Annotated in this window: 64 protein-coding genes and 6 pseudogenes (1 of these 70 running past the window's edge); 13 read left to right on the plus strand and 57 right to left on the minus strand. The window is 37.8% G+C overall.

Going from position 1 to position 55,674, the window contains the following annotated elements; translation table 11 throughout:
- The 9 genes from HMPREF2634_RS08535 to HMPREF2634_RS08570 form a co-directional block, all read right to left on the minus strand.
- On the minus strand, window positions 1-210 hold a 210-nt coding region (locus HMPREF2634_RS08535; protein WP_257362206.1), incomplete at its 3' end, for a YopX family protein.
- Entirely contained in the window at window positions 194-373 is a 180-nt protein-coding gene (locus HMPREF2634_RS08540) for a hypothetical protein (RefSeq protein WP_070836471.1), read from the minus strand. The genes HMPREF2634_RS08535 and HMPREF2634_RS08540, both read right to left, overlap by 17 nt.
- Window positions 374-507: 134 nt before the next feature.
- The gene (locus HMPREF2634_RS08545; RefSeq protein WP_070836472.1) at window positions 508-891 is read right to left on the minus strand and encodes a hypothetical protein; all 384 of its coding nucleotides are present in this window, start codon (window positions 889-891) and stop codon (window positions 508-510) included.
- Window positions 892-1,116 (minus strand): hypothetical protein, encoded by a 225-nt coding sequence (locus HMPREF2634_RS08550; RefSeq protein ID WP_257362207.1) that lies wholly within the window; start codon window positions 1,114-1,116, stop codon window positions 892-894. It abuts the gene before it with no gap.
- Between the two features lie 32 nt (window positions 1,117-1,148).
- Window positions 1,149-1,382: a hypothetical protein gene (locus tag HMPREF2634_RS08555; RefSeq protein WP_070836474.1), complete on the minus strand. Its 234-nt coding sequence runs from the start codon at window positions 1,380-1,382 to the stop codon at window positions 1,149-1,151.
- Window positions 1,383-1,946, minus strand: a complete 564-nt coding sequence (locus HMPREF2634_RS08560; RefSeq protein ID WP_083324122.1) for a DUF1642 domain-containing protein — start codon at window positions 1,944-1,946, stop codon at window positions 1,383-1,385.
- A complete protein-coding gene (locus HMPREF2634_RS10050) occupies window positions 1,943-2,101 on the minus strand; it encodes a hypothetical protein (RefSeq protein ID WP_180363049.1) in 159 nt (52 codons plus the stop codon). The genes HMPREF2634_RS08560 and HMPREF2634_RS10050 overlap by 4 nt, the downstream gene beginning before the upstream one ends.
- A gap of 8 nt (window positions 2,102-2,109) precedes the next feature.
- Window positions 2,110-3,390, minus strand: coding sequence for a DNA cytosine methyltransferase (locus tag HMPREF2634_RS08565; protein ID WP_070836475.1), 1,281 nt, complete (start codon window positions 3,388-3,390; stop codon window positions 2,110-2,112).
- A 1-nt stretch (window position 3,391) separates the two neighbouring features.
- Entirely contained in the window at window positions 3,392-3,724 is a 333-nt protein-coding gene (locus HMPREF2634_RS08570) for a hypothetical protein (RefSeq protein ID WP_070836476.1), read from the minus strand.
- Between the two features lie 410 nt (window positions 3,725-4,134).
- On the opposite strand from HMPREF2634_RS08570, the gene HMPREF2634_RS10110 reads away from it, so the two are divergent.
- The gene (locus HMPREF2634_RS10110) at window positions 4,135-4,281 is read left to right on the plus strand and encodes a hypothetical protein (protein ID WP_218969912.1); all 147 of its coding nucleotides are present in this window, start codon (window positions 4,135-4,137) and stop codon (window positions 4,279-4,281) included.
- A 31-nt stretch (window positions 4,282-4,312) separates the two neighbouring features.
- Here HMPREF2634_RS10110 and HMPREF2634_RS08580 read toward each other — a convergent pair whose 3' ends face one another.
- The 5 genes from HMPREF2634_RS08580 to HMPREF2634_RS08600 all read right to left on the minus strand — a co-directional run bounded on the left by HMPREF2634_RS08580 (window position 4,313) and on the right by HMPREF2634_RS08600 (window position 6,740).
- Window positions 4,313-4,699, minus strand: a complete 387-nt coding sequence (locus HMPREF2634_RS08580; RefSeq protein ID WP_257362208.1) for a YopX family protein — start codon at window positions 4,697-4,699, stop codon at window positions 4,313-4,315.
- Entirely contained in the window at window positions 4,696-4,917 is a 222-nt protein-coding gene (locus HMPREF2634_RS08585; RefSeq protein WP_070836479.1) for a hypothetical protein, read from the minus strand. Before HMPREF2634_RS08585 ends, HMPREF2634_RS08580 begins: the two co-directional genes overlap by 4 nt.
- Before the next feature lie 166 nt (window positions 4,918-5,083).
- Window positions 5,084-5,395, minus strand: a complete 312-nt coding sequence (locus HMPREF2634_RS08590; RefSeq protein ID WP_070836480.1) for a hypothetical protein — start codon at window positions 5,393-5,395, stop codon at window positions 5,084-5,086.
- Entirely contained in the window at window positions 5,392-5,826 is a 435-nt protein-coding gene (locus HMPREF2634_RS08595) for an ORF6C domain-containing protein (protein WP_070836481.1), read from the minus strand. The genes HMPREF2634_RS08590 and HMPREF2634_RS08595 overlap by 4 nt, the downstream gene beginning before the upstream one ends.
- Complete coding sequence (locus HMPREF2634_RS08600) at window positions 5,823-6,740, minus strand: DUF3102 domain-containing protein (protein WP_070836482.1); 918 nt, start codon at window positions 6,738-6,740, stop codon at window positions 5,823-5,825. The genes HMPREF2634_RS08595 and HMPREF2634_RS08600 overlap by 4 nt, the downstream gene beginning before the upstream one ends.
- Before the next feature lie 122 nt (window positions 6,741-6,862).
- Between HMPREF2634_RS08600 and HMPREF2634_RS10055 the strand changes: the two genes are divergently transcribed.
- Window positions 6,863-7,501, plus strand: a complete 639-nt coding sequence (locus tag HMPREF2634_RS10055) for a hypothetical protein (RefSeq protein WP_070836483.1) — start codon at window positions 6,863-6,865, stop codon at window positions 7,499-7,501.
- An 81-nt stretch (window positions 7,502-7,582) separates the two neighbouring features.
- Here the strand turns inward: HMPREF2634_RS10055 and HMPREF2634_RS08610 are convergent, their stop codons facing one another.
- The 4 genes from HMPREF2634_RS08610 to HMPREF2634_RS08625 form a co-directional block, all read right to left on the minus strand.
- Window positions 7,583-7,777 carry a hypothetical protein gene (locus tag HMPREF2634_RS08610; RefSeq protein WP_070836484.1) on the minus strand — a complete coding sequence of 65 codons (195 nt, stop codon included), beginning with the start codon at window positions 7,775-7,777 and terminating at the stop codon, window positions 7,583-7,585.
- 71 nt (window positions 7,778-7,848) lie between these two features.
- Window positions 7,849-8,091, minus strand: coding sequence for a hypothetical protein (locus HMPREF2634_RS08615; RefSeq protein WP_070836485.1), 243 nt, complete (start codon window positions 8,089-8,091; stop codon window positions 7,849-7,851).
- Window positions 8,092-8,140: 49 nt separating this feature from the next.
- On the minus strand, window positions 8,141-8,350 hold the full coding sequence (locus HMPREF2634_RS08620) for a helix-turn-helix transcriptional regulator (protein WP_070836486.1): 210 nt from the start codon (window positions 8,348-8,350) through the stop codon (window positions 8,141-8,143).
- 200 nt (window positions 8,351-8,550) lie between these two features.
- The gene (locus HMPREF2634_RS08625; RefSeq protein WP_070836487.1) at window positions 8,551-9,141 is read right to left on the minus strand and encodes a hypothetical protein; all 591 of its coding nucleotides are present in this window, start codon (window positions 9,139-9,141) and stop codon (window positions 8,551-8,553) included.
- A 174-nt stretch (window positions 9,142-9,315) separates the two neighbouring features.
- Between HMPREF2634_RS08625 and HMPREF2634_RS08630 the strand changes: the two genes are divergently transcribed.
- From HMPREF2634_RS08630 to HMPREF2634_RS08640, 3 genes are all read left to right on the plus strand, one after another.
- A complete protein-coding gene (locus HMPREF2634_RS08630; protein WP_070836488.1) occupies window positions 9,316-10,068 on the plus strand; it encodes an XRE family transcriptional regulator in 753 nt (250 codons plus the stop codon).
- Window positions 10,069-10,078: 10 nt separating this feature from the next.
- On the plus strand, window positions 10,079-10,543 hold the full coding sequence (locus tag HMPREF2634_RS08635; RefSeq protein ID WP_070836489.1) for a hypothetical protein: 465 nt from the start codon (window positions 10,079-10,081) through the stop codon (window positions 10,541-10,543).
- A gap of 114 nt (window positions 10,544-10,657) precedes the next feature.
- Window positions 10,658-11,815, plus strand: a complete 1,158-nt coding sequence (locus HMPREF2634_RS08640; RefSeq protein WP_070836490.1) for a site-specific integrase — start codon at window positions 10,658-10,660, stop codon at window positions 11,813-11,815.
- Between the two features lie 267 nt (window positions 11,816-12,082).
- Here the strand turns inward: HMPREF2634_RS08640 and HMPREF2634_RS08645 are convergent, their stop codons facing one another.
- Together HMPREF2634_RS08645 and HMPREF2634_RS08650 are read right to left on the minus strand one after the other, a co-directional pair.
- The gene (locus HMPREF2634_RS08645; RefSeq protein ID WP_003028351.1) at window positions 12,083-13,207 is read right to left on the minus strand and encodes an AI-2E family transporter; all 1,125 of its coding nucleotides are present in this window, start codon (window positions 13,205-13,207) and stop codon (window positions 12,083-12,085) included.
- Window positions 13,208-13,331: 124 nt separating this feature from the next.
- Window positions 13,332-13,769: pseudogene (locus tag HMPREF2634_RS08650) on the minus strand (GNAT family N-acetyltransferase).
- 63 nt (window positions 13,770-13,832) lie between these two features.
- Here HMPREF2634_RS08650 and HMPREF2634_RS08655 point away from each other — a divergent pair.
- On the plus strand, window positions 13,833-14,246 hold the full coding sequence (locus HMPREF2634_RS08655) for a MarR family winged helix-turn-helix transcriptional regulator (protein WP_003025684.1): 414 nt from the start codon (window positions 13,833-13,835) through the stop codon (window positions 14,244-14,246).
- Between the two features lie 236 nt (window positions 14,247-14,482).
- Here HMPREF2634_RS08655 and ileS read toward each other — a convergent pair whose 3' ends face one another.
- From ileS to typA, 15 genes and pseudogenes are all read right to left on the minus strand, one after another.
- Window positions 14,483-17,275 (minus strand): isoleucine--tRNA ligase, encoded by a 2,793-nt coding sequence (ileS, locus tag HMPREF2634_RS08660; protein ID WP_003025687.1) that lies wholly within the window; start codon window positions 17,273-17,275, stop codon window positions 14,483-14,485.
- A gap of 256 nt (window positions 17,276-17,531) precedes the next feature.
- Complete coding sequence (locus HMPREF2634_RS08665) at window positions 17,532-18,317, minus strand: DivIVA domain-containing protein (protein WP_003025689.1); 786 nt, start codon at window positions 18,315-18,317, stop codon at window positions 17,532-17,534.
- Between the two features lie 9 nt (window positions 18,318-18,326).
- The gene (locus HMPREF2634_RS08670; protein WP_021001385.1) at window positions 18,327-19,118 is read right to left on the minus strand and encodes a YlmH family RNA-binding protein; all 792 of its coding nucleotides are present in this window, start codon (window positions 19,116-19,118) and stop codon (window positions 18,327-18,329) included.
- Between the two features lie 4 nt (window positions 19,119-19,122).
- Window positions 19,123-19,386 (minus strand): YggT family protein, encoded by a 264-nt coding sequence (locus tag HMPREF2634_RS08675; protein ID WP_003025694.1) that lies wholly within the window; start codon window positions 19,384-19,386, stop codon window positions 19,123-19,125.
- Window positions 19,387-19,390: 4 nt separating this feature from the next.
- Window positions 19,391-19,756: pseudogene (locus HMPREF2634_RS08680) on the minus strand (cell division protein SepF); the annotation flags it as partial.
- 96 nt (window positions 19,757-19,852) lie between these two features.
- Window positions 19,853-19,936: pseudogene (locus HMPREF2634_RS10320) on the minus strand (cell division protein SepF); the annotation flags it as partial.
- Between the two features lie 9 nt (window positions 19,937-19,945).
- Window positions 19,946-20,617 (minus strand): YggS family pyridoxal phosphate-dependent enzyme, encoded by a 672-nt coding sequence (locus tag HMPREF2634_RS08685; RefSeq protein WP_021001384.1) that lies wholly within the window; start codon window positions 20,615-20,617, stop codon window positions 19,946-19,948.
- 1 nt (window position 20,618) lies between these two features.
- Complete coding sequence (gene ftsZ / locus HMPREF2634_RS08690) at window positions 20,619-21,893, minus strand: cell division protein FtsZ (RefSeq protein WP_021001383.1); 1,275 nt, start codon at window positions 21,891-21,893, stop codon at window positions 20,619-20,621.
- An 18-nt stretch (window positions 21,894-21,911) separates the two neighbouring features.
- Window positions 21,912-22,112: pseudogene (locus HMPREF2634_RS10325) on the minus strand (cell division protein FtsA C-terminal domain-containing protein); the annotation flags it as partial.
- A pseudogene (ftsA, locus tag HMPREF2634_RS08695) lies at window positions 22,091-23,297 on the minus strand (cell division protein FtsA); the annotation flags it as partial. The pseudogenes HMPREF2634_RS10325 and ftsA, both read right to left, overlap by 22 nt.
- Before the next feature lie 122 nt (window positions 23,298-23,419).
- The gene (locus HMPREF2634_RS08700; RefSeq protein ID WP_021001382.1) at window positions 23,420-24,481 is read right to left on the minus strand and encodes a cell division protein FtsQ/DivIB; all 1,062 of its coding nucleotides are present in this window, start codon (window positions 24,479-24,481) and stop codon (window positions 23,420-23,422) included.
- Window positions 24,478-25,548 carry a UDP-N-acetylglucosamine--N-acetylmuramyl-(pentapeptide) pyrophosphoryl-undecaprenol N-acetylglucosamine transferase gene (locus HMPREF2634_RS08705; protein ID WP_057489583.1) on the minus strand — a complete coding sequence of 357 codons (1,071 nt, stop codon included), beginning with the start codon at window positions 25,546-25,548 and terminating at the stop codon, window positions 24,478-24,480. The genes HMPREF2634_RS08700 and HMPREF2634_RS08705 overlap by 4 nt, the downstream gene beginning before the upstream one ends.
- A 1-nt stretch (window position 25,549) precedes the next feature.
- The gene (gene murD, locus HMPREF2634_RS08710; protein WP_021001380.1) at window positions 25,550-26,902 is read right to left on the minus strand and encodes a UDP-N-acetylmuramoyl-L-alanine--D-glutamate ligase; all 1,353 of its coding nucleotides are present in this window, start codon (window positions 26,900-26,902) and stop codon (window positions 25,550-25,552) included.
- Between the two features lie 63 nt (window positions 26,903-26,965).
- Window positions 26,966-27,259, minus strand: a complete 294-nt coding sequence (locus HMPREF2634_RS08715; protein ID WP_070836491.1) for a DUF3165 family protein — start codon at window positions 27,257-27,259, stop codon at window positions 26,966-26,968.
- 64 nt (window positions 27,260-27,323) lie between these two features.
- The gene (typA, locus tag HMPREF2634_RS08720) at window positions 27,324-29,165 is read right to left on the minus strand and encodes a translational GTPase TypA (RefSeq protein ID WP_057489582.1); all 1,842 of its coding nucleotides are present in this window, start codon (window positions 29,163-29,165) and stop codon (window positions 27,324-27,326) included.
- Between the two features lie 177 nt (window positions 29,166-29,342).
- On the opposite strand from typA, the gene HMPREF2634_RS08725 reads away from it, so the two are divergent.
- On the plus strand, window positions 29,343-30,068 hold the full coding sequence (locus HMPREF2634_RS08725) for a 16S rRNA pseudouridine(516) synthase (protein WP_003025719.1): 726 nt from the start codon (window positions 29,343-29,345) through the stop codon (window positions 30,066-30,068).
- A 20-nt stretch (window positions 30,069-30,088) separates the two neighbouring features.
- Here the strand turns inward: HMPREF2634_RS08725 and HMPREF2634_RS08730 are convergent, their stop codons facing one another.
- The 3 genes from HMPREF2634_RS08730 to HMPREF2634_RS08740 form a co-directional block, all read right to left on the minus strand.
- Complete coding sequence (locus HMPREF2634_RS08730; protein ID WP_024052074.1) at window positions 30,089-30,469, minus strand: rhodanese-like domain-containing protein; 381 nt, start codon at window positions 30,467-30,469, stop codon at window positions 30,089-30,091.
- Window positions 30,463-30,687, minus strand: a complete 225-nt coding sequence (locus HMPREF2634_RS08735) for a YqgQ family protein (protein WP_003025724.1) — start codon at window positions 30,685-30,687, stop codon at window positions 30,463-30,465. The genes HMPREF2634_RS08730 and HMPREF2634_RS08735 overlap by 7 nt, the downstream gene beginning before the upstream one ends.
- Before the next feature lie 273 nt (window positions 30,688-30,960).
- Window positions 30,961-31,488, minus strand: coding sequence for a Dps family protein (locus HMPREF2634_RS08740; protein ID WP_070836492.1), 528 nt, complete (start codon window positions 31,486-31,488; stop codon window positions 30,961-30,963).
- 153 nt (window positions 31,489-31,641) lie between these two features.
- Between HMPREF2634_RS08740 and HMPREF2634_RS08745 the strand changes: the two genes are divergently transcribed.
- The gene (locus tag HMPREF2634_RS08745) at window positions 31,642-32,301 is read left to right on the plus strand and encodes a prepilin peptidase (protein WP_049516828.1); all 660 of its coding nucleotides are present in this window, start codon (window positions 31,642-31,644) and stop codon (window positions 32,299-32,301) included.
- A gap of 169 nt (window positions 32,302-32,470) precedes the next feature.
- On the opposite strand, the gene trpB is transcribed toward HMPREF2634_RS08745, so the two are convergent.
- The 10 genes from trpB to HMPREF2634_RS08795 all read right to left on the minus strand — a co-directional run bounded on the left by trpB (window position 32,471) and on the right by HMPREF2634_RS08795 (window position 41,238).
- Window positions 32,471-33,667 carry a tryptophan synthase subunit beta gene (gene trpB / locus HMPREF2634_RS08750; RefSeq protein ID WP_021001378.1) on the minus strand — a complete coding sequence of 399 codons (1,197 nt, stop codon included), beginning with the start codon at window positions 33,665-33,667 and terminating at the stop codon, window positions 32,471-32,473.
- A 384-nt stretch (window positions 33,668-34,051) separates the two neighbouring features.
- A complete protein-coding gene (locus HMPREF2634_RS08755; RefSeq protein ID WP_003025737.1) occupies window positions 34,052-34,582 on the minus strand; it encodes a VanZ family protein in 531 nt (176 codons plus the stop codon).
- Window positions 34,575-35,657, minus strand: a complete 1,083-nt coding sequence (gene rlmN, locus HMPREF2634_RS08760) for a dual-specificity RNA methyltransferase RlmN (RefSeq protein ID WP_021001377.1) — start codon at window positions 35,655-35,657, stop codon at window positions 34,575-34,577. The genes HMPREF2634_RS08755 and rlmN overlap by 8 nt, the downstream gene beginning before the upstream one ends.
- Window positions 35,658-35,690: 33 nt before the next feature.
- A complete protein-coding gene (locus HMPREF2634_RS08765; protein ID WP_021001376.1) occupies window positions 35,691-36,257 on the minus strand; it encodes a YutD family protein in 567 nt (188 codons plus the stop codon).
- 137 nt (window positions 36,258-36,394) lie between these two features.
- The gene (locus HMPREF2634_RS08770; protein ID WP_021001375.1) at window positions 36,395-37,450 is read right to left on the minus strand and encodes a SepM family pheromone-processing serine protease; all 1,056 of its coding nucleotides are present in this window, start codon (window positions 37,448-37,450) and stop codon (window positions 36,395-36,397) included.
- Window positions 37,431-37,928, minus strand: coding sequence for a pantetheine-phosphate adenylyltransferase (coaD, locus tag HMPREF2634_RS08775; protein ID WP_021001374.1), 498 nt, complete (start codon window positions 37,926-37,928; stop codon window positions 37,431-37,433). The genes HMPREF2634_RS08770 and coaD overlap by 20 nt, the downstream gene beginning before the upstream one ends.
- Window positions 37,918-38,466: a 16S rRNA (guanine(966)-N(2))-methyltransferase RsmD gene (gene rsmD / locus HMPREF2634_RS08780; protein WP_025271932.1), complete on the minus strand. Its 549-nt coding sequence runs from the start codon at window positions 38,464-38,466 to the stop codon at window positions 37,918-37,920. Before rsmD ends, coaD begins: the two co-directional genes overlap by 11 nt.
- Window positions 38,467-38,653: 187 nt before the next feature.
- Window positions 38,654-39,196: a ribosome hibernation-promoting factor, HPF/YfiA family gene (gene hpf, locus HMPREF2634_RS08785; protein ID WP_003025754.1), complete on the minus strand. Its 543-nt coding sequence runs from the start codon at window positions 39,194-39,196 to the stop codon at window positions 38,654-38,656.
- Between the two features lie 78 nt (window positions 39,197-39,274).
- Entirely contained in the window at window positions 39,275-39,940 is a 666-nt protein-coding gene (locus HMPREF2634_RS08790) for a ComF family protein (RefSeq protein WP_003025757.1), read from the minus strand.
- Window positions 39,937-41,238, minus strand: coding sequence for an ATP-dependent helicase ComFA (locus HMPREF2634_RS08795; RefSeq protein ID WP_021001373.1), 1,302 nt, complete (start codon window positions 41,236-41,238; stop codon window positions 39,937-39,939). The genes HMPREF2634_RS08790 and HMPREF2634_RS08795 overlap by 4 nt, the downstream gene beginning before the upstream one ends.
- Window positions 41,239-41,294: 56 nt before the next feature.
- Here HMPREF2634_RS08795 and HMPREF2634_RS08800 point away from each other — a divergent pair, with 56 nt between their 5' ends.
- Together HMPREF2634_RS08800 and cysK are read left to right on the plus strand one after the other, a co-directional pair.
- Window positions 41,295-41,930, plus strand: coding sequence for a YigZ family protein (locus HMPREF2634_RS08800; RefSeq protein WP_021001372.1), 636 nt, complete (start codon window positions 41,295-41,297; stop codon window positions 41,928-41,930).
- 98 nt (window positions 41,931-42,028) lie between these two features.
- Window positions 42,029-42,958: a cysteine synthase A gene (cysK, locus tag HMPREF2634_RS08805; RefSeq protein WP_021001371.1), complete on the plus strand. Its 930-nt coding sequence runs from the start codon at window positions 42,029-42,031 to the stop codon at window positions 42,956-42,958.
- 283 nt (window positions 42,959-43,241) lie between these two features.
- Here cysK and HMPREF2634_RS08810 read toward each other — a convergent pair whose 3' ends face one another.
- The 7 genes from HMPREF2634_RS08810 to HMPREF2634_RS08840 all read right to left on the minus strand — a co-directional run bounded on the left by HMPREF2634_RS08810 (window position 43,242) and on the right by HMPREF2634_RS08840 (window position 50,749).
- Window positions 43,242-43,763, minus strand: a complete 522-nt coding sequence (locus HMPREF2634_RS08810; protein WP_037590270.1) for a hypothetical protein — start codon at window positions 43,761-43,763, stop codon at window positions 43,242-43,244.
- Between the two features lie 204 nt (window positions 43,764-43,967).
- Window positions 43,968-46,619 carry a valine--tRNA ligase gene (locus HMPREF2634_RS08815; protein WP_021001370.1) on the minus strand — a complete coding sequence of 884 codons (2,652 nt, stop codon included), beginning with the start codon at window positions 46,617-46,619 and terminating at the stop codon, window positions 43,968-43,970.
- A gap of 27 nt (window positions 46,620-46,646) precedes the next feature.
- Window positions 46,647-47,972 (minus strand): hypothetical protein, encoded by a 1,326-nt coding sequence (locus HMPREF2634_RS08820; RefSeq protein WP_003025768.1) that lies wholly within the window; start codon window positions 47,970-47,972, stop codon window positions 46,647-46,649.
- Window positions 47,969-48,550: a GNAT family N-acetyltransferase gene (locus HMPREF2634_RS08825; protein ID WP_003025771.1), complete on the minus strand. Its 582-nt coding sequence runs from the start codon at window positions 48,548-48,550 to the stop codon at window positions 47,969-47,971. Before HMPREF2634_RS08825 ends, HMPREF2634_RS08820 begins: the two co-directional genes overlap by 4 nt.
- Window positions 48,551-48,886: 336 nt before the next feature.
- Window positions 48,887-49,141, minus strand: a complete 255-nt coding sequence (locus tag HMPREF2634_RS08830) for a DUF1912 family protein (protein WP_003031233.1) — start codon at window positions 49,139-49,141, stop codon at window positions 48,887-48,889.
- A gap of 10 nt (window positions 49,142-49,151) precedes the next feature.
- A complete protein-coding gene (locus HMPREF2634_RS08835) occupies window positions 49,152-50,516 on the minus strand; it encodes a DUF438 domain-containing protein (RefSeq protein WP_057489581.1) in 1,365 nt (454 codons plus the stop codon).
- The gene (locus tag HMPREF2634_RS08840) at window positions 50,516-50,749 is read right to left on the minus strand and encodes a DUF1858 domain-containing protein (RefSeq protein ID WP_003025778.1); all 234 of its coding nucleotides are present in this window, start codon (window positions 50,747-50,749) and stop codon (window positions 50,516-50,518) included. Before HMPREF2634_RS08840 ends, HMPREF2634_RS08835 begins: the two co-directional genes overlap by 1 nt.
- A gap of 312 nt (window positions 50,750-51,061) precedes the next feature.
- On the opposite strand from HMPREF2634_RS08840, the gene HMPREF2634_RS08845 reads away from it, so the two are divergent.
- On the plus strand, window positions 51,062-51,994 hold the full coding sequence (locus tag HMPREF2634_RS08845) for a nitronate monooxygenase (protein ID WP_021001367.1): 933 nt from the start codon (window positions 51,062-51,064) through the stop codon (window positions 51,992-51,994).
- Window positions 51,995-52,284: 290 nt separating this feature from the next.
- Here HMPREF2634_RS08845 and HMPREF2634_RS08850 read toward each other — a convergent pair.
- Window positions 52,285-52,701 (minus strand): annotated as a pseudogene (locus HMPREF2634_RS08850) (cytidine deaminase).
- 70 nt (window positions 52,702-52,771) lie between these two features.
- Entirely contained in the window at window positions 52,772-54,130 is a 1,359-nt protein-coding gene (gene rlmD / locus HMPREF2634_RS08855; RefSeq protein ID WP_021001366.1) for a 23S rRNA (uracil(1939)-C(5))-methyltransferase RlmD, read from the minus strand.
- Window positions 54,131-54,186: 56 nt separating this feature from the next.
- On the opposite strand from rlmD, the gene HMPREF2634_RS08860 reads away from it, so the two are divergent.
- Together HMPREF2634_RS08860 and recX are read left to right on the plus strand one after the other, a co-directional pair.
- Entirely contained in the window at window positions 54,187-54,963 is a 777-nt protein-coding gene (locus HMPREF2634_RS08860; RefSeq protein WP_003025794.1) for an aminoglycoside 3'-phosphotransferase, read from the plus strand.
- A gap of 62 nt (window positions 54,964-55,025) precedes the next feature.
- Window positions 55,026-55,674, plus strand: the 5' portion of a protein-coding gene (gene recX, locus HMPREF2634_RS08865) for a recombination regulator RecX (protein WP_003025796.1). It continues 128 nt past the right edge of the window; 649 of the gene's 777 nt are visible here — the first part of the coding sequence; its start codon is at window positions 55,026-55,028; its stop codon lies off the right edge, out of view.

The raw sequence follows: 55,674 nt of genomic DNA on the forward strand, positions 1-55,674 counted from the left end.
TCCAAATGTAACCACTTGTCGTCTCCAGCCGTTCATTACTACCACATCACCCTCGAAAATCTCCACGCCATTTTTATCAAATAGACCTGTTGATTGCATGAGAATAAAGTTATCGATTTTTAAAGATTGGAAGTCTCTATATGTCATATCTGTATCTATCAAGCCCAATTTTTTATAAGTTTTATCCCATACCCTAAATTTCGGTATCATTGGCTACCTCCTTGACTATAATCGCAAATTTATGACCATCAAGCATAAAATGTCCTTCGCTTCTCATAAGGTTATCGTCTTTAATAATTGACTTTGCTGTTTGCGCAACTAATTGTCCTATCTGAAAAGCAAAAGCAATATTTTTTAATTCTTTGTCTTTCATTTATTCTGTTTCCTCCATTTCTTTGTCAATCAAAATTATCTTCCGCATTTTTACTTTCCATTTTCCTTTTAGCTCTAATAGTTCTGACTTTAAATTCAATTATTGTTATTGGAAACATAACAATACCTTTCTAATTAACATTCATAATTATAGGCAAAATATAATTTATTACCTATCGGATAATAATAAACACCACGGAAATCATCTCCAGAATAGCCGCAAGATTGATCACAATATTCTCCGTTTAATTGCTCTTCCCCGTACGCTCCGTGATAAATGGAAAAATTGTATCGAAATATCTCATCTCCTTCAAGCTCATCAAGGAATGAGTTAATTCTTCTGTATTTCCGATGCATACTTTCTATCAACTTTTTTGGAAATTGATCTTCAATGTTTCGAAATTCAGCTAGAAATACCATGTTATTGTCTAGTTCAGTCCACTTTTTAGTTAGTCGAATAATATATTTAGGTATTTTATAACTTCTTTTTTTGACTTTCTTTTTGATACGTTTATTCATTCAGCATTCTTCCTTATATTCATACTGCCAACTCGGACTTTTCTTCCGAGCGTCTGCCAAGTTCCGTTGTCGTTCCATGCGGTCATGCTCGATTGCACATATAACGTACATAGCTTCAAGCTCCAGTCGTTCTTCTTCCTGTGCTTGCCGTTCTGCTTGCTTTCTGGCTTTGCGCCAGTCAAGATGGTTGCAGAATGCCCCAGCGACGAAAACGAATGCGAGCATGAAGACCGCTCCTAAAATTTCACTCATTTTTTCTATCTCCTAAAATACATATAAGCTTGTTGTCTATAATATTCCAATGCTTTTGCAGTCCCTTCGTCCGTCTCAAACATGGATTTGTCAAGTCGAAATCTAGCACGTAACCCGTGCACCATTGAAATAAATTCAATTTCATTTTTTATTCCTGTATACACAATGGATTGAACTTTTCCCATATCCAGTAGGTTGAAATCTTGCTTGATGTGAAAATGAATTACTTTATCTTCCATTTATTCCACCTCTTCCACTTTCGCACCCTCGCAATCAAACACCCAGCCGAAACCTGCTTCTTCTAGCTCTTTGCGAGTAAAACTATCAGTGGAGCTAATGGCGTTGGCCTGGATGACAAAATATTCGCCTGGCAGAAAGACATTCTTTGCGAGATGTTGCCCGGTTTGGATGAATTTAACTTGGTACCGTTTTTCTTTCTCGACCTCATAGCCGAATTGGTGCATGTTGACAAGTTTTAAAATAGAGTCATTGTGAGGATTGCCAAGCCATTGATAAAATTCATCTTTGGTGTTGTGGTTGATTTCATAACCAACTTTCGCAATAAATCCTTTTAGATAATATTCAAATTCATCTTTATATTTCTCATACCAATCAGCCACGAACCACGGCACAATAGTCTTTTCTACCTCGTCAATTTGGTTAATGATGTCAACAAGGTCTTTCTCTTTCATTACCACGACTTCTTTTTCAAAATAAGGCCTCTTTCCGTTTCGTCTGCTCAAAATTGCCGCAAATGCTAGTCTGGATTCATTTATCTTTTCAATCGCTTCTTGTTTGTTCATTTATTGCTCCTCTTAACTGTAATAGTGTATTCTTCACCCTCGAATTTGATGGGAGCTTGTATGCCTTTTAAAGCTCCATCTCTATAATGCAATTCAAGTAACCAGCGAACGATAAGCTCGCCAATTTCTTGAGGGGTTTCAAGTATATTTTTCATTTCTTACCTCATAATCTTTTAGCTATTTCAGCAATGACGTTGACTGTCACGCTGTTTCCTGCTTGTTTATATAGCTGACTATTGCTGTTGACTTCTTGAGCTTTATCAAACGCCCAATCTGGAAAACCTTGTAACCTCCAACACTCACGAGGTGTTAGCTTGCGAATACGATAGCCATCGGTTATTCCAAAACTTCCAGCTCGAACAGTGCTACCTCCCCCACTTGATGTTAATGTTCCAACCTCATTTTTTGTGATTTTGTTGTAAAAGTCTACAATTTTGACCAGGTTATTCTCTTGATAGCTATTGCTGGATAAAGTAGGTGCTATGCTGTGCTGACCACCTTTATTAAATCCCCTTGCCTTTTGAATAATCTTTGGCTCTTGCCCACCACCCTGCATAGTGGATAGAGTGGGAGCTAGTCCATCTGTACTATATACTCTTGAGTTTTGGTCGTGATTACCTGGCAATTTTCCTGCAACCACAATCCCGTGCCTGTCTTGACTGGTCAAGGTAAACATAGGCTCTCCGTCCTCTTTAAATCTGCGACCATTTTGTCTCTTTTCGAGACGATCTGGAGTTAAGACTGGTATCGCCACTTTCAAAGGGTCTTTTTGAGTGGTCGTACTACATAGCGTCGGGGCGAGTGAATCTGTTGAGACAACATCACCACTTTGCGATTTGCCTTTTTTACGAATATTTCCTACTTTTTTGATTTTTGGTTGTTTGCAATCAGTCGCTTTGTCATTTCCGCTGAGAGGAAAAATTCTTCTGGTACATTCTCCTCTAAGATGTCCGATAACGAACACACGTTCCCGATTTTGGGGGACACCAAAATCTTTGCTGTTAAGCACTTGCCATTCCACATCGTACCCCAGTTCGTCCAAGGCTCTGAGGATGGTCGCAAACGTAGCTCCTCTGTCATGGTTGAGGAGTCCTTTGACGTTTTCAAGGAATAGATATTTAGGTCTGAGAATAGATGCGAACCTAGCAATTTCAAAGAACAAAGTTCCTCGTGTATCTTCAAAACCTCGTCTATTTCCTGCAATGCTGAAAGCTTGGCACGGAAATCCTCCACAGATAACGTCCACACTTCCGATTCCTCGAATAAACTCATTTGTGACTGTTGTAATGTCATGTAGCTCAATTTCTCCTTCTGTGTCGTGTATTGCTTTGTAAGATTTGCGAGCAAACTTATCAATCTCGCAAAAACCGATGCACTCATGTCCTGCTGATTCCATTCCTAGACGAAAGCCACCGATTCCTGCAAACAAATCAAGAAATTTCAATCTATCCTCCCACTCCGTTAGCGTCAGCAATTCGCTTCGCTTTTTCTGCTTTTTGTTTTTCTTTCATCTGATATTCGCTGTTCAGCTTATTTAGAATAATATCCTGCGCCGAGTTTCTATTTTTCAGCCTTTCAATTTCGCTCGATTGCTTCTGCAGTTCTGTCTTAAGCTCGCTAATCTGTCGCTGCTGATGTTCTGTGGATGTGATTAAGCCGACAGTCAACAGCAACATGACGAATGCTAAAGCGGTCATGATTAGATTAGCATTGGCTATTGAGCGTTTGTTCGTTATGTGCTTAACTTCTAGTGTGCTAACTCGTTCATTTAGTGTCATCGTTTACTACATCCTTTCTAAATTTGGTATAATGTAAATAAAAACGACGGAGAATGATTATGAAAAGTAAAGCCTCATACCAATTATTAATGCAACTAGTTAATATTTTGATTCTTATAACCGGAATAACTTTTTTATTTTCTAGTATGTTTACAATTATTATTTGGGCAAAATTTATTGACCAATCATGGGTTAAACATAGTTATTTTTCGCATATTATAAATTTTAATTGGTGGAAATTTTTTATACAATTTTCAATTCTACAAGTCATTTTTCTTATCTTTTTTATTGGAATATTATATTTTCCCATTTCTTTTCAAGAAAAAATTCCTAGATCTATTAAGAAATTATTTAAACCATTTACAGTTCTTTATTTTTCTATCTCAATTACTGTATCGTTATCAATAACTATGACTGAAACAGTTTTTATCACAGTAACATCAATCATTGCATTTATTGCTCTTATCTATCCGCTTGTGAATCGAGTTAAATTTTCGGACAATTATATTGATTACCAACGGAAGACCAAACGCAATCCATCCAGTAAGAACAAATAGAGATATAACTCCTATAATAAGATTGATTATTTTATTCTCCTCCTTCCCATATATTCCCTAAAATTTCCATTTCAGCTCCTTCACGCCACAAGTTACAAGCTATTTTTTTCTTGTCATTAACAATCGTCCAAGCACCCTCAAGCATTTTGACTACTCCTGTAATTTCTTCAATTTCAGAAGTTGGTATCAACATTTTTTGTTTAACCACATCTCCTTCGCATACTTCTCCGTTTTTTGAAAATATATTGGTGTATTGCATTAGAAATTGTCTCTTGTTTATGTTTAAAAAGTTGAAATAGATTAAATCACTACAGTCTCTTACTACTATTGTTTCCGATCTATACAAAATCTCATACACGTCATACATTTTATTTTGCGTTTTATCATATATTCTAAATTTTGGTATCAATTTAATCACCTCTTTTTAAAAATTGTTGTCTTATCACCTTCAATTTTCGTAGCGCCTTTTTCCACAAATTTAAAGCTAATTCTGTTCCAACTTTCGGCTAACTTAACCAATTCCTGTTCGACTACCTCGACTGGTTTCTTAGCCAGTTTGTTCTTGTAGCTGTTACCTAATCTATAATGGTCGCGCTCCCAGCGCTGGATGAGCGTTATCTGTGTGTGGTTCCTCATCTGCCACGCTCCTTTTCTCTATCTTGCACATCAAATAATCTACTAATCGCTTCAAGTTCCGCTTTCGACATCCTGCTATATTTTTCTGCTAAATTCCCATCCTCACGTAACATACGGTCGTTATAAGGACAACCTATAAAATATTTGCCCAATATTGTTACTCCTCTCATCTTTTCGGCTGATACCCTCTGAAATTCTCTTTCAGATAGTCCAACACCTCATAGACATCCGCAAGGTCATACTTCCAATCCCTGCCTTGCTTACGTCTTTTCAATCCATTCGCTAGCAGCTTTTTCAAATACTTAGCATCAAAACCAAACTTTTCCATGAGTTCTTTTTGATTTAAAGGAACTTTTTCTGCCTCTAGTTCTTTCCGAACCTCCTCACGGATAATATTCGTCTGCTCACGAATGTATAACTGCGCCATCTCGTCAGACATTAACGGTGGCAATCTGCTTGATTGGCTTGATTCATTCATAACAAACCTCCAAAAAGTTCAAGCTGCTTATTTTTTGTCTTAATACAAATCTTAGTATTTGTGTTTGGTTCCCAATTTCGCCAATACTCATAAGCATTCAATTCGTCCTTGCGTTTCAGCAAATCATAACGTGGAATACGAAAATGATCTTTAAAATCCTTTGCAGCTTGCGCAAACACAGAACGAGCAAAATGACTATCACGATAAGCAGGACTATCCTTTCCACCTAAAATATCAATCACCTTTTTCTTACGTATCCGCTCCAAATCAAGACAAACAGACGGATTAACAGGCTGTTCATTTTTTAAGTAATCCACATCACTCTCTAGTGATTTTTGTTGCTGCTTCAATTGCTTTTGATTTTCCAAAACCTGAATCAAAATATCTTCTTGTGTAACATCGGTAACACTCTCTAAAAGTTCATTCTTCATTTAAACTCTCCTTCAATAATAGTTGTCGCCCCTCTCATTTGCGAAAGGTCGTTAATGAGTAGCTGCATGCGATTCACCAAGCTATCAATTTCAAGACCGATAACATGGTCTGCTTGTCTAAATTTTTCCTCATCTTTGTAGATCAATCCCGACATCTTTGTTAATAAATCGTCCCCTGAACGGACAATTTCCAAAATGTCCTTGTAATCGGACATTTTTTTCTGAACGTCATTTAATTGCCCTTTCGACTGTTGGATAGCTTCTGTTAATTCTTCGTATTTCTTAGAATTAGCATCCACTTTTTCACGTTCTTTCAAAAGGCTTTGATATTGACTTTCAACAAATTTATTTCGTTCTTCTAAACTTTCTAAATCACTTTTCAGCTCCTTGTTTTTTTCCATCAATGTCTTATTTAAAGACTTAGTAGAATCATAGTCGTGAGGTGCAACCTCTTTAGTGACTATCTTTGTTTCAAACTTTGCTAAAGCCTGCTCGGCTAGCTGCTCATTCTTTTGACGCAATTCTTCATTGTCTGCTTTAGACAGATTGAGTTGCCGACGCAGTTCCTGCAGTTCTCGAACCGTCGGATTGTCGCCTTCCTCGATACGATTTAGTTGTTCTTGTTTTTGGTCGTCCGGTAGAGTGGCTATGAGGTGTAATGCAGTTACTCCAAAATGTCGTAACGTTTCGACATTTGGCAATTCTTTTACAATATTCATTGATTTATAAGCAAAGTCTTTATCTATGCCTAGTCTTTCATGCCACTCTCGAAATTGCCCATGTGTTAAATCATTCTCTTTTACATGATTCAATCTGCGTCCGATCTCCCAAATAGATTGCCCCGCAATCTGTTTGTGATGATTGATTTCAAGCTCTATCTGAGCTAGATTATTTGATAATGTTATCTCTTGCATACTTCCCCTTTCTTGTCTTTTGTGTTATAATTTAAGTAGTATTATTTGTTATGCCGCTCACTTGCGAGTGGCTTTTTTGTGCGTTCCAATCTGGTATAATAAATACAGAAAGGATAGAAATAATGAAACAACTTTTTAATCTCATCGGGTCAACTATCAAGTATTTTGCGACTAATTGGATTGCAATAGCCGCCCTTGCTATTTCTTATCTAAATTACCGTCAAAATAATTCTCAAATCGAAATAGATTCAACTGGTCAATCTGATTGGTTGTTATCACTTTTGCTAAACAGTGGAGAAAGTATCGTCAATGAAAATGGATTGCTTCATGTAAATTTGCGAATCATCAATTCTTCGGGCAGCGATATCAGTTTCTTTGATTTGATTGTTTTAAGTTCAAACAATAAGCAACTTACATATCATTGTCAAAAACAGCATAATGTATTTACTCGCTTAGAAGAACGATTGATTATTTCAGGATTAAAATCTGACTATGACATCATTGAATTAAATATCCCAGAAACTAATTTTGGTACTTTGAAATCTCATAGTCTAACTTCGTTAGATATCATTGTGCCAGCAGATGACATCAGTTCTGAATTATTTGTTTTCTTTAAAACAACCAAGAAAAATTGGGTGTTCCGTAAGAATAAAATAGGATATATTAATTCTCCCTATCAATCATTTTCTGCGTCATATCGGGTGGAAGAATCAAATAAACCGAACTATAAGGAAGCTTTAGAAGTTTTGCGTAAACAATAGCTTGCGCCTTTGTCTCGAATCGCCTTTGAACTCCTAACACTCCATAACATATTTTGCCTTCCATTCCATTCATTTCCTTTCTTATTGCTTAGCTTTATCAGCTAACGCTGCTTCTTTCAAGACGTTAAGACCGAATGGATCTTCTTTGATTTCCAAGCACGTTCTTTCGATTAGTTCGGCTTGGTTAATAAGTATTTTACGGTCTTCATTTCTTGCCTTGAGTTCTGCATCGATAGACTCAAGACTTTTTGCGATGCGTTCTAATATTTCTTTCATTTTGAGTTTCCTTTCTAATCTCATCATAAGAGATATTCAAAAATTATGTTTTAATGGGACAAATCAGAAATTTATCGAAATCTAAATTCTCTCTGCTCACGAAAATCAAATTCTTGCTCAAGTAAAAGAAAATCCAAAGGTGTTAGATCGCTTTTAAGACTTTCTTTCTGCTGTTCAAAAAACTGCTTTTGCCCCTCGGTAGAGCAGTTTTTAATATTTTTATTAAGAGAATCCAAACAATTAAGATAACTCTTAACCCTCTCTCTTTGATGTACTAATGCTTTTTGAACATATGGATATTTTTTTGGTCTCATTTCTTCTCCTTCTCTCAACTATGCGGGCAAGCGTAGTTAGTTATATAATTTATTTCACTTTTCGTGAAGTTGAGTCGCTGAAAATATCGCCAATTTTTCTATTAAAGAAGTTGGCGATTTTAAACATTTCAGATAATTTGAAATCTGTGTCTCCTCTTTCTTTATGACCGTATGAATTTTGAGAAATTCCTAACATTTTAGCAAGGTCTTCTTGTTTTAACCCTGCTTTCTTTCGCAATTCATATAATTTTATCTGCACACTCCTCACCTCCTTTTTTATTTTCTATACCTCAAATCTGATATAATAGAGATGAGATATAGAGCTATCTCACCACTATTAACAGAAAGGAGCGACTTTTATGGATAAAAAATATACCACTAAAGAACCAAATGTGAAAAACAGTAATAATCCTGGCAAAAGACGATTGCCTGAAAAAGCATACCATCAAGAGCCGAAGCCTAAAAATAAATAAATTTCACTTGCTTTTCCAAGTTAAGATAAATCTTGACTTGGATTTTTTCTTTATCTAGATACCTAAGCAGGCTATCCTCGTCTTTAATGGCATACTTTTCAGGATCATTGTAAGAAATATAGGGGGATAAAATTAACGATAAATCATCTCGTTCTCCATTAGTGTAAGCAATATATCCTGACGATACTACCTGCTTATCACCTATACGAAAAACAAAACAGTTTTGACAATCTGTATCCATCGCAAAAATATCATACATCGTTTTACTATCCAAATCAGGTAAACTATTGTCTTTTCTAATCCAATTGACTACCTTATAAAAAATATGTACCAAATCAGGAAGAACAAGACTGATAAGAATTGCCGTTAGAATTGTTAGAACAATACTAACAAGTAAATTTTTAATTAAAAATTGCCATAAGAGAAATATACTGTAGTCTAATGATGATAAAAAAATCAATAAAAACTTCTTATCTTGTTCACTTCCCCAATCAATATCCTTAACTCTAACAATAATTTGGTAATTTAAATATCCAAAACCACCAATCGCTACAATCGACTGAATAACTTCTTTCATTTTTTTACTCCTTAAAAATAAAATTTCAATTTTGGGCATTTCCCTGACCTTGATTATATTTTACCTCACGTTTTGTGAAGTGTCAACAGTTTTTTGTGAAAAAAACAAAAAAACTTTTCAAAACGTGAGATTTTTGTTATAATACTTTTAACAAACAGTAGCAGGAGGTGTAACATGACAGACGTTGAACTAGCTATCTATATTGGTGAAAAGATAAAAGAATATAGAAAATTAAAAGGATTGACTCAAAAAGAGTTAGCTAAAAAAATAGGCATGGGGGATACTACAATCGCTAATTACGAAAAAGGTTTCAGAACTCCCAAAAAGAATACCTTATTCAAATTGGCTAAAGCATTTGACATATCTATTGATGATTTATTTCCACCAATTCAAACAACTAATATTGTTTCGTTACCTTTAACTAATACTGCTAAGGCAATTTCCGATACCGTAGAACGTTTAGAAGAACCTCGTAGAGTAATTGTGCTTGACACAGCTAAAATGCAGCTAGAGGAGCAAAAACGAGCACAGAACGAACTCAGCGAAGAACGAACAGAATATCATGTATTTGAAAAACTCTCTGCAGGAAATGGTTACGACTACATGGAAGACCGCAATTATGATGTCGTATTTTACAACAAAGATATAGATCATAACTTTGCTTCTTGGGTCTATGGTGACTCCATGGAGCCAAAATACCTTGACGGTTCTGTTGCCCTTATTAAAGATACTGGTTGGGACTATGACGGTGCTATCTATGCAGTAGATTGGGACGGACAAAGCTATATCAAGAAAGTCTACAAAGAAAAAGACGGTCTAAGACTCGTCTCGTTGAATGATAAATACGCTGATAAATTCGCGCCTTTTAGTGAAGAACCGCGAATTATAGGTAAAGTGGTCGGCAATTTCATGCCAATGGAAAATTAGGGGAAAAATTATGAAGAAAGTATTTATTTTAGGATTGGCACTTTTTGCAACAGTTATTCTCGCTTCTTGTTCTAATACCCAACATTCAAAAGATAACTCTACAGTAAGTGATTCTAGTATTGAAACAACTTCATCAAAGAAAAAAGAAAAGATGACTTACAACCAGTTTGAAGCATTTTACCCCGAAGTCAAAGACGAAGGATATGAAGAGACTCCAATTGAAGAATGGGCTTACAATGACAAAGTACGAGTTAGAGGGACTGTCCTTGACGTTATGGAGGGAAGTAATGCAAAAGTTATTGTTTGTAAAAATGGAAAAGATAAGTTTTTAGTTTTAATACTTCCAGAATATTATAAGTACACTTTAAAAAAAGGAGATAAATTTATTTCATACGGTTTTGTTACTGATGAGCAAGAAGGCTATCCTGCCCTTGCATCCTTTAGATATTTACCTGATTTTGCAAATAGAAATTAAAAAAGTCCATCACCCGTAGTCAAAGGTGATGGATTAAAAAATATACCAACGTTAGTATAACACAATCACTTCATTCTCTCAACTATGCGGGCAAGCTAAAAAAGGAGAAGAAAGATGATTAAAAAATATACTACAGCAAATGGAGAAATTCGCTACATATTGAAAGCCTATCTCGGCGTTGATCCATTGACAGGAAAGCAAAAACGGACGACACGCAGAGGCTTCAAGTCAAAGAAAGAAGCAAAACAAGCAGAATTCCTCTTGCAATCTCAAGCAGAGGAGCAAGAGTTTACAAAAATATACGAAGACTATACCTTTGAAGAAATCGCCAAAATGTGGATGGATTCCTATAAATCTACGGTGAAACCAACTACTCTCGCAACAGCAAAGTATATGCTTAAAACTGTCATAAAATATTTTGACGGTATGAAGATAAAAAATATTACTGTTTTAATTTGTCAAAATAACGTTCAAAAGATACAGGATAAATATAAAAGTTCAAGTCTATTATTTAGTGTTATCAAGCGTATCTTTAAATACGCTTACCACCTAGAAATTATCCCTGAAAATCCTATGGATAAAGTCATTATCCCTAGAAAAAAATATACAGAAGAAAATCAAGAAGAGCAAATAGATAACTTCTATACTAGAATGGAGTTACTAGAATTTTTAAATAAATGTCAAAATTCACGCTCACCATTTAATGTGACATTTTTCCACGTTTTAGGATATACCGGGCTAAGAAAAGGTGAAGCTCTTGGACTAAAATGGAAAGACATAGACTTTCAAAATAAAACTCTAAAAGTTTCTCGAACAGCAGTAAAAGTTGACGGAAAACAATTTTGCCAATCTCCAAAAACTAAAAAAAGCCGTAGAACCATCTCCATCGATGACCATACAATTTCATTGTTGAAAACTTGGAAAATTTACCAAATGAAACGATTTATGGCTCATGGAGTGAGATTTGAGGGTGACGAACAATATATATTCACTAATAGAGATTGCAAATGGTATTCCTACAACCATATATTTAATTTAAATAATGTGCTTGCGAAAAGATTTAATATGCGGAGAATCACAATACATGGCTTCCGTCATACTCATTGCTCCCTACTATTTGAATCTGGCGCAACCATTAAAGAGGTTCAAGAAAGATTAGGACACAGTAACATAAAAACAACTATGGAAATCTACGCTCATGTCACCAAAGAACGACACGAACAAGTAGCAAATCGTTTTAACGAATACATGTCCGAAAGAAAAGAAGCGTAGTCAAAAACGTAGTCACTCAATCTACAACCTCTCAAAACCTTGATATTACTAGGTTATTTGGAGAATATGTTCTATTTTAGCATAAAAATACACTTATGGTTTTAATAAAACGTATTAGAAAGAAAAAGGAGTGGAATTCCAAACTAAATTTTTGTTGCATTTAGTTTGCTTCCACTTCCCTATATTCATCATTCTAAAACATTAAGACACAGTCCTTCTGAATGTCTATTCATCTTTCAGATTTTGAATTTATTCATCATCCCATTCTTATTTATTAATAATTCCGTACTCCTCATTTTTCTTTTGCTCCTGTGCAGCTCGATGATTATCATATAAATTCGCTAGGAATTTTGCAATTTCTTTCAAAATAGAATAAATCGGAATCGCTACAATCATCCCAACAATCCCATAAATATTACTTGACAAAAGCAAGAGAACCATAATGGTAATTGGATGCACCTTCATCACGCCACCTACAATCCGTGGATAGAGAATATTTCCGTCAATTTGCTGCACAATTAACATATATATAACTGCAATCACCATTTTTTTCGGATCAGCAATCAGATAAGTGATAATCATCGGAATCAACCCAATGCTTGGGCCCACATAAGGAATAAGATTAGCAATCATAGAAAAAATAGCAAATATCAAAGCATATTTCAGACCAATAACACTATAGCCAATGAAAGCCAACGTTCCAATAATAAACGCATCAATCGAAATCCCACTAATATACCGAGCAATCGTTGCATTAAGATTGGTCAATAATTTCGTGATGTTGAGCTTATCCCGCTTCAAAACAGTTCTTTCCAACATGGGCAGTAATTTATCCCCGTCAATTAAGAAATAGACCAAAAAGATCGGCGTCATGATGAGAATCAAAAATGTATTCACTACTGCTGAAACGACACTCCCCAGACTATTGGTGACACTATTTAAAATATTTTGCAAAATATCCACATAAGACAAATTTAACTGCTTAATAATAGACTGGATATTCAGATTTTTAAAGAGAGAGTGCTGCGATAGCTGGTTAATCCAATTTTGCAATTCTCCATAAACATTTTGACTAGAAGAAATCAAACTTGTCAACTGCGTAATCAAAATAGGTAGCAGATAAATAATGCCCAGAGCAATAATCCCAAACAAGAGAACCAAGGTAATCAAAATTCCAAAAATCCTCTTAATTTTCAGCTCTTTCTCCAGGAATTTCACTAAAGGATTCGTCACATAGTACAAAAATCCCGCAATTAGAAAAGGAATTAAAACCGTATTTAAAACGCTCACAAAAGGGGAAATCAAGCCGTCCATTTGCCGCCAGATAAAAAAGATAATGGTTAGTAGTAAGACTTCTGTTGTCCAAAAAAATAACTTACTTTTATGAAACATACTGTTCCTCCTATCAGCTATTCTATCATATTTTCCACTAAAATAGAGTGCTTTTCTTAAAATGGCTTAAATTATTTTAGGAACAGACTCTTTCGTTTCCCACTATCAAAACTTATTTTTCCATTTATTTTCGTTTGTAAACCATTTTCACATGTACTCGTGATTCTAAGATGAAGGGTTCACTAACAGCTTCAAATCCAAATTTCTCATACAAGCCCACCACCTGCTCTTGCGCCTCTATGTGAATCTCTTTTTCAGGCCATTTTTCAGCACAAGTCTCCATAATAGCTTGGACCAACTTACGACCAAGCCCTTAACCGCGAGTAGAAGCCGCTGTTACGACATGTCCAAAATGAATAGTAGTACCCGTTTCAAATACTCTCGCATAAGCATCCACTTCCCCGGATTCATTTTCATGAAAAATATGAACAGCTACTAAATCATTCTCGTCCAAATCATTGTAAACACTATTTTGCTCTACGACAAATGTTTCCAAACGTAATTTCAAGCATTTATAAAATTCTAAGGTGGTTAATTCCTCAAATGTCTTTTTATACCACATACTTGTTTTTCCTTCTTCTTTATTATATAATAATTGTAAATGCAACTATAAAAGGAGCCTTTTATGGATTATCGTCATCTCTTTCGTCAAATGGGCATAATTTCTCGCCAAGCCATGATGAATATGAATCATGAAGCCAGCCAATACAACCTAGATAATAATCTTTTTCTTATCCTTATCCGCATTGTTGAGCATGAAGGACTGAATCAATCTCAACTTTCTCATATGGTAAAAATTGATAAAACAACACTTAGTCGCTCTCTTAGAAAACTAGAGGAAAAAGGATTTATCACAAAGAAAGTCAACTCTCAAAATAAGAAATTTAAAGAGCTTTTCCCTACGACGAAGGCTTTGCAAATCTACGACCGATTGATTGGATTTGAAACGACCTACATCCAGTCTGTCATGAAAGCTCTGACTTCCTCTGAACTCTTTCAATTAGAAGCCATCCTCAATAAAATAGAAAATGCTCAATGAAATCAGTATAGCACACATTGGTTGCATTTGCAACTTTGGAATTAAAAAAATGAAGAGGCTGGGACAAAAGTCCTTAACCTCGTCAGATTTTTATGAGTTTCTTGCAAGTCGCAGTGGTTGAGTGGGTTCTATTCGGTTGATAAATAAACCTTTACATCCCTACTCAACTGTGCGGGGGGGGGACGACAAAATCAAATTTCTTCGAAATTACCGATTTTTGTCCCACTCCCTTTTGATTATTTTGTTTCAAATCCTTCTGTAACTGCTTGCGCAAAATGTTCTTCAACGATTTCTGCACAGTGGTCACAAACAATTGCATGATAGCTACGTTCTTTGACTGTTTCATCTACCCGACGGCAACGTTCACAAACTTGTCCCTCTGCATGCTCAACTGTAAAAGCTACATCCTCGAAAGCAATAGCATTTTCAGGAGCTTCCCCGTCTGCAATTGTTAATTTAGAGACAATGAGAAGTTGCGCAACGTCGCTATTAACCGCTTCAAGCAATGTTCTCACTACTTCATTTGGATAAATCGTTAAATGAGCTTCCAAAGATTTTCCAATAACCTTTTCATTACGTGCTTCTTCCAAAGCTTTCTGAGCTTGACTGCGGAAGTTCATAAAGTTTGTCCAAGTATCTAATAGTTCTTCCTCATTAGGGAAAGTCAGCGCATCTGGCAATTCTGCTAACTGAACAAATTCTTCTGGCTCATGTTCTAAGTAAGACCAGATTTCTTCTGCTGTATGTGGAAGAATTGGGGTCAACAATTTTGTAATGTTTACTAAAATATCATAAAAGACGGTCTGCATTTGACGGCGTTCCAATGATTTAGCTGCTTCAATATAGACAACATCTTTTGCAAAATCAAGATAGAAAGCTGATAAATCAACTGTCACAAAGTTTACAATCGCTTTGTAAATATCTAAAAATTCAAAGTCGGCATAAGCCTCACGAATCGTCTTGACAAGTTGATTAAATCGAACGGTCATATACTTATCAACAGAGCGAAGGTCATCATAAGCAACAGTATCTTCTTTCGGATTGAAGTCAGATGTATTGGCAATCAAGAAACGGAGGGTATTCCGAATCTTACGGTAAGTTTCAGAAACTTGGCTCAAAATATCCATAGAGATACGAACGTCGTTACTGGAGTCTACACTCGTTACCCAAAGCCGCAAGATTTCCGCACCAAATTGTTTTTCAACATCACTTGGAGCAATCGTGTTGCCGAGAGACTTCGACATTTTCTCGCCTTTACCGTCTAAAGCAAACCCTTGTGAAAGAATTTGTTTATAAGGAGCTACACCATGGTTGGCAACCGATGTGATAAGCGATGAGTTGAACCAACCACGATACTGGTCTGACCCTTCAAGATAAAGGTCAGCAGGATAAGTCAATTCAGGACGATTGACCACCACACCATTCCAAGAAGAACCAGAATCAAACCACACGTCCATGATGTCCGTTTCTTTAGTGAATGTACCATTTGGTGACCCTGGATGAGTAAATCCTTCTGGAAGCAAATCTTTCGCTTCTCGTTGCCACCAAATGATAGAGCCATGTTCCGCAAAGAGCTCAGCCACATGCTCAATTGTTTGCTCTGTCATAATCGGTGTGCCGTCCTCCGCATAGAAGATTGGAAGTGGCACTCCCCAAGCCCGCTGACGCGAAATGACCCAATCTCCACGGTCACGGATCATATTGTAAAGACGAACTTTACCCCATTCAGAGTGGAACTTCACTTTTTCAATCTCATCAAGAATTTCCTGACGGAATTTTGAAACTGAAGCAAACCATTGCGGTACCGCACGCCAAATAATTGGCTTTTTCGTCCGCCAGTCAAATGGGTAGGAGTGAGAAATTTCTTCTTGCGCAAGGAGAAGTTGACCTAACTTTTCAATTACTGTAGGAACTACCTTGTCATAAAATTGCCCTGCAAAATCTGGGCCAGCATTTTCCATCATGATACCACGTTCATTGACTGTAACGGCTACTTCTAAGCCATTTGCAACTCCAACATTGTAGTCGTCCTCACCAAAACCAGGAGCTGTATGGACAATCCCTGTACCTGAATCTAGTGTAACGTGGTCACCAAGAATCACCAATTCATCTACTTCCTCATCCCACGGGTGCTCTGTCACGATATGGTTCAGTTCAGCACCGCGATGAGTTGCCAAGACCTCCACATCTTCCCAGCCGAATTTTTCAGACAAGCTATTGAGCAAGTCAGCAGCAACGACAAATTTACGGCTTTCCCCAGCTGGTTTTACCACAACATAATCAAAGTCAGCACCTACTGTCAAACCGCGAGAAGCCGTAATAGTAAATGGTGTTGTCGTCCAAACTACAATATAAGTATCTGTATCTAGCACATTTTTGCCGTCTTTTACCTTATTTGCATAGTAAAGAGAGGTTGAAACCAAATCATGATACTCAATTTCTGCCTCTGCAAGAGCTGATTCAGATGACCATGACCAATAAACCGGCTTCGCACCGCGGTAGATATAGCCTTTTTTCGCCATTTCTCCAAATACGCGAATTTGAGCAGCTTCATAATCCGGAGTCAACGTCACATACGGATGCTCCCAATCACCAGAAACACCTAAGCGTTTGAAATCTTCACGTTGTTTGTCTACTTGACTCAGTGCATAATCGCGACAAAGTTTTAAATACTCTGCCAAATCCATTTCTTTTCGCTTCACACCTTGCTTTGCCAGAACTTGCTCAATCGGAAGACCATGAGTATCCCAGCCTGGGATGTAAGGCGCATAATAGCCAGACATCGATTTTGAACGAACGATAATATCTTTAGAAATCTTGTTCATGGCATGCCCAACGTGAATATTTCCATTAGCATAAGGAGGGCCATCGTGAAGTGTAAAGTGTGGTTTACCTTCATTCAATTCTTGACGACGTTGATACAACTTTGCATCTTCCCACTCTTTTTGCCAAATAGGCTCTTTATTTGGTAAGCCAGCACGCATTGGAAAAGCAGTTTTCCCAAGATTAAGAGTTTCTTTTAATTTCATAAGTTCTCCTTTTTCATATTAGTAACAACTAAAAAAACCACAAATTCATCAAAAGGACGAAAATTCGTGGTACCACCTTCATTTAGATAAGAATAAGATTCCTATCCCTCTTACTCGTAACGTGAGTTAAGCGTTAAATCTTACTGTTTTCAGATTTAAGTTTGCAAAATGATAATCCTAACAAAAGGAATTACAGGTCTCTCACCGTCACCTGCTCGCTGCGAATATTTTGTTAGCATCTTGTTTTTACATTCTCTTATAAAATATCTACAGATTCTGTTGAAGTAGCTTCTGAGTTATCTGTTGAAGTCTCAGCATTTGTCAGATTTAATCCTAAGACAGACTCATCTAATGTTTCAAACGCTTGTGTTTCGGCTAATTCACGATTTGCTTCTTCAATGCGTCTTTGTAATTCTTCCATTTCCTCTGGAGAGAACTGACGCGTCACATCCACTTCATCTTCTTCTGGAGTCGTTACGACTTCACCCAAAGCAGACTGAACAACTTCTTTAAAGGCTTCATCACTAGTCTGCAAGTAAGTAGCTGTTGGACGAAGAATATCTTCCCATTCTGAAGAATTCACAATGCTTAATTGACTTTCAATTGTTGATTTTAAACGTTGGTGGAAGACACGTGTTTTATTTTTCAACTCTTCTGTTTCAACAGCCACTTTCTTAGCATTATCTGTCGCTTGACGAAGAATTTCATTAGCCTTGTATTTTGCCTCATCCAATAAATGTTGGGCTTCTTGCTCAGCCTTATGAACAATGTTTTCAGAACGGTCATTTGCCGCTTGTTTTACACGTTCTGCTGTATCTTGTGCAATCAATACAGACTGGCTAAGGGAATCCTTCATCTCGTCAAAATAGGTCAAACGTTCTTCCAGATTTTTAATTTTTGACTCTTGTTCATGATTGACACGCACTAAATCTTCGTAATCTTGGACAATGATATCAAGAAATTCATCTACTTCGTCAACATCATATCCTCTAAATTTATGAGCAAAAGCTTTATCTTTAATTTCTAATGATGTAATAGCCATATTTTCTCCTTACTTACTAGACAATAATTCAACAGTTAATTTGTACTTTCCATTTTTTGAAAAGCCATTTTCTCTTAAAACTTTTACTCTCCCATATCCTCGTACACTAATCAAGTCATTTAATAACAAATGATGACTGGGATTATCCAGCGTAGAATAGTTTACCTTAACTTGCTTTGTTGCTATCAGCCGAGCGGCAATGCTTCGTGACAAATGAAATGAGGCAGCTACCACTTTATCCAAACGCATACTAGAGACAAGCACATCTCTTAGCTTTGAATCAGTTTGAGCGATAATTTGTTGTGAAAAATCCACTCGCTTCAATTTTACAGGTGTCTTTGCTATCCTTGAGATATGATCGATGAAAAATTGAATGAATTTCTTATCTACCATAATTTGTGCTCTACCTGAAGCTACAAGAATATCACCAAAAACTTTACGTTCAATCCCTAATTGATTCAATAACGTTCCCATTATTTGCGAATGGGTTAAATGGTGAAATTTATTCGCATAGCTAATTTCTAACAACTCTATTTCAAAATCACTTAATTGCAACTCATAGTAGAGAGGAGCAATAATGACTTTAGCAAATTCACTCGTATAATAATCCGAACTTGAAAATATTTGCAATTGCAAATGATTCCCAAGATTTCGCAAAACTTCAACTTGATGTGGATTTACAAACGAAGTCACTTCAAAAGAATAAGAATCCTCAACGCGCTGCATCTGTTCTAAACTTTTATCAACAAATTCACGATCTTCTTCTGCAAAATGTTGATATAAATGTTTGCTATTCTTCATGAATTTAAGCTAAAAGCAAAAGGGCATTCAAAATGATGCCAGAAACAAAATTCAGAAGAAAGATAACAACAAGAACCGTCCAATCAATCCCAGCAAATTGTAGGTTGAAACGTTGAAATGGTTTTAAAACAGGCTCTACTATCCGCAGAATCAACTGACCAAGTGATGTTTGATAGGCACCCGGAAACCAAGATAAGAGAGCATACACCACTAAAATAAATGAATACACTCTTACCAAATTATAAAGTATATTTACAATCCAAACCATGTTTTTATCTACGTTTCATATCAAAATCAAATTCGCCACTTTGTAAATCCTCAGGCAATTTCAAATCCTCAACATTTACAATAACATTGATTGGTGTTAAAAGGTACATTGTACTCGCAACTTTTTTTATGTTCCCAGCAAGCACATAACGCGCACCATCCAAATAGTCCAAACAACGACGAGCTTGCACTTCTGTCATATATTGAAAATCAATCAAAATACTTTCGTTAACAATTAACAAATCAACAATTTCAGTTGTTTCTTCATATTTTCTTGGGTAACGAACATTGATGGTCACTTTGTCATCTGAAATCGTGCGATGCTGTGCCAATTCTTGCTGGCGCGCATGAAGACGAGTGATGTTTTCATTTGCTCCTGACCTTGTAGAAGATTGTACAGAACTACTCGCTGTATGTACTGTTCTTTCTTTAGTAGGTGTTACAGATTGACTACTCGCACGTAGTGGTAGCTCAGGCGTTTGAACGCCAGCATCTTCACCATCTTCCGTAAAGTAATCAATGAATTTATCAAATCTATCTTTAAGAGACATAATACTTTCCTATTTAAAAAATGCGGTACCAATTCTGACAAAAGTCGAACCATTTGCAATAGCTATTGCATAATCACGGCTCATTCCCATACTTAAATCAGTAAAAGGCATATTAGGTAACTGTTTACGTTGTAATCTTTGCTGTAATTGATAGGCTTGTTGGAAAATGACATTTAATTCCGCTTCATCTGCTTCAATCGGTGCCATTGTCATCAAACCTACAATCTGGATGTTTTCAAGTTTTTCTAGCTCAGGTAAAATAGTATCAATTTCCTCTATAGCAAAACCATGTTTACTGGCTTCTTTGGAAATATTTACTTGTAAAAAGCATTTAATGATATGTTCAGCTCTTTTATTGATTTCTTGAGCTAATTTTACGGAATCTAAGGCATGGAAATAATCAACATAATTGATGACGTCTTTCACTTTCCGCCTTTGAAGTGTACCAATTAAGTGCCAAGTTACACGTTCATCTTTCAGAGCCTGATATTTCTCTAGAAATTTATCAACTCGATTTTCACCGATATGATGAATTCCTGCTTTAACTAGCTCTTTAGCAGTAGAGCTGTCAACATATTTGGTGACAGCTATTACTTCTACTGAATTTTTTGAGCGATTAGCTTTTTGAGTAGCTTGCGCTACATTTTCCAAAACTTGATATGTATTCTTTGCTAAATCCATTTTATCGGTTTTTAAAGAATGGTGGTGTTTCTAATTCATCGTCATCAGAACTAGTGTCTTCATAACGTTCCACAGCTGGTGCAGAACTCGCATCTGTTGAGCGAACAATATTTTCACGACGCAAATCCCAATCACCAAATGCTGAAGCCTGTGGCGCTTCTGTCCGTTGACGACTTGGCTTTGGAACTTCAAGATTTTCAGTCAAATCAAAGTTACGGTCATAACCTTGGCTTCCTCTAGAATTACGATTTTCACGAGTTCCAGCTGCATAAGAATTTTGTTGAGCAACTGGACGAACACCACTTACTCGATCAATTTTTTCTTGACGAACACCCGTTGCAACAACTGTCACACGAATTTCATCTTTCATGCTGTCGTCAATAGAAGTACCTAACCAAATATTAACACCATGACCTGCTGCTTGATTGACGATTTCTGATGCTTCTTCTGCTTCAATCAAGGTCATATCAAGACCACCTGTAACGTTGATAATGACATCTTCAGCTCCATCAATCGTTGTTTCAAGAAGCGGTGAATAGATAGCCTTACGTGCAGCTTCAATAACACGTTCTTCGCCACTACCAATACCGATTCCCATAAGAGCATCACCTTTATTTGCCATAACGGTTTTTACATCAGCAAAGTCAAGGTTAATAAGTCCTGGGCTTGTAATCAAGTCCGTAATTCCTTGTACACCTTGACGAAGGACATTGTCTGCTTCGCTCAATGCTTCAAGAAGAGGAGTTTTCTTATCAACAATTTCAAGTAAATTATTGTTTGAAATGATAAGAAGTGTATCTACATGCTCACGAAGTTCATTGATTCCTTCAATCGCAAAGTTACCACGCTTACTTCCTTCAAAGCCAAACGGACGAGTAACAACTGCAACAGTTAAGGCACCAAGACCTTTTGCAATACGAGCAATAACTGGTGCAGCACCTGTACCAGAGCCACCGCCCATACCAGCAGTAATAAAGACCATATCAGCTCCCGTAAGAGCTTCCGTCAACACTTCTTCGCTTTCTTCAGCCGCTTTACGACCGATTTCAGGCTGTCCTCCAGCACCTAGACCGCGAGTCAACTTTGGTCCAAGCTGAATAACTGTTTCTGCTTTTGAGCCACTCAGAGCTTGCACATCTGTATTGGCAGCGATAAATTCAACGCCTGATACTCCTTCATCAATCATGCGGTTAATGGCATTACCACCACCACCACCGATACCAATAACTTTAATTACTGCTCCTTGTGCCGCAGCTGTATCAAATGAAAATGTCATAATGTATTACCTTCTCCTTTAATCAAACATATTGCCAAGTAGATTTCGAACACGATCTGTCAATTTTTCTTTTGGTTGTTGAGATTGTGTCGGAAGTGGTTCGGGACGTTCAACTTCTTCTGCTGGTTCAGCAATCGGAGTCACAGTTGTTTGTTGCGGCTGAGTAAAGCGCTGCAACGGATTGAACGACTGAGTTTGTTGAGTCGGACGAGAAAATTCAACCGGTTGATGACGCAGAAGTTCATCACCGTGAACGGCAGCTTGTGCTAAAACATCCACTTCAGATAGATTTCCAGCATATTCTGATAAGCTAATGACATGAGCAAAAGCTGGATTACGAATACCGATTTGATTTGGTACGTATAGTTTAACAGGAACACCGAAAACTTCTTGCGCCAATTCCACCACACCTGGTAAAATTGCACCACCACCAATAATAACAAGTCCACCTGGAAGTTCTAATAAGTGTCTTCTTTCTAAATCTTGCTTGATTTGTTCAAAGATATGCTTAACACGTGCTGAAATAATTTCTGCTAAATAGCGCTCTGTTACTTCAACTGGCTCCACTTCTCCAATCACTTCCACTTGGAATGACTCATTGCTAGCAGCCGGTACATAAGCCTCTCCGTAATTAAACTTCAAACTTTCGGCAAGTTTTTTAGAAGTTTTTAAAACTTTTGAGATGTCTTTTGTGACGTATTCGCCACCTTCTTGATAGATATTGGTAAATTGCAATTCTTGGTTGCGAACAGAAGCAACTGTTGTTTGGCCACCACCCATATCAATGACAGTCGCACCAAATTCACGTTCACCTTCATTTAGAACAGATTTGGTCATGGCAAGCGGAGAGATGATAATATTTTCCACTTGAACTCCTGCACGCTCAACTGTTTTTCTCAAATTATGAAGAATGGTACGTGGACCTGTATAGAGAAGACCACGCATTTCTAAACGAATGCCCATCATTCCACGAGGATCACGAATTCCTTGGAAGCCATCTACAATGAACTCTTCAGGAATAAAGGTAATAACTTCGCGGTCTGGAGTCATACTTTTTGTCAAAGCAGATCTCACAACATTTTCAACATCTGCATCTGTGATTTCTTTTGTTTCGCTTGTTACAGGAATCATACCTTGCGTTGCTTCAATCTGCAACAAGTTAGCAGGCAAACCAACGTTCACCAACTTAATGGAAATTCCTGCTTTTTCTTCTGCTTGTGAAATTGCAGATTTTATAGCACTTGCTGCTGCTTCGATATCTACAATGATACCATCTTTTACACCAGCACTTTTTGCATTACTAACTCCGATTACATTTAATTCATTGTTTACGTGTTCTGCTACCAAGACCTTAATGGAGCTTGTTCCGATATCTAATCCTGTAAAAAAGCCATCTCTAGCCATTAGACCATTCCTCTCTATCTACCAAGTTTCTCACTTATCAATTTAACTATCAAAAAAGTATAGTTATTCAAAGCATATTATAACATAAAAAAATAAAAATTGGGTAGATTTTCTACATTATTTTAGCTATTTCTATAACTAAATATTCCTGCTTCCATATCCACAACGCTTGTTTCCGTCAATTGTGGTTTAATTTTTTCATAATAAGGTAGTTTTTTAGCTACTTCTGACAAAGGAACTAAGATTTTATTTCCATCTGTCATAGTGATTGTCAGCAAATCCTCAGTCGCTTTACTCGGTGTATGCTGAACCGTTTGAATTTCTGATTTGATTGTATTAGAAATACCTGATAATTGTTGCACAAATTTCTTAAGCATTGCTTTATCTGAAAAATCAAGTGTTATATAACTTTTTGGCAACTGTGATTTTTTAACTGGAGTAGCAATTTCTTCTCCACTAGATAATACTGGGAAATACTGCTCCCCAGAATAATCATAAGCAACAACCGTGTATTCTGTTACTTTTATTTTAAATGTAATTGGAAATTGGTAACTTATCTCTGCTTTTTTCACCCATAGACTTGACAATTTAATATTTCTAGCATGTGCCTTTTGACTTAAATATGTCGTCAAGGTGTAATCCTCTTTTTGAATACTAGAAGCATCCAGCACCTCTGTTTTTGAAAGCTGTTTATTGCCCGTTACCTCTATATTCTTTAATTTTGAATAGGGGCTTATAAAATAAACAGCTAAAATTAACAAAATAGAACTTAGAATCAATACTGGCAAAGCACGGTAGATATGGCGAGGAGCAATTTTTTCTCTTGTCTCTTTTGCTTCCTGCTTAGCTTGTTTGCGTTCTGCTTTCTTCTTTTTTCTCAAGGTTGTTTTATCAAAAGGCGCATCTTGTTCTTCCTCAGAAGTCTCTGTCTCGGTAGGCTTTTCTGCCTCCTCTGACTCGTTCTCTTGAGTATCCGCTGTCACTTCTTCTGCACTTTCATCATTCTTTTCGACTTTCTCTTTTTCAGAATTTGGCAAATGCTGCTTTTTTTGCTCTGCTAGTTCTTTCTCTTTTTCAGCTTCTTCTTGAGCCTTTTTTTCAAGGTATTCCTTGTTTCTTTTTTGCCACTCAGAAAGTTTTTCTGTTTCTTGCTCTTTCTGATCCTCTTGCTTCTTTTTTGTCATTTTCTTCCTTTATCTATGTCATTTTTTAAAAGGTTATAAAATTCATCTAACGATTTTATTTCGTGGGACTGTTTCATGTTTTCTTCATAAAATGCTTTCTGTTCAAGCAACTCTGCAATCATTTTTTGAAGATTTTCCAAATTCAATTGAGACTCGTCTAATTTTTTAGCATAACCTTTTTTTACAAAATAATCTGCATTTTCAATCTGATCACCGCGACTTGCTTCGCGTCCCAAAGGAACAATTACATGGAGTTTTGCCATAGCCAACAATTCAAAAATAGTATTAGAGCCACCACGTGTAACAACGACGTCCGCCAAATCCATCAACGGTTGATAGAGGTCAGTCACATAGGCAATTCGGTACAGATGATTTGATAATTCATCTAAACTAGCATCGCCTGATAAATTGATAATATTGTAGTGCTGAGTTAGCTCTGCTTTATTTGCCGTTACAAAATCATTAAAAACCTTTGCTCCCGCTGATCCACCAACAAACAGAAGTGTCGGAAGGTTTTCATCAAAATGCTGCCGAATCGCTTGAATCTGCTCATTTGGAGCAGTTGTTTTTTCTCCTACTTTTGTCACAGCTCCCACATGCTCAATTTTTGTCAACGCATGGGCTTGTTCAAAAGTAGAATACATTTTTATCGCACATTTGTAAGCAATTTTATTTGCTAGACCAATAGAGAGGTCTGATTCATGTACATAAACTGGAATCCCAGCTAAGCGAGCTGCAATAACAGGAGGAACCGATACAAAGCCACCCTTAGAAAAGAGAGCTTGCGGACGAACCTTTACCATAATTCCTAAAGATTGCAAAATGCCCCAAGCCACTTTGAATACATCTAACATATTTTGCCAAGAAAAGTAACGACGTAATTTCCCCGTCGCTATAGAATGAAAAGTGATATCCAAACCTGACTTCTGGATTTCTTGGTATTCAATCCCATGCTTATCACCAATATAGTGAACTTGCCAGCCTGCTTCTAGGAATTTTGGAATGAGTAGAAGGTTTAGAGTCACATGACCAACCGTCCCTCCACCTGTAAATATAATCTTTTTCATCTTAACCCTTTAATTCTTCAAATGTTGCAATAAATTCATCGCCACGAACTTCAAAATTTGGATACATATCCCAGCTAGCATTTGCAGGACTGAGAAGAACAATGTCACCTGCTTGTGCTTCAGCAAAAGCTTTTTGCGTCGCATCTTTCACATCAGCAGCACCCATATAGCTAACACCTGCTTTATCTGCTGCTCTCTTGACACGTGCTGCAGATTCTCCAAGAATAACCATTTTCTTCAATCCTTGAATATCTGGCACCAATTCGTCAAATTCATTGCCACGGTCCAGTCCACCAGCAATCAAGATGACCTTGCTATTGTCAAAACCAGATAAAGCCTTTTGCGTTGCAAGAATATTTGTGGATTTGCTATCGTTATAAAATTTAACATGGTTGATTTCACCGACATATTGGAGACGATGTTTAACACCGCCAAAACCTGCCAATGTTTCTTTGATGACTTGATTTTCGATACCACGCAATTTCGCAACTGCAATAGTTGCGAGGGCGTTTTCAACATTATGGCTACCCGGAACGCCAAGCTCATCTGCTGCCATAACAGGCTCTCCACGGAAAGTCAGCATGTTTCCCTCTAAGTAAGCGCCGTCTACCTTTTCTGTAGTTGAAAATGGTACAACGGTCGCTTGCGTCTTTGCAGCCAGCTCTTTCGCTAATGTTTGGTTGAAATTCAATACGAGGAAGTCAGATTTGCTCATATTTTTTTGAATGTTCCATTTAGCCGCCACATAATTTTCAAAAGAGCCATGATAATCAATATGAGTTGGCATCAAGTTGGTAATCACTGCAATCTCTGGGTGAAAGGTTTCAATACCCATGAGTTGGAAAGAAGACAACTCCATGACTAGAGTATCATTTTTGGTTGCAGTTGTTGCAACTTGACTGGCTGGAAAACCAATATTTCCAGAAAGTAGACCACTTTGACCACCTGCAGTCAAGACTTCCGCAATCATTGTTGTCGTTGTTGTCTTTCCATTAGAGCCCGTAATCCCAATAATTGGAGCATCTGAAATCAAATAAGCCAACTCAACTTCAGTGATGACTGGGATTTCCTTTTCCAATGCTTTCTTGACCATAGGGTTGTCGTAACGAATACCAGGATTTTTGACCATTAGTTCAAAGTCTTCATCCAAGAGTTCCAAAGGATGACCACCTGTTACTACTTTGATGCCTTCTTCAAGAAGAGACTGAGCAGCAGGATTTTCCTCAAATGGCTTTCCGTCATTCACTGTGACAATCGCTCCCAACTTATCTAATAAACGAGCAGCGGATTCACCAGACTTGGCCAAGCCTAAAACTAAAACTTTCTTATTTGCAAAATTTGTAATGTGCTTCATAACATGCCTCTTTTTAATTCTTCTGTATCTATTTTACCTTTTTTTCAGAAAATAAAAAAGCCTTTACGGCTTTTTATTCTTGTCTGTTACGAAGTTTTGAGCGAAACGATACTTTTCTATTTTTTGTGACAATTTTGAAATATCACGTAGAGAAAAATAAGCTACGCCAATCATTGCAATTCCTACGAAAAATTCAGACGGTAATTGAAAAATCTGAAATACTGCCAATCCTAATAAAATGATAAAAGCGACTAGAGCAATCACTAAAACTACTACATTTAAAGTCCCTTTAATGCTTTGCGGAGCAGCAAAAATGTAAAATAATAGAATGAGAATTCCAAAGATCAAATAAAACATTTCTACTCCTTTCTAGCCCATCCGCTTCTTTCATATAATGACAGCAAAGCAAACCATTCTTTCATTATTCAGCTGATTTTTTCTTTTTAGCAGCTTTGGCACGTTGATTTTTATCAAGAATTTGTTTCCGCAAACGGATAGATTCTGGTGTGACTTCCATATACTCATCATCATTCAAGAATTCAAGTGATTCTTCCAATGTCAAGATACGAGGCGTTTTAATAACCGCTGTTTGGTCTTTCGTTGCAGACCGAACATTGGTCATTTGTTTGGCTTTTGTAATATTAACCGTCAAGTCATTTTCACGTGAATTTTCACCAATAATCATTCCTTCGTAAACCTCTGTACCTGGATTGACAAAAATGGTTCCACGTTCTTCAATAGACATGATAGAGTAAGTCGTTGCTTTTCCTGTATCAATTGACACGAGAGCTCCACGACGGCGTCCACCAATCTCACCTGGAATCAATGGTAGATATTGGTCAAAGGTATGGTTCATAATCCCGTAACCACGCGTCATAGAAAGGAATTCAGTTGAGTATCCAATCAAACCACGCGCAGGCACAAGGAAAATCAAACGTGTTTGTCCGTTTCCGGTAGCTACCATGTCTAACATTTCACCCTTGCGCTCAGAAAGACTTTGGATAACCGAACCTTGGTATTCTTCTGGGGTGTCAATTTGCACACGCTCAAATGGCTCGCATTGCACACCGTCAATTTCTTTGACGATAACTTCTGGACGCGATACTTGTAACTCATAACCTTCACGGCGCATAGTTTCAATCAGGATCGACAAATGTAATTCTCCACGACCGGATACAATCCATTTATCTGGTGAATCAGTCGGATCCACACGAAGTGAAACGTCCGTTTGCAATTCAGCCTGCAAGCGTTCTTCAACTTTCCGAGACGTTACCCATTTCCCTTCACGACCAGCAAATGGTGAATTGTTCACTAAGAAAGTCATTTGCAGCGTTGGTTCGTCAATGTGAAGAATTGGCAATGGTTCTACTGCATCTGTCGGAGTAATCGTTTCGCCAACAAAGATATCTTCCATACCAGACACGGCAATCAAATCACCTGCTTTGGCTTCGTCGATTTCACGACGTTCTAGTCCAAAGAAACCAAATAGCTTGGTGACACGGAAGTTTTTCGTTGTGCCGTCTAGTTTAGAAAGTGTCACTTGGTCTCCAACTTTTACAGTCCCGCGGAAAACACGGCCAATCCCAATACGACCTACAAAGTCATTGTAGTCCAAAAGAGAAACTTGGAATTGAAGTGGCTCGTCTGAATTATCCACTGGTGCTGGAATATGATCAATAATAGTATCAAAAAGCGGTGCCATAGTGTGCTCTTGGTCAGCAGGATCGTCTGACATAGAAGACGTTCCGTTGATAGCAGAAGCATACACAACTGGAAAATCCAATTGGTCATCATCTGCACCCAGCTCAATGAAAAGTTCCAAGACTTCATCCACCACTTCTGCAGGGCGTGCAGATGGTTTGTCAATTTTATTGACCACAACAATCGGCACTAAATCTTGCTCAAGAGCTTTTTTTAATACAAAACGAGTTTGTGGCATGGTTCCTTCATAAGCATCAACAACCAGAACAACCCCGTCCACCATTTTCATGATCCGCTCAACTTCTCCACCGAAGTCCGCGTGTCCTGGAGTGTCCATGATATTGATACGAACACCGTTGTAAGCAACAGCTGTATTCTTAGCAAGAATGGTAATTCCGCGTTCTTTTTCAAGATCGTTGGAGTCCATTGCGCGTTCTTGCAACTCTTTTCGATCGTCCAATGTATGTGATTGCTTCAATAATTCGTCCACCAGCGTTGTTTTCCCGTGGTCAACGTGAGCGATAATAGCGATATTGCGAATATCTTCTCTTAATTTTGTCATTTTATCCTCTAAATCTTAAGTTTTATTTCTAACTGAACAATTATACCACAGATTACAGTAAAAAACACGGTTAAACCGGGTGTAAATGTTTTCATTAGAAAATCAATGCCCAACAAATTTATTTACATTCTTTATTGCAAAATTATGATATGATAAGAAAAAAACAAAGGAAACTGTATGCGTTTAGATGTTTTACTAGCTCAAGCTCACATTAGTCGTAAAAAGATGAAGCAAGCTCTCCTAAAAAAGAAAATCTTGGTAGATGACTGTCCTGCTCGAAAACTCAGTCAAAATGTTGATACAGGTTTGCAGACGATTACGCTAGAAGAACAACCTGTTCTGGGCAAGCCTCATCAGTATTTTATGATGAATAAACCCCTTGGTGTCGTGACAGCTAACTCCGATGCCAAATCCCAAACGGTTCTAGATCTCATCAAACCAGAAGATTTCAATGATAAGTTATATTCTGTCGGGCGACTAGATCGAGATACTTCTGGACTGCTGTTAATCACTGACAACGGTCCGCTCGGTTTTCAATTGCTTCATCCTCAATATCACGTCACAAAAACATATGAGGTTGAAGTTAATGGTCTCCTAGATGACCGAGCAGTGCAATCCTTTCAAAAGGGCATCGTTTTTCTTGACGGAACAAGTTGTAAACCAGCCATTCTTACAATTCATTCTTCTAGCTCAAACAAAAGCTGTGCTACTGTCACTATTTCTGAAGGAAAATTTCACCAAATCAAAAAGATGTTTTTAACTGTCGGTGTCAAAGTTACTTCTCTTAAACGGACGCATTTTGGAGATTTTGAATTAGAACCAAACTCAGCCGCAGGAGAATACCGAGCATTGAACCAAGCAGAACTCGAAATAGTGAGGCACTATCTAGAAAAAAGCTATTAAAAGTGAGCAACCCGCTTGGATTACTCACTTTTGATTTTTCCTTTCCATCCATCTAGTCCTGTAGAGAGGATGTAAATATTTTGATAACCTTGTTTTTTTAATAGAATAGCTGCATTCATCACACGTTGTCCACGACTATTTTCATATAGTAAAACAGTCTTGTCCTTACGAATCGCTCCTAAGCTTGTTTTTAATTGCTGTGACGGAATATTTCGTGCCCCTAAAATATGTTTACGACGAAAATCGGCTGGATCTCGTAAATCAATTAACTGACCTTGACGAATCATATCACCAAATTCTGCATTGTCTACTACCTTAGCCGCACGACGAACACGAATATAGTTAAAGCCCATCCAGCCTAACGTTCCAACAATAATTGCCAATAAAATCCAGTTTAACATGTTTTCTCCTCATTCTTCTTCAAATATTGTAACTCCAACTGATGTTCCTTTCGCAAGACCCGCTCAGCTTCTAGATAGTCCATTCTTTCTATCAAGCCCGCATCATAAATCCTCTCTAACTCAATTTTCATCATTTCAATATCATACAAGCGCTTACCCATATAGATAATAATGCCAAAACTTTTGAGGTATTGCTGCACATCATAAAGTGTTTTCATGAGGCTTATTTTACCAGAATTTTAGGAGTATTTCAAGGTTGAAAAGAACTCATTTTGTAAGTAAAACATTCTTCAAATGCTCAAAAACAACAAAAAAGCCGCCGATTGGGCGACTCTTATAGGGAGATTATTATGAAAAAGAAAAGTTTAGGATTTTTATCAAATAAAGTTAGGAGGTCTTCATCTGATGATGTTAGTATAACGCCACCTCCTTAAACTTATCTTAAATTCTAAAAGATTTTAAAAATTTATTTTCTACTCTCAAAAATTTACTTACAAACCCGGAGTTTGACCGATTTCTGCTGTTAACATCCAGATATTCTTTTCAAGTTCTGCTTTTGCACCGACAAAAATATCGTTGGTCACATCATCCCCTTCTTCATCTGTTACATCCAGAGCTTCTTGGTAGAGGCCTACCAAGTAACGGAAGATTTCGATGACACGTTCCAAACTTTCTGCAACATTCTTACTGAATTTTCCTTCTTTTTCTTCAATATTGCTGTGTTGGATAAATTCACTCAAAGTTGAATATGGAGTTCCGCCCAGAGTAATCAAACGTTCACTCACTTCATCCAAAGTTGTATCCAAGGATTCCATATATTCATCCATCTTAGGATGCCAAACCATAAAACCAGCTCCACGCATGTACCAATGTACTTGGTGAAGAGCAATACAAGCAGTGTATAAATCTGCTACTGCTTGGTTCAATACCACTTTTGTTTTGGGAAGAGACTTACTGAAAGACTCAACACTTGAGAAAGTTGCAACATCTTTTGCTGCTTCATTTTTTAGATTAACCATTATCCTACCTCGCTTTTATTTAGAATGATTCTAATCTTTTTGATTATGGTTTAATTATAATGTTTCTAAATAAGAAAGTCAAATGATTGAACTCAGAAATTTCTTTTATTAGAAAAGTTGCAATTTTTTAGAATTATTTGCGAATAAAAAAGTATGATTCATTTTTATTTTTTCTTGGTTGGAAGCATTGTGGCTTCTTTTTTAGGGCTGGTTGTTGATCGCTTTCCTGAACAGTCCATTATCGTTCCTTCCAGTCATTGTAATGCTTGTGGGCAGAAATTAGCACCTCGTGATTTAGTCCCTGTCCTTTCACAGCTTATCAATCGACTGCGCTGTCGGTTTTGTCAGTCAAAAATTCCCATTCGCTACTTGATATTAGAGTTGGTAGGTAGTTTACTCTTTCTCGCAACTTCCTTAAGCTACTTAACTATCAGCCAACTTGTCTTGCTCATAATGGGAATTACACTAGCTCTTTATGATCAAAGAGAACAGGAATATCCTATCCTCATTTGGTTGTTCTTTCATCTTCTTCTCCTATTTTTGGTAGGTTTTAATCTTCTAATGACTATTTTTTTAGCTCTTGGAATTTTGGCTCATTTCGTTGATTTGCGTATCGGTGCAGGAGATTTTCTTTTTCTAGCTTCTTGTTCAACTGTTTTCAAGTTGACAGAGATTCTTTGGCTGATTCAAATTGCCAGCTTAGTGGGCTTATGTCTCTTTTGCTTAAAAAAGAGAAAAGACAGGATAGCTTTCGTTCCCTGTCTTTTGATTGGAGTGATTGTTCTGCTTTTATGCGAACTGTTGCTTCAATAAAATTAGAATAACGTCCTATCATGAGTCTGGGATGAATGTCTCCAGATTCAGCGGAGCCTCGAAACAATAAAGCGATGATTACAATTTTCAAATTTTAGTTTTTAGACATAATCTTCCCAGATTTTATAATTTTTTGGGGATGATGTACCAGCAATCATGATCGTCTATCTCATTCTTGATTTTTCGTGTTTCTTTTTTCTAAATAATCAGCAATAGCGGCTACATCTTTATCACCACGCCCAGTTACATTGACAATGATAATCTTGTCCTTACTCAATCGAGGCACGCGTTTAACTGCTTCTGCAATAGCGTGAAAACTTTCAATGGCAGGAAGGATTCCTTCTTTTTGTGTCAACAATAACAGTGTATCTACCGCTTCATCATCTGTTGCAGCCACATACTCAACTCGACCTGAATCTTTAAAAAAGGCATGTTCAGGACCAACTCCCGGATAGTCTAATCCAGCGGAAATAGAATAAACAGGAGCCACCTGACCGTCTTCTGAAAATACAGCATACGTTTTCATGCCATCAACAACTCCAATGGACCCTTTAGTCATTGTAGCCACATACTTGTCTGTATTCAAGCCATGACCAGCTGCTTCAACACCAACTAAATTGACTTCTTTATCTGCCACGTATTCAGAAAATGCTCCAATTGCATTAGAACCTCCGCCGACACAGGCAATAATATAATCTGGTAGACGACCTTCCTTATCTAGAATTTGACGGCGGGATTCCTGACTAATAACCTTTTGAAACTCATGCACAATCGTTGGATAAGGATGAGGACCAACAGCCGAACCCAGGACATAAAAAGCATCTAAATCTGTCATCCAAGCAGCAAAAGCAGCATCCACCGCATCCTTTAATGTTTTAGTCCCTGTTTCGACCGCATGGACAGTTGCTCCCATCATTTCCATTCGGAAAACATTCAATCGCTGGCGTTCCACATCTTCTGCTCCCATATACACATCGCATTTCATGCCAAACTTAGCAGCCGCTGCAGCTGTTGCTACTCCATGTTGACCAGCTCCAGTCTCTGCGATAACTCTGCTCTTACCCATTCGTTTTGCTAGGAGAATTTGCCCTAAAACATTGTTTAATTTATGAGAACCTAGGTGATTCAAGTCTTCTCGTTTAAGATAGATTTTTGCACCTCCTAAATAGTCCGTCAAACTTTCTGCAAAATAAAGCGGTGTCTCTCGACCTGCATAATCTGCTAAATAATGATGATATTCTGCTAGGAACTCTGGATCATTTTTATACTTTTCAAATGTCCCCTCTAGCTCGTCTAATAAAACTTGAATCAGTTCCGGTACAAAGCTACCACCAAATTGACCAAAATATCCTTTGTTTTCTACCATGATGTTTCCTCACAATCTTTAGTATTCTTGAATTTAAACAACAAAATACCCTCACACAAAAACTGTGTGAGGGCATATGAACACGGTGCCATCTCAATTATGGGAAAAGTATACCTTATCCGCATATCTCTATCTTGTCTATCAACAAGCTGCACTGTAAGGTGTGCACACCGAATTTTTATTGTTTCAAATTCATATCATTTACATCAGCCCATTTCATAGATATCTACTACTTGTTTACACCTAGCACAAGCTCTCTGGAAGTATCAATTTACTACTTTTCTGATGTTTGAGCATTATTATAGAGTTTTTCTACCATTCTGTCAATAAAATAGTGAAAAAATCATGGAAAAGCATCCTAAAACCGAACAATGACCTTTATTTTTACTTAGAAGTCAGAAACTTATCTTTCCAATGGCTGACACAAGTTTTATACAATAGAAAAGCCAGATATCCGCCTAATGTATTTGTCCATAAATCATCTATTTCAAAAACACGATTGGCATCAATTAAAATATCTAACAAAATCTGTGTACATTCAATGAAAAGGCTTATCGCAAAGCTGACAAATAGCAGACACTTAGTGCTCCTCAACTTAGGAAAAAGCCAGAGGAGCTGAAAAATCAGTGGGCTAAGCAGAAAAATATTCATCACATTTTGCACGAAAACCTTAATCAATTGATATAGAGAAGTAATTTGCCCAAGATTGATAAAAGAATTAAAAGGAATGAGAAGCACTACAATACGACCAAACTGCTGAATCCCCGGCGTCTCCATTCCCTTTTCTGGCACTTGAGGGAGAAAACACATTAGACATAATAATAAAATGTAGAAAATGCTTCCCCAAGTAAGAAAAGTACGTCCCTTAACGGTTAATTCACCATCTGTTTTCAATAGATTGTTCAATTTAAGCATGCTTGGTAAGAGCTTTCTCCTTGTCCTGCTTCATGGTGTTTGAGCGCAATTGACCGCAAGCTGCATCAATATCCGTACCATGCTCTTGACGAACAACACAGTTAATGCCATTCTTTTTCAGAGTATCGTAGAAAGCCATTACACGTTCTTTGGGACTGCGACTATATTGATCATGTTCGCTAACTGGATTGTAAGGAATCAAATTGACATACGATAGCTTTTTGATATTCTTCAATAAAGCTGCTAATTCCAGAGCCTGTTCTACTCCATCATTGACTTTATTTAGCATGATATACTCAAAAGTAACCCTTCGGTTAGTCGTTTCAATATAATATTCAATCGCTGCAAATAGCTTCTCAATTGGAAAAGCACGATTGATTTTCATAATGCTAGAGCGCAATTCATTATTGGGTGCATGAAGAGAAACAGCTAAATTAACCTGCACTCCTTCGTTTGCAAAATCACGAATTTTATGTGCTAGACCGGAAGTGGAAACCGTAATGTGACGAGCTCCGATAGCCAGCCCCTTGTCATCATTGACAGTTCGCACAAACTTAAGAACATTGTCATAGTTATCAAAAGGCTCACCAATCCCCATAACCACAATATGACTGACGCGCTCACCTTGTCCTCGCTCATCAAAATATTTTTGTACCAACATAATCTGAGACATAATTTCTCCGTTATTCAAGTCACGCTGCTTTTTAATCAGCCCGCTAGCACAAAATGTACAGCCAATATTGCAACCCACCTGAGTAGTCACGCAGACTGAAAGACCATAGTGCTGACGCATAAGAACTGTTTCAATCAACATACCGTCTGGCAATTCAAAGAGATATTTGACTGTTCCATCAGCCGACTCCTGTACAATCCTTTGCTTCAGTGGATTGACGACAAATTCATCTTCTAATTTTGCCAACAAATCCTTTGAAATATTGGTCATTTCTGCAAAAGACTGAACCCGTTTGCGATAAAGCCACTCCCAAATCTGAGTAGCTCGAAATTTCTTTTCTCCTTTACTTTCTGTCCAATCTATCAAATCCTGACGGGTCAAACTATAAATTGATGGTTTCATTTTCTTCCTCTCGATTTCCATTCTCGGTTTCCGCTATTTTTGACGAATGACAAAATGGCGCTGGCTGCTTGTTTGTTGTTGCTTCGTTGAATTTTGCTTTCTTGCTCTTTGCTTTTGATTTTGTCGCTTACTGCGCTGGCGATTTTCTCGCTTGGGTTGCTCCTGTTCCTTATAGGACCAAGCTTGCTTAGAACGGCGTGGTTTGGTTTCATTTTCCTTTTTGTGATGAGATTTTTTATCAAACGACGCTCGACGTGGTTTCAAATTTTCCAAAACAAAATAAGCACAGCCATAATTACAGTATTCTAACAAGTAATCTTCTAAGCGACTGATTTTTTCTTCACTTTCATTTGCCTTGTCATCTTTATAAAATCCACGCAAACGCAACTGCTCATTTCCCCAGTCGCCAACAATATAATCAAATTTTGTTAAAATTTCTGAAAAGCGCTGATTAAAAGCCATTATATCAAAACCTTCCTTGAAATTCTCTACCAAGTCAAATTCAATTGTCTCAGTCAAGATTTTGGTTCCTATTTGCCGAAACTCCGGTCCAGGAAATTTATTGTAATTGTATAATTCAGGTGCAATTTCTTTTCGCATAGTCATCCTTTATCATTTATTCTTGTATTAAACCTATTTTACCATAAAAAGAAGTGTTTTTGATAGTTGAAATAGGGAAAGAAGAAAAGAGCAAAGTCAAATTTCTATCATTAACTTGCTCTTTTATTGAATTATTTTTACGACTTTTTTGTGCTCTTGAGGTAATCAATTGCGTCTTGCAAGGTCTTGACAGGTACAATTTTCATTTTAGTTTTAATTTTTTTAGCAGCTGCCAAAGCTGTCTCATAGTTTGTTTTCGCTTTAGGATTGGATTTTTTCACTTCCTTGGTGACTGGATTATTTGGCGCAAAGAAAATTTCTGCGCCATTTTTAGCTGCTGAAACAACTTTTTTGTCAATCCCACCAATGTCGCCAACTTTTCCTTCGCGGTCAATTGAGCCCGTCCCAGCAATATTTCTGCCGTCTCTCAATGTTGGATCTGCAATTTGCGTATAAATTGCCAAACTAAACATCAAGCCCGCACTTGGTCCACCAATACCGGCTGTTGAAAATTCAATTGGTGTGTTGCTTGTGACTTCTGTTCGGTCGATCAAGCTAATACCAATCCCGTTTTTTCCATTTTCAAGTTTAATAATTTTACCTGTAGCAGATTTCTTCTGACCGTCTTCTACATAGTTCACCTTGACCTTGCTGCCAATCTTTTGCGCTCCGACATAGTCTATCAATTCTTTTGAACTATTGAAAGTCTTATCATTCACACCTGTCACGGTATCTGCAATATTTAAAATACCTTTAAAAGTAGAATTCTTTGTGACTTGCAAGACGTAAACCCCTAGATATTTCAGAGTAATGTCTTTGCCAGCTTTTTTCAACCCTTGGTATTTAGCTAGGTTTTGCGACGTTTCCATATAAAACTGATTGATCCGCATGTATTCTTTATCAGAAGTTCCACCAGTCAAATCCTTCGCCGAATAAATATCCGTAAAAGGTGTCAGCCAAGCATAAACCAAATGAGCGAAGGTCGCATGCTGAATTCCAACCGTTACAAAATTATAAGAACCTTTTTCCTTATCTTCTTTGTTGTCCACGCGCAATACCTGACGGACATCCGCTGCACCACCTGGCACCTCAATATAATAAGGCAAGGGAACTACAAAAGATAAGAAAAGCAAAATCAACCCTACTACTGCAATTATCGGCCATTTTTTAAATTTATTTCTTGGTTTTTCCATATTGTTTCTTTAACTCCTTTATGACACTTTCGGGCACATACTTTGAAATATCCTGCTCAAAGGAAATCAATTCACGAATTCTTGATGAGCTGAGATGCTGATAAGCTGGTTTGCTTATCAAAAAAATGGTTTCTATCTCAGGTGCTAATTCATGATTGAAAAAGTTGAGATTCCCCTCATAATCCAAATCCTGACTATTACGTAATCCCCGTACAAAAGTTGTCACTCCTAGCTTTCTAGCTACTTCCACTGCCAATTCATCATGAGAAGTAACAATTTTTACATTCTCCAAATGAACTAGAGCAGCTGCTATCATTTTTTCTTTCGCTTCAATACTAAAAAAACTCGTTTTCTCAAGATTATAAAAAATACCAACATAAAGGCAATCAAAGAGCTTACTAGCTCGCTTAATCAAGTCAATATGCCCCTTTGTAATCGGGTCAAAAGAGCCCGCAAATAATCCAATTTTATCTGACATAAACCGTCACCTTTGAAATTCCATATATTTTTTGCTTCCAGATACCTAGCCCTGCGATTTCTTCTGGTAAATCCACCGACTTGTCTGTCTCACAAACAACCAGTACATCATCGCTCAGAAGCTCTCGTTCAATCATTTTTATAATATCTGAAACAATCTGTTCTTTTGCATAGGGTGGATCTAACAAAACCAAGTCAAACTGTCCTGTGACCAATTCAAGTGCTCGATTGGACTCCATTTTCAGAAGTTCAAATCGTTCTTTTTCCTTAGTCATACTGATATTTTGGCTGATAATCGCTTGCGCCCTGCGGTCTTTTTCAACCAAAACAGCCGAAACCATGCCTCGCGAAATAGCTTCAATCGCTAAACTGCCGCTTCCAGCATACAAGTCCAGAACCTGTCCTCCATCAAAATAAGGACCAATCATATTAAAGATAGCTCCCTTAACCTTGTCTGTCGTCGGTCTGGTTGTTTTGCCTTCCAATGTTTTAAGAGGACGCCCCCCATATTTCCCTGCAACAACTCTCATAAAGAATATTATAACAAAATCTCTAAAGAATGTATCAGTTTTTCTTCTGTGATAGCTGTAAGTCAATTGTTTTTTCTGTCTAACTTTTGAAATGCAGTTCAAACATGATGATTTTTAATACAGTTTTTTGCAATTATCTCGAGCTGATTGCAGACCACATAAAAAATCCCCTGATATGAATCAGAGGATTGATTGATTATCTCACTTCAAGCAAGCCAACGTCACCGTCTTCACGACGATACAAAACATTGGTTGTGTTGTCTTCTACATCAGTATAGATGAAGAAGTCATGTCCCAATAAATCCATTTGAAGAAGAGCTTCTTCTAAGTCCATTGGTTTTAAGTCAATTTGTTTGGAGCGAACGACTTTTGCAGGTGCAGCTTCAGCTTCTTCAACAACAGCATCTGTAAACAACTGACTGGTTGATTTTTTATTACGGTTTTTACGTTCAATTTTTGTTTTATTTTTACGAATTTGACGTTCAATTTTGTCTGTCACCAAATCAATAGAACCATACATATCTTGAGAAACATCTTCTGCACGAAGAGTGATAGAACCAAGTGGAATAGTTACTTCAACTTTGGCTGTTTTTTCACGATAGACTTTCAAGTTTACACGTGCATCCAATTCTTGGTCAGCTTGGAAATACTTTTCGATTTTTTCAAGTTTAGAAACTACATAGTCACGAAGAGCTTCTGTTACTTCTAGGTTTTCACCACGGATACTATATTTAATCATATAAGTACCTTCTTTCTAAGCGTTTTGTTTTTCTTTATTTTATTATAACGCTTTCATTATTTTTTTGCAAATTTTTTGTTACCTTGCCAATGAAAATGTCACAATTTCTTTCACTCCTGCTTCCACTAAAATTTCCTTGGCTAATTGTAGGGTTGAGCCTGTTGTATAAATGTCATCTATCAAAAGAACTTTTGTCGGAACTTGAACATTGTCTTTCACTTTAAAGCACTGCTGGCTTTGCAAGCGCTCCTCTCTCGTCTTGCTTGATTGAGCAATTGTATCATGCTTTTCTAAAACTTCCTTAAATGGCAACTTTGTACCCTCAAGAAGAGCTGTCACTTGATTAAACCCTCTTGTCTGATACTTTTTGGCACTTACAGGAATGGGAACAAGCGTATAATCGCTGTATCCTTTTAATTCCTTTTGCAAAACTTCTGTAAATACAGAATAAAGAGTATAATCTCCTTGAAATTTATATTGGCTGAAAAAGTCTTTCATGGCTTCGTTATATACAAAACAACTTTTATGACAAACTTCTTTTCCTTTTTCTATCCATACTTGACAATCCATGCAGACTTCGCATGTCCCTTCACGATAGCACTTCGGGCAATGCTGCGCTGAAATGAGCTGAAATTTTTCAAAACAGTCATCACAAGTCCTTGCTTTTGGCTTCTTCAAAGTCAGCAAATCACAAAATGTTAGCTTTTCATCAAGTAGACTTTCACATAACAGACAGTTATTCATAAACCGGCCTCCTGATTCATCTCCTGAATTTCTTTAATCGCTTTTTCTATCGCCATAGTCGTACCGTCATGAAAAAAGATTAACTCGCCTGTCGGTCGCTCCATACTGCGACCAACGCGTCCAGCAATTTGTACCAGAGCGCTGCGACTAAACAGACGGTGGTTGGCTTCCACCACGAAAACATCTACACAAGGAAAAGTCACCCCACGCTCCAAAATCGTCGTCGTTACCAAAATCGTGATTTCTTTTTGACGAAATTTCTCTACAATTTCTAGTCGATTTTCAGTCGTCGAGGCTACAAAACCAACTTTTTCATTAGGAAAAGTGCTTTGAAGAATCTCTGCCAGCTCCTGCCCTTTTCTGATCTCGGAAGCAAAAATAAGAAGTGGAAATCCTGTTTTTCTCTGCTTTTGAATAAACTGCCTTAACTTGGGAACTAGCTTCTTTTGACCAAGATATTTTTGAAAATCCGCCAACCAAATTTTTTGCGGAACAATCAAAGGATTGCCATGAAAACGTCTGGGTAGACTCAAACGAGTTAATTCTCCTTTAGCCACTTTTTTATCCAGCTCATCTGTGGAAGTTGCCGTTAAGAAAATCTTCGTCCCCTCTACTTTGACTGCCTGATGAACTGCATGATAAAGCATCGGATTGTCCACATAAGGAAAGGCATCTACCTCATCAACAATAAGAAGATCAAATGCTCGGTAAAATTTGAGAAGCTGATGTGTGGTGGCAATCACGAGAGGACTGCGGGAATATGCTTCTGATTCACCGTGTAGGAGTGAAATATCACAAGTAAAATCTACTTTCAATCTGCGATAAAGTTCTAAGCAGACATCAATTCTGGGACTAGCCAAGCAGACTGCTCCACCTTGATTGATGACTTGTGCCACCACCTGATAGATCATTTCCGTCTTTCCGGCTCCCGTGACTGCGTGAACCAAGCTATTTTTTCGTTTAGCAACCGCCTCTACAAGTCCTTGAGAAACCTTGGCTTGAAACGCTGTCAACTTCCCTTGCCATTTCAAGACATTCGCTTTAGGAAATTCTTCCTGTGGAAAATAGTAAAGATCTTCATCACTTCTGACCCTTCCTAAGATCAAGCAAGACCTGCAATAATAAGCACCTATTGGCAATTGGTGTTTTTCTTTGTCAATGACTTGCCCACAACGATTGCAGCTTAACTTCCCTTTTTCTTCTACCATTCCAGCTAAGGTTTGTGCTTGCAATTGTAATTCTGGTGACAGTTGACTTTTTGTAAAAATGCGACCTAAACAATCTTGTAATTCTGTCATATCTATTTATTCGGAAAAACTTTGGCAAAATAAAAGTTTTTTTGTAAAATGAAGATATGGAATTTAGAACAATCAAAGAGGACGGTCAAGTCCAAGAAGAAATCAAAAAATCGCGCTTTATCTGTCATATCAAGCGTGTGACAACAGAGGACGAAGCACGAAATTTTATTCAGGCTGTCAAAAAAGAACACTACAAAGCTACTCATAACTGCTCTGCCTTTATTTTAGGAGAGCGGAGCGAAATGAAGCGAAGTAGCGATGATGGCGAACCCAGCGGAACTGCTGGCGTGCCTATGCTAGGCGTCTTAGAAAATCACCAACTAACCAACGTCTGTGCTGTCGTGACGCGCTATTTTGGGGGCATCAAGTTAGGAGCAGGTGGACTCATTCGGGCTTATGCTGGCAGCGTTGCCCTAGCTATCAAAGAAATCGGAAGTGTCCACATAAAAGAACAACTTGGACTAAGGCTTACTCTTTCCTACAGTCAATATCAAGAGTTACCAAATTTTCTTAAAGCTAAACAGTTGCAAGAACAGGATACAGCTTTTACAGATCAAGTACAAACGACCATTTTCGTTGACAAAGATGATAAGGAGAGCGTTATAGAAAGTTTGATTGAGCTGCTTAATGGAAAAATTAACATTGTTGAGCAGGGATTGCGGAAAGTTGAAGTTCCCATTTCTTTATCCTAAATATTAAAAAAAGCTATCGACTTGATAGTTTTTTTATATTTTACAAAGACTTTTTTTCGTTTTATACTGTTTCTATCACTATTATTGAGGTATCATTTATGGCACAAATTTATCATAACATTACAGAACTCATTGGAAATACTCCTATTGTGAAATTGAACAAGCTGGTTCCAGAAGGCGCTGCTGATGTCTATGTCAAGCTAGAAGCTTTCAATCCGGGGTCGTCTGTCAAAGACCGCATTGCTCTCAGCATGATTGAGACCGCTGAGCAAGAGGGCTTGATTCAGCCGAGTGCAACCATTGTCGAAGCAACCAGCGGAAATACTGGAATCGGTTTGTCTTGGGTCGGTGCTGCTAAAGGTTATAAGGTCGTTATTGTTATGCCAGAAACCATGAGTGTGGAACGCCGCAAAATTATCCAAGCTTATGGCGCCGAATTGGTGCTCACTCCCGGAAGCGAGGGAATGAAAGGTGCGATTGCCAAAGCTGAAGAAATCGCCAAAGAACGCAACGGATGGCTGCCGCTACAGTTCAATAATCCAGCTAATCCTGAAGTACACGAAAGAACAACAGGAGCAGAAATTATCTCTGCTTTCGGTGAAAAAGGATTGGATGGCTTTGTCGGAGGAGTTGGCACAGGTGGTACAATTTCTGGCGTTTCTCACGCTCTCAAAAAAGTCAATCCAAATATACAAGTTTACGCAGTTGAAGCCGATGAGTCCGCTATCCTGTCTGGTGAAAATCCTGGACCACACAAAATTCAAGGAATTTCAGCTGGTTTTATTCCAGAAACACTGGACACTCAAGCTTATGACGGTATTGTCCGTGTTACCTCTGATCAAGCGCTTGACCTTGGACGCCGTGTCGGTGGACAAGAAGGCTTTCTTGTAGGGATTTCTTCTGCCGCAGCTATCTATGCTGCACTTGAAGTAGCAAAAAAATTAGGCACAGGCAAAAAAATTCTAGCTCTTGCTCCAGATAATGGCGAACGCTATTTATCAACAGATCTCTATAATTTTGAGATTTAGAAGTTGAGGCATATACACAATACGAACTTTAAATTTGGCTTCGCTAACAGTTTAAAAAGAACAACTCTATTATTGAGCTGTTCTTTTTTTGATGGATGAGGATGTTAGAAGATGTTGGTAACTTTCTTGTTTCAGGTACTCCACCTAAAATGTATACACTAAGTAAGAACCTTTCTGACCTCAGATGTTGATGTATTAATTTAAGTTCATTATACCAAAAAACAAGCCCAATCGTATGGCTGGGCTTGGAAGATTCATGAAAAAAACTTAATGGGGAAAATTTTTATAATGGCGGTCTGTAACCTAAATTTTTAACTATTTTATCGTATTCTTGGGAATTTAACTGAGTTAATTGCCCTATTTGATTACGATACCAATGTCTCGTGTTAGTATCAGTAAATAATATTGATACCATAGGACGTTCACCAGAACCACTCCCATAAGTATTTATTGAATCTATTTTTTCCCCTGGTACTAAACATGAATAATAATTGATAAGATTATAATCCCAGTTTTTAATATCTTTAAAATGAAGATATTTCTTAGTGCTTAACGCTAAAACTAATACATTATATATAGGTAAATGAGAATTGTTATTAATAATTAAATCATATCTAATAAAACAATTTTTAGATTGGTCATCTGAATTTGATACACTTGTTAACCAGGCTGCAATTTTTGAGGCTTGTTCAGCTTCCTTTTCTTTTTCTATTGATTTTAATTGAAGTCGTGCAACCCCAATAGAAAATAAACCGCCTATAAATGCTCCTATGATTGTTGTCATTAAATTTGAAAAATTAATCACTTGCTAAAACTCCTTTATAACCTTTTGGTGTTTATCAATTCTCAATGTAGCTGATTTTACAATTTAGATATATTTTTTCCCAAATAAATTGTCAATTTAATTATATCATAGTACATACCTTACAGATAATTATATATTCCTCTTATAAATTTACACTACACACTAACAACAAAAAAACACGGTTCTTACACCGTGTTCATTAGCCTATCCCACCAACTTCTTCATCTCTTCAATCCGTTCTTTTGTCGTATCATACTTAGCTTGGTAGTCGGTTTGTTTGTCGCGTTCTTTGTCGACGACTTCTGGTTTGGCATTGGCGACGAATTTTTCGTTACCAAGTTTGCGTGCAACTATATCCAATTCTTTTTGCCATTTAGCAAGTTCTTTGTTGAGGCGGGCTAGTTCTTCTTTGACGTTGAGCAAGTCTGCCAGCGGCAGGAAGATTTCTGCACCTGTGATAACTGCTGACATGGCTAGTTCTGGGGTGGCAATGGCAGAGCTGATTTCAAGTGTTTCTGGGTTTGTGAAGCGTTTGATGTAGTTGACATTGGCCTTGAAGAAGTCTTCCAAGTTGCTGTCGCTTGTTTTGACAAGGATGGTGATAGGTTTGCTTGGAGCTACGTTGACTTCTGCACGCGCATTACGTACAGCTCGAATCAGGTCTTTGAGACTTTCCACGCCAGAATGCGCCATTTGATTTTCAAAAGTAGGATTAACAGTTGGATAAGCTGCTGTCACGATAGAACCATCTACGTATTGACCGAAGATTTCTTCAGTAACAAATGGCATGATTGGGTGAAGCAAACGAAGAATCTTATCAAGGGTGTAAAGAAGGACTGAGCGAGTAACTACTTTTTCGTCCTCGTTATCGCTGTACAGCACTTCCTTGGTCAATTCCACATACCAATCGGCAAATTCATCCCAGATGAAGTTGTAAAGAATGTGGCCAGCCACGCCAAATTCAAATTTATCAAAGTTTTCAGTTACCTTGGCAATTGTTTCATTGAGGTTATGAAGAATCCAGCGGTCAGTAACATTCCCGGCTGTACCAGCCACAACTTTTGCAACATTTTCACTCGCTTGGTCAAGTGTCAACTCTTCATTGTTCATCAAAATATAACGAGAAATGTTCCAGATTTTGTTAATGAAGTTCCAAGCGGCATCCATTTTTTCGTAAGAAAAACGCACGTCTTGACCTGGTGCAGAACCGTTTGATAAGAACCAACGAAGCGCGTCAGCACCATATTTTTCAATAACATCCATCGGGTCAATACCGTTACCAAGTGATTTAGACATTTTACGTCCTTGTTCGTCACGGATAAGACCGTGGATAAGTACGTTTTCAAACGGACGACGTCCTGTGAATTCCAATGATTGGAAAATCATGCGTGATACCCAAAAGAAGATGATATCGTAACCAGTTACCAGTGTAGATGTTGGGAAGTAACGTTTGAAGTCTTCTGAGTCTGTGTCAGGCCAACCCATTGTGGAGAATGGCCATAGGGCTGAACTGAACCAAGTGTCAAGCACATCTTCATCTTGAGTCCATCCGTCACCTTCTGGAGCTTCTTCACCAACGTACATGTCACCTTCAACATTGTACCATGCTGGGATTTGATGCCCCCACCAGAGCTGACGAGAAATAACCCAGTCATGAACATTTTCCATCCATTGAAGGAAAGTATCGTTGAAACGTGGCGGGTAGAATTTCACTTCATCATCAGTATCTTGGTTGGCAATCGCATTTTTAGCCAATTGATCCATTTTAACGAACCATTGTGTTGACAAACGTGGTTCAACCATAACCCCTGTACGTTCTGAGTGACCAACGCTGTGAACCATTTTTTCGATGTTAACAAGCGCACCGATTTCTTCCAATTTTTTAACAACGGCTTTGCGAGCTTCAAAACGATCCATGCCAGCAAATTCACCCGCAAGGTCGTTCATTGTACCGTCATCATTCATGACATTAACTTGAGGTAGATTATGACGCTGACCAACAAGGAAGTCATTAGGGTCGTGGGCTGGAGTGATTTTAACCACACCAGTACCGAATTCAGGATCCGCATGTTCATCAGCCACGATTGGAATAGGTTTATTGACAATTGGCAGGATGACATTTTTACCAATCAAGTCTTTGTAGCGAGGATCTTCTGGATTGACAGCGACAGCCGTATCTCCAAACATGGTTTCGGGTCGGGTTGTAGCAACTTCAAGGCTACGTGAACCATCTTCCAACATGTAGTTCATGTGGTAGAAAGCACCTTCGACATCTTTGTGGATAACTTCGATATCAGAAAGGGCTGTACGAGCTTTTGGATCCCAGTTGATGATAAACTCACCACGATAAATCCAACCTTTTTTATAAAGTTCAACAAAGACTTTACGAACTGCTTTTGACAATCCTTCATCAAGAGTGAAACGTTCACGTGAGTAGTCAACAGAGATACCCATTTTACCCCATTGTTGTTTGATTGTTGATGCATATTCATCTTTCCATTCCCAGACTTTATCAAGGAATTTTTCACGACCAAGGTCGTAGCGTGAGATACCGTCTTCAGCAAGACGTGCCTCAACTTTTGCTTGTGTTGCAATCCCCGCATGGTCCATGCCAGGAAGCCATAAAGTATCAAAACCTTGCATACGCTTTTGACGGATAATAATATCTTGCAAAGTCGTATCCCAAGCGTGACCAAGGTGCAGTTTCCCCGTCACATTTGGTGGTGGAATTACGATAGAATACGGATGAGCTTTCTTATCGCCAGACGGCTTGAAAACATCCTCATCCAACCATTTTTGATAACGCCCAGCCTCAACCTCGGCTGGATTGTATTTAGGTGAAAGTTCTTTAGACATGTGTTTGTCCTTTCTATATAATATAATCTAATTAAAATATCTATTTGAAGCCTCTATATAATATCTCCGTATTAAATATATAATTAATTTACTTAGTCCATAAGCAATAGCTATAGAAGTTAGCAATATAATAAATGAAATCAAAATTCCTGATGCAAAATTTGAAGAAGATTTGCTATAAAATAAAGAGATAAGAAAAACTTTCAATTCATTAATTTGTTCTATTTTTTCATTTTTTATTAGTTGTTTCGTTGATATAGAGGATATTATATTAAATATAAACAATGTATTAAAACTCATCATTTGTACCCAATAAAGATGTTTCTTCATAGCAGGAGTAGGAGACTTTGAATATCCTTTTGGTATTATGGTATTCACTTCTCCTATAAAAGTTGGCAATAACATAGGTAAAAACCACGTTAAGATACCAATCAAATCACTTTCAATCTGATCTAAAAGAATCAAGAAAATTGATACCAAACCAATCAATGCCCAATTTGATAATACCTTTTCTTTATCCTCTCCCCCTCTATCAATTCCTTCGCAAACAATTGTCCAAAAATAAACTGTAAAGGACATAAGCATTAAGTAAACCAATACCTTGCTATCGTTAAGAGAGCTGATTTGAAAAAACATAGATATGTATAAGCATAACGACATAATTGATACACCGTATGCTGTAATATTCGAATTCCAAAATACTCTTCCTGATTGTTTGTGAATTCCATTTTGTTTTTTATAAAACCAAACTGATAAATATCCTCTAAAGGCAGGCAACAGTATGAATAATATCGAAATAAATAAAATAATAAAAATCCACTCTATGGTAACATAGGATATTGGTAACTCATTTAAAAAATTATTAATCTTATTCTCATTGTCTTGTATAATATCTTTAAAAAAATAATATAAAAGAACAAAAAAAGTATCAAATAGATTGAAGACTACAAGTGCACTCCTACTTCTTTGAAGATAAGTTTTAAAGCCTGTAAATCTTTGTTCAAATATCAAAACATAGGTTATAAGCAAGAATAACTGGCAAAAAATAGAAATAATTAGTAACTTCTTGAAATATAGAGCTAATATAGTAGCTATAATGATTGATAATATGAACATAGCCCAATAAACTATTTTAGGTTTTAAATTAATTGGCAATTTATTTAACCTAGCGCTATACCCTAATATTAAGATTCCTATCAAGCCTTCTATTATCCAAATCGGAGATACAGGTAAATAATTATTTGGAACTAAAGATATTAAAAAAACAATAGGTACTAAAAGCAATAAAGAAATTAATAATAAGATTGGAACTAAAGCTATGATGTATGAAAGTATTCTTTTTATTATATTCATTGTTTTCCCTCCCACTCACTCTTCAACAAGCCATATCTCAAATCGTCACAGCGATTGCCTTGGGCATCTTTGCGGTCTCGGATGCGAGCTTCGAGGGTGAAGCCAAGCTTCTCTGCGACTCGTTGACTTTGAAGGTTATAGCCAAAGCAAGTCAGTTCAATCTTGTGAAGACCCAATTCTTTAAAAGCCAGATTAATCAAGGCACGCGCTGCTTCTGTCACAATCCCTTGCCCCCAATAATCTGGGTGAAGCAAATAGCCCATTTCAAGAACATCATCAGCATGGCGATGATTAAAATCAATTGAGCCAATGACTTCATCTGTTCCTTTCAAGCAGATACCATAACCAGACGGTATTTTTTGCTCAATCCAGCGCTTTGGCATAATGTTTTCGAGATAATTTTCCTCTTCTTCCACGCTTTCTGCAGGTGGAAAACCAGCTGGCCAAGTCACCTCTGGCAAACTCGCATAAGCAAAAATCTCTTTAGCATCTGAGACTAGACGTTGGCGCAAATACAGCCGCTCTGTCTCAATATCAGGAAGTTTATTATCTTCAATTTGACCTAAAATATTTATCATAATTTCTCTCCCCATTCCGCTTATAAAAATTCGCCCCTGCCATACATGACAGGGACGAATCACTCCGCGGTACCACCCAATTTCGGGCAGACGCCCGCAACTCTAGCCTTCTTGTTTATCTTTTATTACATCGTTAGCTCGCTTAGATGTATGCCAGTACAACCCGCAACTTGTGGCTTAGTCCTAAAAGTAAACAAAAAAACACCATTATTTCAATTTTAGCCTTAGCAACCAGTTTTGACATTTGTGCGGATTTCTCAGCAGCGCCGCTTTCTGTGACAAATGGGATTCAAAACACCTCTAATGCATTTAGTTTAACATGTTTTCTAGAGAAAATCAATAATTTCTCTGCCCAAAAAGTCCGTCTGGTAGGTCATGAAATCCCTTGCCCTCTTGATAGTTGGCAAATTTCCCTAATAGAAACTGATAAGCATCCAAACGGCTCTCATAACGAATCGCAGCTTCTTTAGCGCGTTCATCTTTATCTTCCTCATAAACTTTCTGACTCTCTTGAAGAGCCATTTCGTTGATTGCCACCTGAGTTTTGACCCAAGCTTCAAAATCCTTTAAAAATTCTTGTTCGTACGTCATCATATACCTTCTAATCTACTCCTCGGTAGAAATCTTCTTCAATATCACGGAAAGGCTGAATATCTTGGACATATTCCAGCACACCTTGAAATTCTCCTGCTTCATCTCGTACTGCCGCATATGTCACATGGACAAATTTATCTCGCGACTCAGATTTGAACCACATAACAAACTTGTCTCGCTTGCCTTCGCGCAATTCCTTAAAAATAAAGCGAACTTTCTCCAAAAACTTAGGCGGGTGGCACAGCTCGACATTGCGCCCCACTTGACTCGGCGTCCGCTTGAAAATCATCTCGTCGGCTGGCACGCTGTCATTATAGTATTGGAAAATATCCTCCTTATTGACAAAGGTAATCTCCATCGGCAGATAATTCAAGATTAGATTTGCCTCTTCCACTGACAAATAGCCCTGTCCAAACGGCTGTTGGGTCTGTCGATCAAAATTGTTTTCTGCCTTTTTCTTTTTTGGTTTAAAGGAAATGGTGACCTGCCCATCAGGCGTCTCAATGACTTGCTGAATAGTACCGTCTGACACCAACTCGTCACGGGCTGCCGCTTCGCTTCCAGTCTTCTCAGCAGTCTCTTTTTCTGCCTCCGTGAATGATTGACGAGCTGGTACCCATTTCTCAGTCGGCTTGATAATCGCATAACCGTAGGCACCACTTTCTTCTGCAATTTTCAACCAATCGTCCTGTGTGAAAGATTCCAGCAAAATCATAAGCAAGATGGACTCTTCCTTGAAAATCATCGCTTCAAACTCAGCTGCAAAATTTTCAAATGTTGCTCGAACTTGCTCGATACCTAGATTGGACAAATCTTCAGCAGCAGTCTTTGCTTCTTGAAAAAGCTCTCGAATCTGGTCGTCCACACCCCACATAACCTTGGGTGGTGAATCGTGACCATATCTCTCCATAATCGGAAACATCAGCTCTTCCTTGCGCTGATAATGAATGTCAAATTGACCGACCAAGCCCAGCTGGCGCATCACCCCCTTTTCCAACTCTGTCTTCATTTCTGCATCATCTGTTTGAGCATAGGTATCAAGGAGGCGCCGGATCCGCAACAGAGCCGCTCTCAGAGCCAGATTTTCCTGCTTAAAAATTTGAACTGGATGTCCTGGATGATCTGTGTCAGCCACTTCTACATTTTTCACTGCTCCCTTAAAAAGATTCGCATGAACATTGCAAAGCGACATAACATCCTCAAAGGTTACACCCGTATCCGAGTTCATCAGTTCGTGCTCCATAAGACTGATCTCAATAGCCGAAACACCTGTAAAATGCTTGTTAAACTGCTCTTGAACCTCTTCTGCTGTTGCACCATGGTGCAAATCCAGCAAAATGGATTTCAAAATCTCAATTCGTTCATCTGCCATTAGTCTAGCCCCACCACTTCATAGCCATTTGCTTCTAATGTCATGACAATTTTATCCATAGGGGTTCCCTCTAACTTAGAACCTTGCTTTAACGACACCTTGCGACCAACCGTATTGCGCATGATTGGATTGGCAAGCGGTTTAAAACCCAGTTCCACCAAAATTTCTAACACTTCTGGGTGCTTGTCAACTACTTCTGCCACAGGAATTGATACATCAATGATGTTGTCCATACTTCACCTCATGAACATTTTTCTATTATTATAACACAAAAAGCGGTTGCTTTCTAAGCAAAATCAACACATTCCTTATCTTTGCCTCATTCCATTTTTTGGAATCAATCATCATCTATAACTATTTTTAATATAGTATAAGTAATTGTTATAATAAAATGATTTTGTATTTTTCACAAATAAAATAATTGATAGCCCCTCTTTTTAAAGCAAAATATTTCACAAACAAAAGAAAATTTATTAAATCACGGATTTGAAAACGTTTTTATAATCGTGATATAATAATTTCAAAAACAGGATGAAGGAGATAGTATGTCTATTACAACTTTATTAAACATCAAATATCCAATTTTTCAAGGTGCTATGGCGCAAATTTCTCACTATCAGTTGGCTGCTGCTGTTTCAGAAGCGGGTGGCTTGGGGATTATTGCTTCAGGTAGTATGACTGGCGACCAATTGCGCGAAGAAATTCGTGAATTGCGTAAACTCACAGACAAACCATTCGCTGTTAATGTGATGCTGATGCTGAAAAATGTCGAAGAGCTTGTGAATGTTATCATCGAAGAAAAAGTTCCTATTGTGACAACTGGTGCTGGCACCCCTAAATTTATTCTGCCTGCTCTCAAAGAAGCAGGTATCAAGGTTATTCCGGTCATTGCCAGCGTGAAACATGCTAAAAAAATGCAAGAATTAGGTGTTGACGCTGTTATCGCTGAAGGATCTGAATCGGGTGGTCATATCGGTAGCACCAATACCATGGCTTTGCTGCCACAAATTACTGATGCAGTTGATATTCCCGTGATTGGTGCAGGAGGTATTGCAGACGGTCGCGGGCTTGCTGCTGCTTTCGTTTTAGGCGCACAAGGAGTTCAACTCGGTACGGTATTTCTCGCATCAGAAGAATGCCCAATCGCTGAAAGTTATAAAGAAGCAGTTCTCAAGGCAAATGATACAGATACAGCTGTCACAGGCAGGAGGGCGGGTGCCCCCGTTCGTTGTATCCGAAACGAAATGACAGACCATTATATAGAACTTGAAAATAAAGGTACCAGCCGTGAGGAACTGGAAGAGATTACTATTGGAGCTCTCTCAAAAGCTGTATATGACGGAGACACAAAAAACGGCTCCATGATGTGCGGTCAAATTGCTGGTATGATAAAAGAAATCCGACCATGCAAAGAAATCATTGAAACAATCGTCTCAGATGCACAAAAAGCATTGGAAAACACAGAGATTTCCTTGTAAAATCGAAAAAACTTGTAGAAAATGATCTCTACAAGTTTTTCTATTGCTGAAGTAGTTGAAAATATTTGTGTTTCATTTTACTGCTCAACTTCTGTCGCCTATTTGTCATCTGCCTTAAACTAGGCTCACTCATGAACAAGTCATTCTATCCCATTTACCAAATGCTATAAAATATCAATAGCATTGCTACAGGATACCTTCTTTGCAATTTTTACATCCTGATTCTTTGAACTTTCGTTGTTAGAAAGTGCCTCGTATATTATTCTAACATACAGTAAAAGTGTTTCATATCATTTCCCGTCATTTTCAGTACGTTCTTGTCCCCACCAGTAAGGCATGAGTTCTCCCAAAGTAATCGTTTCGCGTTTTTCAAAATCCAACATAAACTCCAGATGACGATTTTCAGGATTCAACTCCATTAGAAATTCTCTACACGCCCCACAAGGCATACCAGAACATCCGCCATAAGGCGGTTTATCACGAAAAGCCAATACTCGTTTCATTTTTGTCTGTCCAGAATACTGATACATATTAAAAGCTGCTGCCCTTTCAGCGCAGAGATGAAAAACACCACATTTATTGATAGCAACTTCGTTGATTTTATCTGCAACCTCCAACAGCCCTCAAGCTGTTGGAGCAAAGAAAAAGCCGGTATAAATCTTTCCATCCTCTGCTTCAATAGCTGCTACAACATGATTAGCGTACACAAAGGGTGATACCTCATGCGGATTATAGAGCTACTTAGCTTCTTCATACATTTTTTCCCAAATATCCATTCTAAGCCTCTTTCCTTATCAACTTCACTACAGCCTCGGTCCTAGCTGTGTGCGGAAACATATCCACCGATTGGATATAATGGACATCATAGATCTTGCTTAATTGCACCAAATCTCTGGCTAGACTAGAGACATTACAAGAGACATAAACCATTTTCTTTGGTGCATAACGAACAATCGTTTCAAGCAGCTTATCATCTAAGCCAGTCCGTGGCGGATCCACAATCAAAGCATCTGCCCGATAGCCTTCCTTATACCAACGAGGAATAATGCTTTCAGCAGTCCCAGCTTCATAATGAGCATTGTCAAATCCCATTTTCTTGGCATTTCGCTTAGCATCCTCAATAGCTTCTGGTATAATATCCATGCCACGAAGAGACTTCACTTTTTTAGCAAAAGCAAAGCCAATCGTTCCCACGCCACAGTATGCATCAATCAAATGATCTTCCGAATTGACATCCAAGGCCTTAAGTGCTTCACTGTAAAGCACCTCTGTTTGCTCTGGATTGAGCTGGTAAAAAGCCCGAGGCGATAAGGAAAACTCGTAATCCAAAACACCTTCTTGAATTGTCTCTTTTCCCCAGATAATTTCCGTCTTATCTCCATAAATTTCACTTGATTTTGTCGTATGGTAATTGACCGCCACTGTTTCTAATTCTGGAAATTCTGCTGTTAAATCTCGAATGACTGGAGAGAAGTCCAACTTCTTTCCCGTAACAAAAATCATCTGCACCTGTCCCGTTTTCCGAGCCCTGCGAATCATGACTGTCCGAACGCCGGCTCTCCTGCGCTCATCATAGATAGGAAGATTGTACTTTCCCAAAAGGAGAGCCACTTTATTGATGATTTTCTGCGTTACTTTATCTTGAACCAGACAATTTTTCAAAGAAATCAGATAATGAGAATTCTGCGCATAAAGCCCTGCTTTGACTTCATCTCCTAATTTCCGTGTCTGAAATTGAAGCTTAGCCCGATAGTAAAGTGGTTCTTGCATTCCAATCGTTGGACGAATCTCGTAGTTTTCATAACCAGCTGGTGCAAATTTTTTCAAAGCCTGACGCAGCAGATCTGTCTTAAATTCTAACTGTTTGTCATAATGCAAGTGCATAATCTGGCAGCCCCCGCATTTTTCATAAATCTCACAAGGAGGCTCTACTCGATACTTAGAGCGTTTGTTAATCGTCAACAGTTTTGCTTCGACAAAATTACGCTTAACCGTCATGATTTGACAAAAAATATCCTCACCTTTTAAAGCACCTGGTACAAAGACCAATGTCTTTTTATAAAATCCAATCCCTTCCCCGTTGATTCCCATTTTTTTGATTTTCAAGGGGATTTTTTGTTTTACTTTCAGATTCATAAGCCTATTATACCATGCCAACACGATAATGTTGAGAATATGGTACAATAATCAGTATGAAAAAAGAAAAAGTAACTCTCACAATTTCTCAATTCCCAGAAGAATTACGAATATATACAGAGAAAGCCACTTTGTATGACAGTTCTTCCCACTCAGGCGCAACCGTGCTTTATCTAGACACAGGCTACTATCTTAAAATAGACCAAAAAGGAAAGCTAGCACGAGAGGCACAATGTGCTAAATGGTTTGACAAACAAGGGCTCGGTGTTCCTGTCCTGACATACATCAGCCAAGACAAGGACTACTTGCTCACTAAAGAAGCCTCCGGCATATCAGGATTGGAAGTGCTAGACCAACCAGAAGTCCTCTGCCAAACCATGGCAACAGCGCTAAGACAGCTCCATAACCTCCAACCAGTCCACTTTCCCACAAACTCACTTCTAAAGAACTATATTCAGCTAGCGGAAGAGAACTATCAAAAAGGGCTTTTCTATGAAAAAGCTCTCCTGCCACAATTTCAGATTCGCAGTCGAGAAGAGGCTTATCACCTCATTCAAAAGCTAGGGCACTTGCTGACTGAAGAAGTCTTTATCCATGGAGATGCCTGTCTTCCAAATTTTATCTTCACTGATGCCAGTCATTTTTCCTGCTTCATTGATGTTGGGCTATCTGGATTTAGTGATCGCCACATTGACCTTTATTGGGCTATCTGGTCACTGACTTATAATCTAGGCAATCCAAAATATGGCGACCTATTTTTGGACTACTATGGTCGAGAAAATATCAACTCCGAGAAATTACGACTTATCGCAGCTTTTGAAGCATTTGGCTAATAGTCACACTCACTATCCCATCATTAGCTCCAAATTTCACACAAGTTATCGAAAGAATGATTATGAAAATCACTAAAATTGAAAAGAAAAAGCGTCTCTATCTTTTAGAATTGGACGAAACTGACAAACTTTACATCACTGAAGATACCATCGTTCACTTTATGTTATCAAAAGGCATGAACATCAGTGAGCAAGAATTAAAAGAAATTCAGGACTACGCACAGTTTTCTTACGGAAAAAATCTAGCTCTATATTATCTTTCTTTCAAGCAAAGAACTGTCAAAGAAGTGCGGGATTATTTGACAAAACACGGGATTTCCTTAGATACCATCGAGAAAGTGCTAACGATTCTCATAAAAGATAACTGGATAGATGACAGACAATATGCTTATTCCTTTATTCATTCCAATCTTCTATCTGGTGATAAAGGTGCTTTTGTCCTCAAGCAAAAATTAGCTCAAAAAGGTATCACAGCTCCTATTATTGATGAAGAATTATGCAAATTTGATTTTACAGAAGTAAGTCAAAAAGTTGCTCAGAAATTACTCAAAAAATATCAAGGGAAGCTCCCGACAAAAGCACTTCACGATAAAATCTTACAACAGCTCATCAATAAAGGTTTTTCCTATGAAGAAGCAAAAGTGGCATACCAAAACCTCACGATAGAAGATGATGATGGAAACCAGCAAGAATTGCTTTACAAAGAATTAG

Source organism: Streptococcus sp. HMSC034B03, assembly GCF_001838575.1.
Taxonomy (GTDB): Bacteria; Bacillota; Bacilli; order Lactobacillales; family Streptococcaceae; genus Streptococcus; species Streptococcus anginosus.

Coding starts and splice junctions, on each gene's coding strand:
- HMPREF2634_RS08540 (WP_070836471.1), bottom strand. CDS start 373: ATGAAAGACAAAGAATTAAAAAATATTGCTTTTGCTTTTCAGATAGGA.
- HMPREF2634_RS08545 (WP_070836472.1), bottom strand. CDS start 891: ATGAATAAACGTATCAAAAAGAAAGTCAAAAAAAGAAGTTATAAAATA.
- HMPREF2634_RS08550 (WP_257362207.1), bottom strand. CDS start 1,116: ATGCTCGCATTCGTTTTCGTCGCTGGGGCATTCTGCAACCATCTTGAC.
- HMPREF2634_RS08555 (WP_070836474.1), bottom strand. CDS start 1,382: ATGGAAGATAAAGTAATTCATTTTCACATCAAGCAAGATTTCAACCTA.
- HMPREF2634_RS08560 (WP_083324122.1), bottom strand. CDS start 1,946: ATGAACAAACAAGAAGCGATTGAAAAGATAAATGAATCCAGACTAGCA.
- HMPREF2634_RS10050 (WP_180363049.1), bottom strand. CDS start 2,101: ATGAAAAATATACTTGAAACCCCTCAAGAAATTGGCGAGCTTATCGTT.
- HMPREF2634_RS08570 (WP_070836476.1), bottom strand. CDS start 3,724: ATGACACTAAATGAACGAGTTAGCACACTAGAAGTTAAGCACATAACG.
- HMPREF2634_RS10110 (WP_218969912.1), top strand. CDS start 4,135: ATGACTGAAACAGTTTTTATCACAGTAACATCAATCATTGCATTTATT.
- HMPREF2634_RS08585 (WP_070836479.1), bottom strand. CDS start 4,917: ATGAGGAACCACACACAGATAACGCTCATCCAGCGCTGGGAGCGCGAC.
- HMPREF2634_RS08590 (WP_070836480.1), bottom strand. CDS start 5,395: ATGAATGAATCAAGCCAATCAAGCAGATTGCCACCGTTAATGTCTGAC.
- HMPREF2634_RS08595 (WP_070836481.1), bottom strand. CDS start 5,826: ATGAAGAATGAACTTTTAGAGAGTGTTACCGATGTTACACAAGAAGAT.
- HMPREF2634_RS08600 (WP_070836482.1), bottom strand. CDS start 6,740: ATGCAAGAGATAACATTATCAAATAATCTAGCTCAGATAGAGCTTGAA.
- HMPREF2634_RS10055 (WP_070836483.1), top strand. CDS start 6,863: ATGAAACAACTTTTTAATCTCATCGGGTCAACTATCAAGTATTTTGCG.
- HMPREF2634_RS08610 (WP_070836484.1), bottom strand. CDS start 7,777: ATGAAAGAAATATTAGAACGCATCGCAAAAAGTCTTGAGTCTATCGAT.
- HMPREF2634_RS08615 (WP_070836485.1), bottom strand. CDS start 8,091: ATGAGACCAAAAAAATATCCATATGTTCAAAAAGCATTAGTACATCAA.
- HMPREF2634_RS08625 (WP_070836487.1), bottom strand. CDS start 9,141: ATGAAAGAAGTTATTCAGTCGATTGTAGCGATTGGTGGTTTTGGATAT.
- HMPREF2634_RS08630 (WP_070836488.1), top strand. CDS start 9,316: ATGACAGACGTTGAACTAGCTATCTATATTGGTGAAAAGATAAAAGAA.
- HMPREF2634_RS08635 (WP_070836489.1), top strand. CDS start 10,079: ATGAAGAAAGTATTTATTTTAGGATTGGCACTTTTTGCAACAGTTATT.
- HMPREF2634_RS08640 (WP_070836490.1), top strand. CDS start 10,658: ATGATTAAAAAATATACTACAGCAAATGGAGAAATTCGCTACATATTG.
- HMPREF2634_RS08645 (WP_003028351.1), bottom strand. CDS start 13,207: ATGTTTCATAAAAGTAAGTTATTTTTTTGGACAACAGAAGTCTTACTA.
- HMPREF2634_RS08655 (WP_003025684.1), top strand. CDS start 13,833: ATGGATTATCGTCATCTCTTTCGTCAAATGGGCATAATTTCTCGCCAA.
- ileS (WP_003025687.1), bottom strand. CDS start 17,275: ATGAAATTAAAAGAAACTCTTAATCTTGGGAAAACTGCTTTTCCAATG.
- HMPREF2634_RS08665 (WP_003025689.1), bottom strand. CDS start 18,317: ATGGCTATTACATCATTAGAAATTAAAGATAAAGCTTTTGCTCATAAA.
- HMPREF2634_RS08670 (WP_021001385.1), bottom strand. CDS start 19,118: ATGAAGAATAGCAAACATTTATATCAACATTTTGCAGAAGAAGATCGT.
- HMPREF2634_RS08675 (WP_003025694.1), bottom strand. CDS start 19,386: ATGGTTTGGATTGTAAATATACTTTATAATTTGGTAAGAGTGTATTCA.
- HMPREF2634_RS08685 (WP_021001384.1), bottom strand. CDS start 20,617: ATGGATTTAGCAAAGAATACATATCAAGTTTTGGAAAATGTAGCGCAA.
- ftsZ (WP_021001383.1), bottom strand. CDS start 21,893: ATGACATTTTCATTTGATACAGCTGCGGCACAAGGAGCAGTAATTAAA.
- HMPREF2634_RS08700 (WP_021001382.1), bottom strand. CDS start 24,481: ATGACAAAAAAGAAGCAAGAGGATCAGAAAGAGCAAGAAACAGAAAAA.
- HMPREF2634_RS08705 (WP_057489583.1), bottom strand. CDS start 25,548: ATGAAAAAGATTATATTTACAGGTGGAGGGACGGTTGGTCATGTGACT.
- murD (WP_021001380.1), bottom strand. CDS start 26,902: ATGAAGCACATTACAAATTTTGCAAATAAGAAAGTTTTAGTTTTAGGC.
- HMPREF2634_RS08715 (WP_070836491.1), bottom strand. CDS start 27,259: ATGTTTTATTTGATCTTTGGAATTCTCATTCTATTATTTTACATTTTT.
- typA (WP_057489582.1), bottom strand. CDS start 29,165: ATGACAAAATTAAGAGAAGATATTCGCAATATCGCTATTATCGCTCAC.
- HMPREF2634_RS08725 (WP_003025719.1), top strand. CDS start 29,343: ATGCGTTTAGATGTTTTACTAGCTCAAGCTCACATTAGTCGTAAAAAG.
- HMPREF2634_RS08730 (WP_024052074.1), bottom strand. CDS start 30,469: ATGTTAAACTGGATTTTATTGGCAATTATTGTTGGAACGTTAGGCTGG.
- HMPREF2634_RS08735 (WP_003025724.1), bottom strand. CDS start 30,687: ATGAAAACACTTTATGATGTGCAGCAATACCTCAAAAGTTTTGGCATT.
- HMPREF2634_RS08740 (WP_070836492.1), bottom strand. CDS start 31,488: ATGGTTAATCTAAAAAATGAAGCAGCAAAAGATGTTGCAACTTTCTCA.
- HMPREF2634_RS08745 (WP_049516828.1), top strand. CDS start 31,642: ATGATTCATTTTTATTTTTTCTTGGTTGGAAGCATTGTGGCTTCTTTT.
- trpB (WP_021001378.1), bottom strand. CDS start 33,667: ATGGTAGAAAACAAAGGATATTTTGGTCAATTTGGTGGTAGCTTTGTA.
- HMPREF2634_RS08755 (WP_003025737.1), bottom strand. CDS start 34,582: ATGCTTAAATTGAACAATCTATTGAAAACAGATGGTGAATTAACCGTT.
- rlmN (WP_021001377.1), bottom strand. CDS start 35,657: ATGAAACCATCAATTTATAGTTTGACCCGTCAGGATTTGATAGATTGG.
- HMPREF2634_RS08765 (WP_021001376.1), bottom strand. CDS start 36,257: ATGCGAAAAGAAATTGCACCTGAATTATACAATTACAATAAATTTCCT.
- HMPREF2634_RS08770 (WP_021001375.1), bottom strand. CDS start 37,450: ATGGAAAAACCAAGAAATAAATTTAAAAAATGGCCGATAATTGCAGTA.
- coaD (WP_021001374.1), bottom strand. CDS start 37,928: ATGTCAGATAAAATTGGATTATTTGCGGGCTCTTTTGACCCGATTACA.
- hpf (WP_003025754.1), bottom strand. CDS start 39,196: ATGATTAAATATAGTATCCGTGGTGAAAACCTAGAAGTAACAGAAGCT.
- HMPREF2634_RS08790 (WP_003025757.1), bottom strand. CDS start 39,940: ATGAATAACTGTCTGTTATGTGAAAGTCTACTTGATGAAAAGCTAACA.
- HMPREF2634_RS08795 (WP_021001373.1), bottom strand. CDS start 41,238: ATGACAGAATTACAAGATTGTTTAGGTCGCATTTTTACAAAAAGTCAA.
- HMPREF2634_RS08800 (WP_021001372.1), top strand. CDS start 41,295: ATGGAATTTAGAACAATCAAAGAGGACGGTCAAGTCCAAGAAGAAATC.
- cysK (WP_021001371.1), top strand. CDS start 42,029: ATGGCACAAATTTATCATAACATTACAGAACTCATTGGAAATACTCCT.
- HMPREF2634_RS08815 (WP_021001370.1), bottom strand. CDS start 46,619: ATGTCTAAAGAACTTTCACCTAAATACAATCCAGCCGAGGTTGAGGCT.
- HMPREF2634_RS08820 (WP_003025768.1), bottom strand. CDS start 47,972: ATGAATATAATAAAAAGAATACTTTCATACATCATAGCTTTAGTTCCA.
- HMPREF2634_RS08825 (WP_003025771.1), bottom strand. CDS start 48,550: ATGATAAATATTTTAGGTCAAATTGAAGATAATAAACTTCCTGATATT.
- HMPREF2634_RS08830 (WP_003031233.1), bottom strand. CDS start 49,141: ATGACGTACGAACAAGAATTTTTAAAGGATTTTGAAGCTTGGGTCAAA.
- HMPREF2634_RS08835 (WP_057489581.1), bottom strand. CDS start 50,516: ATGGCAGATGAACGAATTGAGATTTTGAAATCCATTTTGCTGGATTTG.
- HMPREF2634_RS08840 (WP_003025778.1), bottom strand. CDS start 50,749: ATGGACAACATCATTGATGTATCAATTCCTGTGGCAGAAGTAGTTGAC.
- HMPREF2634_RS08845 (WP_021001367.1), top strand. CDS start 51,062: ATGTCTATTACAACTTTATTAAACATCAAATATCCAATTTTTCAAGGT.
- rlmD (WP_021001366.1), bottom strand. CDS start 54,130: ATGAATCTGAAAGTAAAACAAAAAATCCCCTTGAAAATCAAAAAAATG.
- HMPREF2634_RS08860 (WP_003025794.1), top strand. CDS start 54,187: ATGAAAAAAGAAAAAGTAACTCTCACAATTTCTCAATTCCCAGAAGAA.